This window comes from Paenibacillus sp. J22FR5, assembly GCF_059691975.1.
In genome coordinates, this window is record NZ_JCAUAN010000008.1 from 115172 (window position 1) to 172842 (window position 57671).

Sequence of the window (57671 nt, forward strand, 5' to 3'; positions counted from 1 at the left end):
TGTATAATGTCGGCGATACGGATACATTTGATTTAACTAGCTCTGCTTACTTGAATGTTGGCGCAGCCAGCGCGTTACAGCTCATGGTCAATGGAACACTTGTCCCTGTAGGAGATACGCCTAACCCGAAGCGAGTACAGCTGAACTTGCAAAAAAGCTAGCAATTTGGCAGTTCCTGCGCTTTCCCGGGTAATGAAAATCGGTTGATAGGAAATATTCGAAGCCATATGGCGGTAGGATATTTCTTTTTTTATGCGTTCTTGCTATAATGCTAATGTAATTTGATGGAAGGGATGTTGGAATGTAGATGAGTACAGAGAGTTCATTCGATATTGTGTCCAAAGTGGATATGCAAGAACTAAACAACGCGATTCAACAAGCGGAGAAAGAGATTTTGACCCGCTTTGATTTTAAAGGAAGCAAAAGCAGTATCAAATTGGATAAGGATCAGCTTGTCGTCACATCGGATGATGAGTTTAAGCTCCAGAACGTTCTAGATATTATGCATGCAAAAATGACTAAACGGGGAATCTCGATTAAAAATCTAGAGTATTCCAAAGTTGAGCCAGCCGCTGGTTCTACGGTAAGACAGAAAATTAGCATGAAGCAAGGTGTCGATCAAGACAATTCGAAGAAAATTAACATATTAATTCGTGATTCCAAGTTGAAGGTTAAAACTCAAATCCAAGGCGATCAAATTCGTGTAACAGGCAAGAGCCGCGACGATTTACAAGCCGTAATTGCGCTACTTCGCAAAGCGGATATCCCTTTGGATTTGCAGTTTGTTAATATGAAATAAACGGGTAAAAGATTATATGAAGCAGAAAACCCCTTGGATGCAGGGGGTTTTTACATTTTGACACCCTATTGGGCTTGTATTATACTGGTAGGGAGTGTTTTTTAGGACTATTGGAGGTTGTTTCTTTCATGACAGAAAAGGTTAAAGTAGTTACTCTCGGATGTGAGAAGAATTTAGTTGATTCCGAGATTATGTCTGGCTTAATTCATGGCCGTGGTTTTCAACTTGTAGAGAATAAGGAAGATGCCACAGTCATTATCGTGAACACTTGCGGGTTCATTGATGCTGCAAAAGAGGAATCCGTAAATACAATTTTGGATATGGCAGAACTGAAACAAACAGCGAATCTAAAGGCACTTATTGTTTCAGGCTGTTTAACTCAACGATACAAAAAGCAGTTGATGGAAGAAATGCCTGAGATTGATGGCATTGTTGGTACGGGTGATTTTGATAAAATTAATCACATTGTAGACGAAGCGCTCAGAGGAAAGAAACCGGTTCTAGTAGGAAATCCGGTATTTAACTATGACGCGGACCTGCCTAGATTGATGACCACACCTCGTTATACGGCCTATGTGAAAATTGCTGAAGGCTGCGATAACGCATGCACATTCTGCTCCATTCCAATTATGCGTGGCAGCTTCAAAAGCAGAAGTATGGAATCCATCGTAGCTGAAGTTGCTAACCTTGCTTCACAAGGTGTGAAAGAAATCAGTTTGATCGCGCAAGATTCTACAAACTACGGAACAGATCTTTATGATGGCTTCATGCTTCCTACTTTGTTGAACAAAGTAAGTGAAGTTGAAGGCATTGAATGGGTGCGTCTACATTATGCATACCCAGGCTTCTTCAGTGATGAACTGATTGAAGTGATGGCTACGAATCCTAAAGTATGCAAATACATTGATATGCCTTTGCAACACAGTGAAGATTCGATTCTTAAACGGATGCGTAGACCAGGTCGCCAGAAAGATACACGCGAACTCGTTCGCAAAATTCGTGAATCTATTCCGGATGTTGCCCTACGTACGTCTCTTATTGTCGGTTTCCCAGGCGAAACAGAACAAGATTTTGAGAATTTAAAACAATTTGTGCGTGACGTTCAATTTGATCGTCTTGGTGTGTTTGCTTACTCCAAAGAAGATGATACACCTGCAGCAAGACTGCCGGATCAAGTGCCAGATGATGTTAAAGAATATCGTGCGAATGCCATTATGGAAATTCAACGTGAAATTTCGAATATCCGCGGCGGTCGCCGAATCGGACAAGAAATTGACGTGCTAATTGAAAGATATGATGGCAGAAGCGATGTATATATTGGCCGTTCCCAATTCGATGCACCAGAAATTGATGGTGAAGTGTTCGTATCGAATGCGAAATTGAATATCGGAGAGCTTGCCAAAGTCCGTATTACCCACTCCTATGAGTTTGACTTATCTGGGGAGGTAATTGCATGAACTTAGCTAACCGCATCACCGTAGCGAGAATTTTATTAGTACCCATCATCATGTTTTTTCTGTTGATTAAGGTAAAATTTCCTCAAATACGGATAGAGGAGTTTAGCATAACGTATAATCAAATTATTGCTGCTTTAATTTTTATTATTGCTGCTAGTACAGATAGTTTGGATGGTTACATTGCAAGGAAACGTAATCTTGTCACGAATTTAGGCAAGCTGCTTGATCCATTAGCGGACAAACTGCTTGTTACTGCTGTACTTGTTTCATTAGTAGAAATGGATAAAGTAGATGCTTGGATCGTTATTGTCATTATTAGCAGAGAGTGGGCAGTTACTGGACTTCGTCAAATTGCACTCTTAGAGGGTACTGTCATGGCGGCTAGCAAATGGGGTAAGGCGAAGACGGCTGCTCAAATTACAGCTATCATCGCTCTTCTTATTAATAATTTTCCATTTACGTTTCTAGATTTTCGCTTTGATGTCATAGCTAGTTGGGCAGCTGCAATTATTACCGTTTATTCAGGTGTGGAATATTTTGTGAAAAACAAACATGTCATCGATTTTTCGGAAAAGTCATAATAAGGCGACTTATTATTGGTTATTTCTAAGGACAATACAACCAACCTCTAAACGCGGTCGATCTTCACTGAACGATCACGCTAGAGGTTTTCTCATTTTAAGGAGGATTCGGTAGATGAAAGCAGAAATCATTGCGGTAGGAACTGAATTGTTACTTGGACAAATAGTGAATACGAATGCACAATTTTTATCGAGGGAATGTGCTGCACACGGCATTGATATTTACTTTCAAACGGTCGTCGGGGACAATGAACAGCGCTTATTAAACAGCTTGAAATTGGCTGCATCGAGAGCAGATGTTGTGATTTGTACGGGAGGACTCGGGCCTACGCAAGATGATCTGACCAAAGATGTATTAGCAGCATTTACGGGGCGTAATTTAATCATTCACGAACCCTCCATGGAGGCAATCACAACAATGTTTTCCTCACGAGGAATTCATATGGTAGAGAGTAATCGCCGTCAAGCCCTTATGCTAGAAGGTAGTGATCCCTTACATAATGATACAGGTTTAGCAGTAGGTAATGCACTCACATTCGAGGGTACTCATTTCGTTTTACTTCCAGGCCCACCTAAGGAAATGAAGCCGATGTTTACCAATTATGCTGTACCATGGCTTAAATCCTGGATGACAGATGAAGTTCCTTTATATTCGAAAATGTTGAAGTTTGCAGGCATTGGAGAGTCTAATTTGGAGCATCTGTTATTGGATTTAATTCAAGCTCAATCTGACCCTACAATTGCACCCTATGCCAAAGAGGGTGAGGTCACCATACGTTTAACAACGCGTGCACATACAGCTATAGAAGGCGAACAGAAATTACAAGCGACGAAAGCTGAAATTACGAATCGACTAGGAGAGTATCTCTACGCGGATCAAGATGTTCCGATCGAAACGATCGTCTTACAGTTGCTGGGTTCGAACAAGATGACACTTGCAGTGGCTGAGAGCTGTACAGGTGGTTTGTTAAGTGACTTAATAACGGCTGTACCGGGTAGTTCTCAATCTTTTCTAGGTGGAATTATCGTTTACTCAAACGCATTAAAACATAAGCTGCTTGGGGTACCGATGGATGTTTTGGAGGGAGAAGGTGCCCCAGGTGCTGTAAGCAGCGAGACAGCCATCATTTTAGCCGAACAGTTGCTTGTTAGGACTGGTAGCGACTTTGGGATTTCGGTGACCGGAGTGGCAGGTCCAAGCCCATCTGAAGGGAAGCCTGTAGGTCTTGTTTATGTTGGATTGGCACAAAAGCATGCGAAGACCGAAGTGTTTACTTTGCAGTTATCTGGCAATAGAGAGTTTATTAAACAACGAGCTGCTAAACATGCACTCTATCAATTGTGGAAACAGTTGAAAGAAAGCTAGAAATCTACTATAATCAAAATAGTGTAACGGAAGAACCGTAGCAAAGCGATAACTTTGTTACGGTTTTTTGTTTGTTCGCAATAAAAACGAATGTATGTTCGAAAAAATGCTTGGCAAACATGCCAAAACAAGTTATCATATACCTATAATGATAGAAGGAAGTGGTCGTTTTGTCAGATCGTCGTGCCGCACTTGATAATGCATTACGTCAAATTGAGAAACAGTTCGGAAAAGGCTCCATCATGAAGCTTGGAGAATCTACTCATATGCAAGTTGAAACGATCTCATCGGGTGCACTTGCCCTTGATATCGCGCTTGGAATAGGTGGATTTCCACGTGGAAGAATTATTGAAGTGTACGGCCCAGAGTCATCAGGTAAAACAACCGTTGCTCTACACGCTATTGCCGAAGTTCAAAGAGTGGGCGGACAAGCTGCCTTTATTGATGCGGAGCATGCGTTGGATCCTTCATATGCAAGTAAGCTTGGTATTAATATAGATGAACTTTTGCTTTCCCAACCAGATACAGGTGAGCAAGCACTCGAGATCGCGGAAGCACTTGTGCGCAGTGGCGCGGTAGATATTATTGTTATCGATTCCGTAGCAGCACTTGTACCAAAAGCGGAAATTGAAGGTGACATGGGGGATTCACACGTAGGTCTTCAAGCACGTTTGATGTCACAAGCTCTTCGTAAGCTGTCTGGTGCAATTAACAAATCCAAAGTTATCGCTATTTTCATCAATCAATTGCGTGAGAAGGTTGGCGTTATGTTTGGTAACCCTGAGACAACTCCGGGTGGTCGTGCCCTGAAGTTCTACTCTTCCGTTCGTTTGGATGTTCGTCGTATTGAGACAATCAAACAAGGGAATGACATGGTTGGTAACCGCACGAGAATTAAGGTCGTTAAGAATAAAGTAGCACCTCCGTTCAAACAAGCGGAAGTTGATATCATGTACGGCGAGGGAATCTCACGTGAAGGTAGTATTATTGATATCGGAACTGAGCTAGATATCGTGAATAAGAGCGGAGCTTGGTATTCGTATGAGGGAGAACGTCTAGGTCAGGGTCGTGAGAACGCAAAGCAATTCTTGAAAGATAACAAAGCGATCTCGGAAACAATTGAACTTAGAATTAGAGAAAACAGCAACTTGATCAAAGTAGTTGGTCCAAATACGGATGAAGAAGAAGATGAGTTGGAAACAGCTTTTGAATAAGTTTGAAGTATAGGACGGATGAAGCACCTTAACCTTGTGTTGGGGTGCTTTTTCTCCATTATTGGGGGTTTATAGAAATGAATCACGAAGAGGAACTAATACAGCAATTACAAGTGATAACCAAGGTAGAGAAGCAAAAACAAGGAAGGCATCGCTATAACATTTTTCTAAATGAGGAGTACGCATTTTCTGTACATGAGGATATTTTGATCAAGCATCGCTTGAACAAAGGTGAATCCTTATATCAACAAGCGATTGAAGCTATCATATTAGATGAAGAGCGGAATTTGGCTTATGTAAAGGCTCTTCATATGGTTGGAAGACGTCCTCATTCTCTATCAGAGGTAAAACGAAAACTGAAAGAAAAAGGATTCGAAGCACAAATAATTGAATGGGTTAGTGAGAAGCTTGTTGAAAACAAGTATATCAATGATGAAGAATTTGCGAAGATGTGGACAGACAATCGCGTGATTTCACAACGTAAAGGGCGTAACTTGATTCGACAAGAACTTCAGCAAAAAGGGATTCATCAAGATGTTGTTAAGAGTACGATGGATGCCATAAATCCCGAAGATGAGTATGTGGGAGCATTGAAAATTGCCAGAACCAAATGGAAGCAAACGTCAGGCAAGACGATGGATAGAAAGCGGAAGACTGCGGCATTTCTAATGCGAAGAGGTTATACAGGCGCTGTTGTGACTAAGGTCTTAGGGTTAATAAGCAGTGAATCCAGTGAAGAGGAGATAGAGTTTATAGAAGATGAATTCCAAGATATTTAATGTCGTTAATTAATTGTACATTTACTTAATGCTATTAACTATTTGAAGATCCGTTTTAGTCCTAAATGATCAACTCTTGGACATTCGCTTGACAAGCTTCTTCGACAAAAGATAAAATAACAGTGTATATTTTCATAATGTATTCAAAATCATACTAATTTCATTGATTTTGAGAGGGCAGATGTAAAAACCGCCAATTTTTACACTGTTGATTATGGATTATTAGCACTATAGTGCCCTAACGCACTGTGCGCATTCATTTAAAAGCCATACTCTTACTTTGCTGAGGGTATGTATGACTAGTCAAACAATTAAATCGGATTAAAAAACCGAAGGTACCCCAGGCTAACAACTTGGAGAAACCAACGAGGAGGTGAACAAGATGACTGCCATCTGGATCACGATCATTCTCGTTGTTGGAGCTGCATGCTTAGGGATTGGTTATTTTATCCGTAAATCTCTTGCAGAAGCGAAAATTTCCAGTGCTGAAACAGCCGCTGAGCAGATAAGAGAATCTGCCAAAAAGGAAGCAGAAGCACTGAAAAAAGAAACGGTTCTGGAAGCAAAGGACGAAGTGCACAAGCTAAGGTCCGAAGCTGAAAAAGACATTCGTGAACGTCGGAATGAAATTCAACGACAAGAAAGACGATTGTTGCAAAAAGAGGAATCGCTGGATAAAAAATTAGAATCTCTCGAGCGTAAAGAAGAGTTAGTTGCCAACAAAGAGAAGCGTATCGAAGATACACAAACACAGATTGATCAGCTTTATAAAAGCCAAGTTTCCGAATTGGAACGAATTTCTGGTCTTACAATGGAAGAAGCTAAGAGCATTATTCTTACTAATGTAGAGCAAGAAGTTCGTCATGAAACTGCGCAACTAATCAAAGAGATTGAACAACAGGCCAAAGAAGAAGGCGATAAGAAAGCACGTGAGATCATCACACTTGCTATTCAGCGTTGTGCGGCGGATCACGTAGCTGAGACTACGGTTTCAGTTGTCTCGTTGCCTAATGAAGAAATGAAAGGCCGCATTATTGGTCGTGAAGGTAGAAATATTCGTGCCTTGGAAACATTGACGGGTATTGACCTCATTATTGATGATACGCCTGAAGCAGTAATTCTTTCAGGTTTTGACCCAATCCGTCGTGAAATTGCTCGTACATCACTTGAAAAACTTGTGGCGGATGGACGTATTCATCCAGCACGTATCGAAGAGATGGTTGAGAAGTCCCGTAAAGAAGTGGACGAACGTATCCGCGAATATGGGGAGCAAGCGACGTTTGAAGTTGGGGTACACGGTTTGCATCCTGACTTGATCAAAATTTTGGGGCGCCTGAAGTTCAGAACAAGTTACGGACAGAACGTGTTGAAACATTCTATGGAAGTAGCGTATCTGGCTGGTTTAATGGCCGGGGAGCTCGGGGTAGACGTAACTTTGGCGAAACGTGCCGGGCTGCTTCATGACATTGGTAAAGCGTTAGACCATGAAGTTGAAGGGTCTCACGTTGAAATCGGTGTTGAGATAGGTAAGAAATACAAAGAGCATCCTATCGTTATTAATAGTATTGCTTCGCATCACGGTGACGTGGAAGCAACTTCTGTTATTGCCATGCTAGTAGGGGCTGCAGACGCATTGTCCGCAGCGAGACCAGGTGCTCGTAGAGAAACGCTCGAAACGTATATCAAACGTCTTGAGAAGCTGGAAGAGATTTCAGAGTCGTTTGAGGGTGTTGAGAAATCATACGCCATTCAAGCAGGCCGTGAAGTTCGCGTTATGGTGCAACCAGAGAAAGTGGATGACACCGAAGCGTTCCGTTTAGCCCGTGATATTACGAAGAAAATCGAGGGTGAACTCGATTATCCAGGACATATTAAGGTTACGGTCATTCGTGAAACAAGAGCAGTTGAATACGCTAAATAAGATATTAATGCGAAAAGTGGCTATTATAGCCACTTTTCCTTATTTTCAAGGCCGAGTGTCAACTTCAAGAGTTGCTAGCTAGACTAAATTCGGTCATAAAGGAGCTTGTCTTAAGTTATGAAAATTGTATTTATCGGTGACATTGTAGGTTCTGTTGGTAGAAAAGCATTGAAGAATATCATGCCAAGGCTAAAACAATTACATCCACATGCTGTTTTTATTGCAAATGGTGAGAACGCGGCAGCGGGCAAGGGAATTACAGCAGCAATTGCGAAAGAGATATATGAAATGGGTATTCTGGCGATTACGATGGGCAACCACACGTGGGATCAGAAGGAGATTTTCGATTTCATAGATCGTGATGAGAAAATGGTTCGTCCTGCAAACTTCCCTCCTGGGACACCTGGAAGAGGTCATACAACTATTAAAGTTAAGGATCAGGAGCTTCTCATAATTAATTTACAGGGACGCACATTCTTGCCTCCAATCGATTGCCCTTTCCGCAAGGTGGATGAAATTCTTGAAGGGGATAAGAAAAAACATAAATTTGTATTTGTCGATTTTCATGCAGAAGCAACATCCGAGAAAATCGCGATGGGTTGGCACTTGGATGGTAAGGTTTCTGCAGTCGTAGGAACGCATACACATGTGCAAACGAATGATAACCGTGTATTGCCTCAAGGTACAGCGTATGTGACCGATGTGGGAATGGTAGGGCCTCGTGATGGCATTTTAGGGGTTGAGCGAAACGCAGTACTTCAGAAGTTTAAAACTCAGCTTCCTGTGCGCTTTGTAACGGATGAAGGGAAATGGCATTTCCATGCCGTTGTGATTGAACTAAACGATCAGACTGGATTGGCTAAAGGGATCAACCTGATTCGATATGATGAAGATCAAGTATTCATGGATTAATAGCTCTCACGATGGTGCCATGATTTAAACTGGATGAATTAGCATGTTTAGTTAATCTTGCGAATATGATGGGTATTGGAAGCTATCCATCATTTCCGAGGAGGTACTATTCATGGATGTATTAAAAGTTTCAGCAAAATCCAATCCAAACTCCGTTGCAGGTGCATTGGCAGGCGTATTGCGCGAGCGTGGAGCCGCTGAGCTTCAAGCGATAGGTGCAGGTGCGTTGAACCAAGCCATTAAAGCAGTAGCTATCGCAAGAGGATTTGTGGCGCCTAGTGGAGTCGACTTAATTTGTGTACCAGCCTTCACGGATATCGTTATTGATGGGGAGGACCGGACAGCGATTAAATTGATTGTCGAGCCTCGGTAGACGGCAAGGCACTCTGTATAAGAGTTGACTTTCAGGACTTGACAGCAGGATAAAACTAAACGTTATCAAAGTACTTATGAAACCTCTGTATAGAGGTTTTTGTGCTGTTTAGACATATAATGCATATGGGTCAGGAGGCTGTTATGGGATGAAAATTGTAGATGGACATTGTGACGCGTTAACGAAGCTATATATGAATGCCAAGCTCGACTTCAATAAAGAAGAGTTGGAATTGGATGTCAGTTATCCCAAGCTTCTGCAGGGTGGTGTGAAGGTACAATATTTTGCAATGTACTTATCAGAATCGATCCAGAACCCAAGCTTTGATCATATTTTGCAAATGGTGGATGTGTTTCACCGGAAAATCACAAGTCATCCCCATATGAGATTCATTCGTTCTACTACAGATTGGTTAGCATTGGAGAAAACCGAACAGGTTGGGGCTATTTTGACATTAGAAGGCATGGATGCTCTCGTGGGAAATTTGACGCATTTAAGAATTCTCTATCACTTAGGTGTTCGTTGCGCAGGACTGACTTGGAACTATGCAAATTGGGCTGCAGACGGCGTAATGGAGCCGAGAAATGGCGGATTTACTAAAAAAGGAATGCTGATGTTAAAAGAAATAGAAACTATGGGTATAATAGTCGATGTGTCTCATCTATCTGTAGCGGCATTCTGGGAGCTTATTGCTTTGTATAAGAAACCATTTATTGCATCGCATTCTAACGCCTATCACATATGTCCTCATCCAAGAAATTTATCAGATGATCAAATTAAAGCTATCATACAGTGTAAAGGATTGATGGGGATTACGTTCGTTCCTTACTTTCTGGAAAACTCGAAAACGACTGTTGAGATCTCATCGATCTTAAAGCATATTGATCATATCTGTGCATTAGGCGGAGAGTCGCATCTTGGTTTTGGTTCGGATTTTGATGGGATCGAGCAATGGGTGAAAGATTTACGACATGTTGGACAATACGGAAATATTATAGAAGCTTTATGTAAAAACTATGCGGAGTCACAAGTAGAGGCTTTTTTGTACGGAAATTGGCGCAATTTCATGTTGGCGAACCTTCCGCAATGATAGTTGGAAATCGATCTAATATTGATATGGATACAATCTAAAAACTCTATCTTTTAGAAACGGTGAAACCTCTTGCAATTTACTCTGTAAAGGCATAGAATTTGTTTGACAAGTGAAAGAAATTTTTTATTGCATCATCTTAAATTACTACACAATCAGCTTCAAATTTTCTTCATGCAGCTACAATTAAAAGGAGTGGACGTACGGTGATTAGTCAGTTATCTTGGAAAATCGGAGGTCAGCAGGGTGAAGGGGTCGAAAGTACAGACCGCATTTTCTCTACTGCATTGAACCGTCTCGGTTACTATTTGTATGGGTACCGTCATTTCTCTTCACGGATTAAGGGGGGACATACAAATAACAAGATTCGCATCAGCACCAAGCCGATTCGCGCAATTTCAGACGACTTAGATATTCTTGTTGCTTTTGACCAAGAAAGTATCGATTTCAACGCACATGAACTTCGCGACAATGGTGTTATCGTTGCGGATGCTAAATTTAACCCTGTTTTACCTGAAGGAATCAAAGCTAGATTGTTCCCTGTACCCATTACTGCAATTGCAGAAGAATTAGGAACATCCCTATTTAAGAACATGGCCGCGTCAGGCGCTTCATGGGCTCTACTTGGCTTGCCGCTTGATGTGTTTAATAAAGCTGTTGAAGAAGAATTTGGCCGTAAAGGCGCAGCTGTTGTTGAGAAGAATATCGAAGCAGTTCGTAAAGGTGCGGAATCCGTACTTGAGCTAGCTGGCGGACCTATTGCTGACTTCCAACTTGAGCCTGCTGACGGACAACAAAAATTGTTCATGATCGGAAACGATGCAATCGCTCTTGGAGCTGTTGCAGCAGGTTGCCGCTTCATGCCTGCATACCCAATCACGCCAGCATCCGAAGTAATGGAATACTTGCAAAAAGTACTTCCTAAATTGGGTGGAACTGTTATCCAAACGGAAGATGAGATCGCAGCATGTACAATGGCAATTGGCGCTAACTACGCTGGTGCTCGTGCATTGACAGCATCTGCGGGTCCTGGTCTTTCCTTGATGATGGAAGCCATTGGTCTAGCTGGTATGACTGAAACACCGGTTGTTATCGTTGATACACAACGTGGTGGTCCAAGTACAGGTCTTCCAACGAAACAAGAGCAATCCGACTTGAACGCAATGGTATATGGTACGCACGGTGAAATCCCAAAAATCGTACTTTCCCCAAGCACAATTGAAGAGTGTTTCTACGATACAATTGAAGCGTTCAACCTTGCTGAGAAGTACCAAGTGCCGGTTATTCTAATGACGGATCTTCAACTTTCACTAGGTAAACAATCCGCAGAGATGTTGGATTACAATCGTATCGTGATTGATCGCGGTGCACTTGTAACAGAAGCTCCTGAACAAGAAGCTAATCAATTGTTTAAACGTTATGAGTTCACTGAGAACGGCGTATCACCACGTGTAATCCCAGGCATTAAGCACGGTATTCACCATGTAACGGGTGTAGAGCATGACCAAACAGGTCGTCCTTCCGAAAGCACTGAAAACCGCCAACGTATGATGGATAAGCGTCTTGAGAAGCTGAAACACATTCAAGTGACAGATGCTATTAAATTCGATGCACCTCATGACAATCCAGATCTTCTGATTATTGGTATGGGTTCAACAGGTGGAACCATTGATGAAGCTAGACGCCGCGTTGAATTGGAAGGTATCAAAACCAACCATGCTACTGTTCGTTTGATTCATCCGTTCCCAGCTGACCAACTTCGCCCGCTTGTTGAAAAAGCGAAACAAGTTATCGTTGTAGAAAACAACGCTACAGGTCAATTAGCAGATCAAATTAAACTGCATGTTGGTCATGCAGATAAAATCAAAAACGTTCTTAAATACAACGGTAACCCATTCTTACCAGCAGAAATCGAACAAAAATGTAAGGAGTTGACTTTAGCATGGCAACATTAAAAGACTTTCGTAACAATGTAAAGCCTAACTGGTGTCCAGGATGCGGAGATTTCTCCGTACAAGCTGCTATTCAACGTGCTTCAGCTAATGTTGGTTTGGAGCCAGAGAACTTAGCAATCGTATCAGGTATCGGATGTTCTGGACGTATTTCTGGTTACATCAATGCATACGGATTCCACGGTATTCACGGGAGATCCCTGCCAATCGCACAAGGCGTGAAAATGGCTAACCGCGATTTGACAGTTATCGCATCTGGTGGAGATGGAGACGGCTTTGCTATTGGTATGGGGCACACTGTTCATGCTATTCGACGTAACATTGACGTTACTTACATTGTAATGGATAACCAAATCTACGGTTTGACGAAAGGTCAAGCATCCCCACGTAGTGCGGAAGGTTTCAAAACGAAAAGTGTACCATCAGGTACAATCGAGTCCGCAATCTCACCATTAGAAATCGCTATGGCTGCTGGAGCTTCTTTCGTAGCACAATCGTTCTCTAGTAACTTGAAACAGTTAACAGCTGTGATTGAAGCTGGTTTGAATCACAAAGGTTTCTCTTTGATCAACGTATTCAGCCCATGTGTAACTTTCAATAAAGTCAACACATATGACTGGTTCAAAGAGAATATCGTAGATTTGGATGAGATTCCAGACTATGATTACACAAATCGTGTGATGGCGATGACGAAAATCATGGAAACGAACTCCATGTTGACGGGTATCATCTACCAAAACAAAGATAAAAAGAGCTACGAGGATTCCATTCCTAGCTTTGCTAAAGAAGGTCTTGCTAAACAAGATCTTAAGCTTTCCGAAGCTGATTTCAGCAAAATGCTTACTGAGTTCAAATAAACAATTTCTTACGAAGGCATACGGTGAAATTCCGTATGCCTTTTTTGCTAGGCGGTAATACTGACAACTATGATGTAATGAGAGGATGATTTTCCACATGCCTATGATACCTATTGGCGTTTCAGCAAGACATATACATCTCTCCCAAACCGATTTAGTTGCGCTATTCGGTGAAGGTTATGAACTTTCGATATTCAAAGAGTTGTCGCAGCCAGGACAATTTGCTGCACAGGAGACTGTAGCTATTGTTGGCCCTAAAGGTCAATTTGATAAAGTGCGGATTCTAGGTCCAATACGGCCACAAACACAAATTGAAGTTTCAAGTACAGATGCCTTTTCATTAGGAATCCATCCGCCAGTGCGTGAGTCGGGAAACATTAAAGACACGCCTGGTTTGCGTGTGATCGGCCCTAATGGTGAAGTTTCCTTAGAGCTTGGGGTCATCGTTGCAGCAAGACATATTCACTTTCATACCTCGGATGCAGAGCAGTGGGGGATTAAGGATAAACAATTGCTTCGGGTCAAATTAAGCGGTGAGCGACCTTTAATTTTCGAGGATGTACTTGCACGTGTTTCCGATCAATTTGCTTTGGACATGCATATTGATACGGATGAGGGCAATGCAGCGGGTGTAAAAAAAGGAGATCAAGCTGAGCTTCTTATTTAAAGTTAATGTCATTAAATAAATGAAAAAACTAATCAAACGAAACTCAAATCCTTTACAGATTCATGTAAAGGATTTTTTTATTAGCAAATATTGCATGAAATTTACGTGATAATGTAACTTTTACTTGTTTTCGGGTATATTCGACATAAACATCTAGAGGCACCATGTAAATCATGTTAAGATGGTTCTCAGGTAATACATATAAGATGGGGTTATTTACCACAACCAGTGGCTCCTTTGGTTAGTAAGTGAATGCCTATAGTTAGGAGACATCATCTTGGAAACCATCGTAAGTACCTATCATTTCCCGCTCGTGATCTTTTCAATTCTTATTGCTATTATCGCATCATTTGTTGCATTGGATCTTGGAACTCGCATTCATAAGGCTAAAGGTACAGCAAGACAAACTTGGTTAGCAGGCAGTGCATTTGCGATGGGAATGGGCATATGGTCGATGCATTTTGTCGCCATGCTCGCATTTCATTTAACAATCTCCGTCACATACCATTTGACCACTGTGATATATTCAATAATTCCTGCACTTCTTGCGTCGTGGTTAGCTCTACATATGATCAGTCGACCGATCATGCGGAAATCTCACGTATTCATTGGGGCAACTTTCATTGCTACGGGGATTGTTTCTATGCATTATATCGGCATGGAAGCGATGGTGATGGGAGCTGTGATTGTCTATAATCCAATACTATGGATTCTATCTGCCATCATTGCTTATGTTGTATCTTTTGTAGCTCTGCTCTTGTTATTCTCAGTTAAGCAAAATGCGAATTCGCCATTCATTTTGTTACGTAAATTAGGATGCTCATTCATCATGGGTATCGCCATATGTGGTATGCATTACACCGGTATGGCGGCAGTAACCTTCAAGCATGATCATGTCCACATCGTTTCAAAGCATGCATTCGATACGTCATTGTTAGCATATTTGATTGGTTTTGGTGTATTGTTCATTCTGGGGTTAGCGTATGTCAGCACTTTCATCGATAGACGGTTTGAATCTCAGTCCATGATGTCAGAGCGGAGATTTCGTTCTGTGGTTGAATCAGCTAATGACGCAATTATATTAGCAGATTACCAAGGGACTATTATTTCTTGGAACAAAGGCGCGCATCTCATTTTTGGATATGAAGAACAAGAAGTCATTGGTGAGCAATTACATATGATTTTTCCTAAACGTATCCGAGAACAGAATTTGAAAAGTATGGAGCAATTCTTGTCAACGGGTGATCCTGCGATCATTGGAAATACGCATGAATTAGAAGCCGTAAGAAAGGATCAAGAAGAGATTCCAATAGAGCTCTCTATTGCGATGTGGGATGAAGAAGGGGACTCTTATTTCAGTTGCATCATCCGTGATATTTCAGAGCGAAAAAGGACGGAAGAAAAAATCAATCAAATGGTCTATCGTGATCCATTAACGGGTCTGCCGAATCGGCTGTTACTGAATGATCGTCTCACGCTCGCATTAGATCAAGCTCAAGAGAACAAACAAATCATTGCCATCATGTTTATTGATCTGGATCGATTTAAATATATTAATGACACACTTGGTCACGCTATGGGCGATCGCTTATTAATAGAGGTTGCGAATCGATTTGAAACTTGCATGGGTAAGGGGGATACGGTTTCTCGCCAAGGCGGCGATGAATTTATTGTGCTTTGGACAAACACTTCTGCAGATGAAATGATGATAAAGGCTCAAAAAATCGTCCGTTTATTCTCACAGTCTTTTACAATTCTTGAACACGAATTGTTCGTAACGCCTTCTATTGGAATAAGTCTGTATCCATCAGACGGTGGAGATATCGAAACGTTAATTAAAAATGCAGACACCGCGATGTATCGTGTGAAAGAACAAGGGAAAAATAATTTTCAGTTTTACACACCGGATATGAACGAAGCAGTAACTCAGAAAATGCGGATGGAGATAGGGTTGCGAAAAGCTTTGGAACGAAACGAGTTCAGAGTCTATTATCAGCCGCAAATTGATGTGAATTCGGGAAAAGTTATCGGAGTAGAAGCATTGATTCGATGGCAACACCCGGAGCTGGGACATATTTCTCCTGCTGATTTTATTCCATTAGCAGAAGAAACAGGTCTCATTATCCCAATAGGTGAATGGGTATTGAATGAAGCATGCTGTCAAAATAAAGAGTGGCAAAATCTAGGGTATCCTCCTGTACGTATGGCTGTTAATATTTCTTCGCGACAATTTAAGCAAAGCAATTTAATAGAATTGGTAAGTAACGCTTTGAACGAGTCTGGGCTTGACCCTCAATATCTTGAACTTGAGCTAACGGAAAGTATTATTCAAGATACGAAGTACGCCATAGAGACCATGCATAAATTAAAGATGATGGGGATCTTTTTATCGATTGATGATTTTGGGACTGGGTATTCTTCCTTGAATTATTTGAAGCTTTTTCCGATCGACAGTTTAAAAATTGATCAATCGTTCACTCGGAATATGTTTGAGGATGCAAAGGACGCAGCTCTGGTCCATACGATTATTTCAATGGCACATAATCTGGATCTGAAGGTTATTGCAGAAGGTGTTGAAACGAAGGAGCAGCTTCAGTTCTTATTACAGCGACAATGCAATGAAGCGCAAGGTTACTTATTCAGCCGTCCAATCCCTGCGCAAGAAATGACGGGTTTGATGAAAAGTCAATATTCTTATGGTTAAATGCTAACGATCGGCCTTCTCAATAGAGAAGGCTTTTCTTATCCGCATCTCGATGCTAAGCGTATATGGATAAAGTGGTATCATTTGTGCTATAATTTGATATTGGGTTAATACAATAAAGAGCTACATTTATAGATAAAGGGAAGTGAATTCATCATGTCAAAGGAGAACCAACAATCATCGGACTTAAAATCCGACAAGGTTAAGGATTACTCCAAATACTTTGACTTCTCGGATGCGAAGTTGTTAAGCGAAGAAGACGGTAAAACGACATACCGCATTAAAGGTCGGAATATTCAAATTAACTCAGCACCCAATTATAAAGATGAGAAGCAGCGTGGAAAAGAAGACATTCAGGTTCATTATGATTTTGCTATTCCTGAAGATATGCAGCAATTTGGTAAGGACAAATATTATTTAATTACAACGTATGGTTGTCAAATGAATGAACATGATACGGAAGTCATGAAGGGCCTTTTCGAGCAAATGGGCTATCAAGCTACGGAAGATAAGCAAATCGCAGATGTTATCTTGTTGAACACATGTGCAATTCGTGAGAATGCTGAAGATAAAGTGTTTGGTGAACTTGGTCATTTGAAGACGTTGAAAGCGCAGAAGCCAGGGCTCATTCTTGGTGTTTGTGGATGCATGTCACAGGAAGAATCTGTTGTGAATCGCATTATGCAGAAACATGCGTTTGTTGATATGATTTTCGGAACGCACAATATACATCGATTGCCAAGCCTTTTAAAGGATGCCTTTTTCAATAAAGAAATGGTTGTCGAGGTATGGTCAAAGGAAGGCGATATCGTTGAAAATCTTCCCAAAAAACGGGAAGGTATCCGTGCATGGGTTAACATTATGTACGGCTGCGATAAGTTCTGTACCTACTGTATCGTTCCATATACACGTGGGAAAGAACGAAGCCGCAGACCGCAGGATGTTTTGGCTGAAGTCAGGGATTTGGCTCGTCAAGGCTTTCAGGAAATTACGCTACTTGGACAGAATGTCAATGCTTATGGCAAAGACTTTGAAGATATAACGTACTCTTTCGCTGATTTGATGGATGATATTCGTAAGATTGATGTTCCACGTATTCGTTTCACAACGTCGCATCCGAGAGATTTCGATGACCGCTTGATTGAGGTGCTAGGCAAAGGTGGTAACCTTGTTGAGCATATCCATTTGCCCGTTCAAGCAGGTAATTCAGAGGTCTTGAAACGAATGAGCAGGAAATACTCGAGAGATCATTATTTGCAGCTTGCGAGTAAAATCAAGGCAACAATGCCAGACGTTGTGTTAACAACGGATATTATCGTTGGTTTTCCTGGCGAAACGGATGAGCAATTCGAAGATACGATGACGTTGTACGAGGAAGTTGGTTTTGATTTTGCGTTTACTTTCATATATTCGCCGAGAGTTGGTACACCTGCAGCAGAGATGGAAGACAATGTTCCAATGGAAGTGAAGAAGCAACGTTTATATCGTCTGAATGAGCTTGTCAATAAGCTAAGTAAAGACAGCAATGAGCGATTGTTAAATCAAACCGTTGAAGTCTTAGTTGAAGGTGAAAGTAAGAACAATGTGGATGTTCTTGCTGGCCGTACGCGGACGAATAAACTTATCCATTTTACAGGAGATCCGTCCTTAATTGGTCAAATGGTTGACGTTAAAGTCACACATGCACAAACGTGGATTTTGAAGGGCGAGATCGTCCAGAAGCCACTTCAAATGACTGTATAAAATTCTCTAACAAGGATAAATAGGAGCGTGTTAAGAAATGTCCCAATGTGATCATACACATGATGATAATCAGCCTCATGGATTTCAAGTAGAGGAATTTACGAATACAGAAATGATCGTTCGCGAAGATATTTTGGCTAAAGCGAAGGAATTGGCTAATTTGCTGACGACGTCCAATGAAGTTCAGTTCTATCAAAAGGCCGAAAAGCAAATCGCAACGAACCCTGATATTCAAGGCTTGATTAGTGCGATTAAGAAAAAGCAAAAAGAGATTGTTGCTTTTGAAACGTTCCAAAATAAGAAAATGGTTGAAAAAATAGAGAACGAAATCGAAGTCCTGCAAGACGAGTTAGATGGGATACCAATCGTTAACGAGTTCAAGCAAACGCAAGAAGACATCAACTATTTGCTTCAACTTGTGATGTCAGTGGTCAGAGACACGATTTCCGAGAAAATTAATGTAGAAGCTGGCGCGGCAGAAGCTCCGACGTCTTGTGATTAAGTTTTACAAGTAGATGTGAAAGAAATCGCCCTCAACGAGCAGCGTAAGGCTTGTTTTGAGTGGCGATTTTTTCCAAAATATATGAGTTTATATGTTTCACACGATAATTCGGCTATATTTCTTGATAAATGTACTCGTCCTAAGAGGACGGCGTAGCCGTTTATTTGGAATGACCACTAGATTTACGTGAAGGAGAGTTGTCATGCTGACAGTTCGTAATTTAAGTAAAGTATTCCCTCCGGACAATCAGGTCCTTTCGCAAATTAGCTTTCAGGTTGATGCAGGTGAATTTATTGCGGTGATCGGCAGCAGTGGGAGCGGGAAAACGACGCTGCTTCGTTGCATCAGTCATCAAGAGAAATGGACAAGCGGTCAGCTCATCTATAATTCGAATGATATAACGAAGCCAGGCCCTTGGGATCGTTTTAAATTAGGAAAAGATTTTGCATATTTGGAAGAGAAGCCTTTTCTAAATAGGAATAAAAGCGCTGTCAAAAATGTGTTAATGGGTAGAGTGTATCAAGCCCCATTGCGTATTCTGACAGGCATGACTTCCAGAAACGAACACGTAGACAGTATGGACTTCTTAGAGAAGGTAGGCCTTCTCGATAAGGGGGATAAGAAGGTAGGTCAGCTTAGCGGTGGTGAACAGCAGCGTGTTGCGATTGCGAAGGCATTGATACTTGGACCTAAAGTTCTTGTCGCAGATGAACCTGTATCTGGGCTTGATCCTAAATCCACGGAGTTCATCCTGCAAGATTTGAAGTCATTATGTAAAGACCGCAACATGAGTGTCATTGCAACCTTACATAAGGTAGAGCTAGCAGAGCGTTTCGCAACACGTATTTGGGGTGTGTCAGAAGGCCGAATTGTATTGGATATTCCAGCTCGACCGCTTACATTAAATGAAAAAATGCTTGTATTTGGTCAAATATGATTAGGGTCTTGTTCGTCTGCTTAGGAAATATTTGTCGATCACCAATGGCAGAGGCTGTGTTCCGTCATCAAGTCAAAGAAGCGGGACTTCAACAGGTCATTTCAATTGATTCGGCGGGTACAGGAGACTGGCATATTGGTCATCCGCCGCATCAGGGGACTAGGGATATTCTGGACCATCATCAAATTGGCTATGAAGGCTTGAAGGCCAGACAAGTGCATCCAGATGATTTCCACCAATTTACTTATCTCATCGCGATGGATGAAAGCAATGTTGTGAATCTCGCTTCTTTTGCCCCTAAGATAGCGGGAAACGAGAAACATGCATCCATACATAAATTATTAGATTTCTCAGAAAATCGGGAACATTCTGACGTGCCAGATCCGTTTTATACGGGGAAGTTTCAAGAAGTGTATGAAATGGTTGAGGAAAGCTGCAGCCGATTACTCGCTTTTATCGTAGAAAAACACAATTTAACTACATAAATCGTGGAAAGAAAAAAGCAAGCTGGAAAAGAGGTGTCTCTTATCCAACTTGCTTTTTGGTATGTTCATTTTAGTTGAAAAATGATGGAGCATTGGGTGCCGCGATTGAGGCTGCTTGAAAATGAAATTTTGCCGTTCATTTTCTTAATAAGACTCATGACAACCACAAGTCCAAGCCCTGTACCATGTTCTTTCGTCGTATAGAAGGGTTTGCCTAAGGCATTCAATTGGGTATTCGTCATTCCTACTCCGGTGTCTGTGATTGAGATCTGGACAGCACTAGTATGCTTCCAGGTGCGTAAAGACAACTTGCCACCATTGGGCATAGATTCAATTGCATTTTTAATGAGATTTAGAAGGCATTGACGTAACTTTTGGGATTCACCCAGAATATACAGGGGGGCATCATATTCATGTGCAATATCAATTGTGATATGAGAATCGATTGCATAGGGAGTAATAAACCGAATGGTATTTTCTAGTTCTTCTTTAATATCAAGCTGCTCCTGCAAGTCTGAGGAAGGCTTTGCGTAGTTAAGGAAGTCAGTTAGAATCGTGATCGCCTGGTCTACACCTGACAATGCTTGATCGACATATCGCCTACGATCTGAGTTCGCTAGTTCTGATTTCTGTAATAATTGCAGGAAACCGCGAGTCGAGGTAAGTGGATTTCGAATTTCGTGTGAAATTGTAGCAGATAGCTCAGCGAGCATGCGATTTTTCTCTAATTGAGCGATATATTTTCGCTGTATTTCATATTTATTTATGAAAAATAGCAATGAGATCATGATCCATAATGAAATGAAGGCAAAGAATAAAACATACCCTGTATATAATGAAAAAGGCGCTAGGGTATATGGTGCAAGCGGAGCATACAATAGTTCGTACACGATGAGAATGCAGGTTGCATAAGCAAGCTTGATCTTCAACGGTGAGTGGGATAAGCGATTTCGGCTAAGAAAACCGAGGATAAGTACGAAAGTGCTGCTTAACAGGGCTGGCTCCCAGTAATAATGTAAAACAAACATACACCCGATATTGAATATGATCCAAGTCAGGATGGAAGGCGCAATGCCAACACAAAGCGTAATGAAGAGCAGGCAGACAGGAACTAATTGCAGCGAATAGATCAGTGGGTCTATATCCGCACAGGTCCAATAAAGGAGAATGAAGACCCCAAAAATTAAAGTGAAAAGGATATTCAAATGCTGCTCTTTATGAACGAAATGTGGAGCAAGAATAAGTTGGAGCAAAGCGGCACTCATGATGTAGAAAAGGTTGTGCAGCTCATTGGAAATGATAAAATGAAGCAAGCTAAACCATCCTTTCCATAATTCGACAATTTGCTGATTATTTCTACATTATCTCACAAATGCGGTTTGAATCAAGTAAATGAGTGGTTTTTGAATGCTAAAGATTTGATAAAGACTTATAGTCACCGACGTACAAACCGCTGTATAATAAAGAAACCATGATTTGCAAACGTTTACAAAATTGGGGGATTTGAAGCCAAGGAGAGATGTGAATGCGGATGTGCTCACAGGTTTGCGGTGTTGTGTTTAATCCGATTGAAGACGATTATGTAGACGTATGTGAGGATTGTGAGGAATCGCAAAAGGAAGCTGAGGATTGTATGGTGTCATGCAGCTATTACTTGGGGAAGTGCGGACTTATCATTGATTATTTGCTTTAAATGGCTGTGATGAGAAAACCTCTATCGATGCCATTCAAAGATGACCAACCGCGTTTAGAGGATAGTTATACGCCAAATAGAAAGATATTTCCGAAAATCGAAAATTATACTTTCTATTGTGGTAAAAAAAGGTTGATTACCAGCCATTTCTTGTTACAATAATAGTAGATTTTATTATTCATACTATTCACTCTTTATGCAGTTCATTTTTGAAAGGAGACCAAGCATGGTAACTTTACCTAAATTGAACGATCTCGGCTTTTTCGAGATAAGACTGGAATCCATCGGCGGTCTAGGCGCGAATCTAGCAGGTAAGATGCTGGCAGAAGCAGGAGTCGTTGGCGTTGGTTTGAACGGTGTCAGTTTCTCTTCCTACGGGTCGGAGAAGAAAGGATCAGCAGTAAAAGCACATATTCGATTTTGTGACATGGATACGAAGATTCGGGACACATCACCCGTTGAACGACCGCATGTTGTAGGTGTTTTTCATGAATCGCTTTCCAAAACTGTAAACGTTATCAGTGGCATCTATGAGGATAGTACCGTGTTAGTAAATTCAACAAAAACACCCGATGAGTTGAAGGAGAAGATGAAGCTCAGAGGGGGAACGATTGCAGTCATTGATGCAATTGGAATCTCACTTGAAGAGAAGAATCGCGTGAATATGGCGATGCTAGGAGCTATGTTCCGATTGTGCGATTTTCTGGATCCTGACGTCATGCGAGGAGTTATTCGGAAGTCGTTAGAAAAGAAATACCCGCTTGCGGTTGCACCAGCGTTACGTACATTCGATCGCGGCTATAACGAAGTGGTTTTTCAAACGTATGCGCTTCCAGAAGGGGAATCCATGCCAGATTTTGTAAGGTATGATACACCGGTTCTGGGCTTTGCTACGCAGCCTATCGGGGGTGTCGTTACGAATCCCGGTAATAGTATACTCAAAGATTTGAGCATATCCCGCGCTGGGATGATGCCGCATTTTCATGAAGATAAATGTATTCACTGCGCTTCTTGTGATAATGTATGTCCTGACTTTTGTTTTGTGTGGGATGAGCTCCCCGATAAAAAAGGCCGTCCCCAAATGTTCCTGCAAGGCATAGACTATCAATATTGTAAAGGTTGCCTTAAATGTGTACAGGCTTGTCCAACCGAAGCGCTCTCCAGTGAGCGGGAAGAAGATGGTTATGCCGAGCTAAATCGCATGCCGCATCGATTCAATCTAGCTATAAACTCTTAGAGAGTATTTATGGGAGAAGGGTGGAACTACTCGCATGTCCATTGATATCAAGCAGGAATTAGGGGAAGCCAAAGTCGAGCAGCGCATCGTGTATGAATCAGGGAATGAAATGGCTGCCTATGCGGCGCATCAAATTAATTATCATGTCATGGGTTACTTTCCGATCTCACCATCCACGGAGGTAGCTCAATTTCTAGATCTCATGAAGTCCAACGGACAGCATGATATTGTTTTAATCCCTGCAGACGGTGAACACGGTTCAGCAGGTATATGTTATGGCGCTTCAACTGCTGGCGGCCGCGTATTTAATGCGACTAGCGCCAACGGTTATTTGTATATGTTGGAACAAATGCCGGTACAATCCGGAACCCGTTTTCCTATGGTTATGAATTTGGTATGCCGCTCTGTATCCGGGCCGCTCAATATTCATGGCGATCATTCGGATCTTTATTATGCATTAAACACGGGTTGGCCGATCGTCATGTGTCGTGACCCGCAAGCCGTGTATGATATGAATATTATGGCGCTTAAATTAGCGGAGGATCCTGAGGTGCGTTTGCCAGTGATGGTGGCTTCAGATGGTTATTTCACCTCTCACCAAAAGCGCAGAGTTCAAACCTTCGCACATCGGGCTGATGTGCAAGCATTCGTAGGTGAGAAGCCACAGGGCTTCCCAGATACCTTAGATCGCAATAATCCGATAACGGTTGGACCGTATATGAATGAGCCGGATTATATTAATAACTGCTATCAGCAGTCCGTGGCCATGTATAACGCTGAGGGTGTGTATGATCGTATTCGGCAGGAATATGCCGAATTGACAGGCCGTGACTATCCGATTCTAGAGCTATATCGGATGGAGGACGCGGATGTCGCGGTATTCCTAATGAATTCGGCCTCCGAAATCATCAAGGATGTCGTCGACCAGCTCCGTGAGAAGGGCATTAAAGCAGGATCGATTGCTCCCAATCTGATCCGTCCTTTCCCAGCAAAGCAGATCGCGGAGGCGCTGAAGAATGTGAAAGCGATCACCGTTGGTGATCGCGCGGATTCCTATGGCGGGCATGGCGGCAACATGGTCAATGAAATTAAAGCGGCGCTGTTCACAAACGGGAACAGAGATACGCTTGTCATAAGCCGAATCTATGGCTTAGGTGGCAAAGACTTTTATGCCGAGGATGGGCATAATCTGTTCCAATTCGCCATTGATGCGATGGAAAGCGGCAAAGTGGATGTGCCTTTCGATTACTACGGGCATACGCCAGGTGATCCTTCGAAAGCACCGAAGCGGGTACTGACGCCGATGAAGTATGAAGATTTGAAAACGGGACTCATCACCGTCTCACCGGATGAGAATACAGGGAAATTGAATGTACGCATTCCACCATTGCGTTCCTTAACGAAGAAGCCGAAGCGGATTGCGCCGGGGCATGGCGCTTGTCCAGGGTGCGGCATTTTCTCAGGGCTCGAATTGTTCTTCAAAGGAATTGAAGGGGATATTGTTTCCATTTTCCACACGGGCTGCGCGATGGTTGTGACTACGGGTTATCCGTATTCAGCGCATAAAGCTACTTATATTCATAATCTATTCCAGAATGGCGCAGCGACACTGTCAGGCGTTGTGGAGATGTTCTGGGAGCGTAAGCGTCGCGGAGAACTCGATCATCTGGGCTTAAAGGACGATTTCACCTTCGTGATGATAACAGGTGATGGCGGTATGGATATCGGTATGGGGCCTGCGATTGGGGCTGCTCTGCGGAATCATAAAATGATTATCCTCGAGTACGATAATGAAGGCTACATGAACACAGGTGCACAATTGTCGTATTCGACGCCGATGGGACATCGGACTTCTACTTCCAATGTCGGTAAGCATCAGGGCGGTAAGGTATTCCATCATAAGGATACCGCGCAAATTATGGCGGCGACTCATATTCCTTATGTATTTACAGGTTCAGAGGCATATCCTCAGGATCTGGTCAAGAAAGCGGCTAAGGCGCAATGGTACGCGCAGCATGAGGGATTGGTCTACGGAAAAATACTCATTGCATGTCCACTGAACTGGCTGTCGGATGATCAAGAGGGCTCCAACATCGTCGGTGCTGCGGTTGATTCTTGTTTCTTCCCGCTGTATGAGGTGGAACATGGGGTGACGTCAATCACTTATAATCCCGAGGATAAGAGTAAGAAAATTCCACTATCCGACTGGTTGAAAACGATGGGGAAAACGAAGCATCTCACGAAACCAGAGTATGAGGGATCGCTAAAATCGTTCGAAACGGAAGTTGAGCGTCGCTGGAATATGCTGAAGGCGAAGCATGAGAATGCGTATTTGTAAGACGGTGTAACCTTTTATTTGGGTAACACACATACAAACGAAGGCACATTCCCCTCGTGGTGAATGTGCCTTTTTATCAGGAGGTATAGGAAGATGCCATTTGTGTTACAGCAGAAAGAGACCGAACAAATTTACACGACAACGCTTGTTAACCATTATGGACTCGCCTACTATGGCGTGAAATTTTGGACAGAGCTGGAGGAAGCGAAAGAGCAAGCCATCTCTTATTTAGAATCACAATCTGTCAGTAATCCGAGCAGTTGGCAGGTTATCGAATTGGAAGAAAACGAGATGAAAATAAGTAATGTAAAGCTCAAGAACTCCTCGCAGTGGCAGCTATTTTGGTCATCTTTGACACGAAAGCCTGAGGTTCGTAAATTGGAAAATTAAACCGTGTCGTCAATAGGCTAATCGCCTCGCATCCTTCGGCAATAATCGCTACCATTCACCTATATTCGTGTTAGCCCCCCCCAAACTATAATAAGGGTACAAAAGAAAATTTTAACATCATACCCAGTGGAGGGAAAGACGATGAGAAAGTGGACAATGGTTATTGCGGTATTGATGGTAGCATTCATAACTATACTACCTAAAGATACTAAAGCTGAAGAAGGAGTCGTGACGAAGGCGCGGATTGTTGCTGGTGTAAGCTTTCGAGATCAACCTAATACGTCGAGCAAGGTGATTCGCATGTTGAAAGCCAATGAAATGGTAACGGTGACCGACTATACAACGGTGAATTGGTTTCAAATTAAGGATGCGCAAGGTGTAAGCGGATACGTATCCACAAACAGCAAATACATAACGATTGTTAGCAATGCACGAATCATGTATGGCGTAAATTTCCGTACACTACCGTCTTCAAACGCGAGCTCAGGTTCGAAAGTCATTCGCATGTTGGCTAAAGGTGAAGAAGTTCTGGTCACCGATAAAGTGAATGATAGTTGGTATAAAGTAAAAGTTGCTGATGGTGTCAGTGGTTACATGAGCGCTAGCTCTAAATACATTACAGCGGATTTCTCCGTAATTAAACCCAATATGCCAGTAGCTGATGAAATCGAAGCTGTTATTGATGCGGGACAAGCATATTTAGGAACGCCATATGAATTTGGTTCAACGCGTAATGATCCAACTACATTCGATTGCTCTGACTTTGTTCAGACGATGTTCTGGGACGCACTTCGTAAGTCATTGCCAAGCGATTCTGCTGCCCAAGGAACTTATGTAAGGTCATTGGGTCCTATAGTAAAGGATTGGACAAAGCTTAAGCGTGGGGATCTTCTTTTCTTTAGCAGCTATAAAGGATCCAAAGCTTCTGATTATGACGGGATCAATATACTGACAGAACCTATTACACATGTGGGTTTATACTTAGGAAACGGCCAAATGCTGCACACCTATTCCATTGAATCTGGCGGCGTTCGCGTGGATTCGATTGATGGCAAGCAGTGGGAAAATCGATTTTTGTATGGAGGCAGTGTTTTAAAATAAGTTGATGGTTCGAACAGGCAATGTTTGCCATATACTATAGAAGAGGCGGATGCAGCCTTGAGCATCCGCCTTTTTCTATACAATATGGAGAAAGGGAGAGCCTTATCTTTGAAACCTTCGACGACGAACCAACCTCTGGAATTTAGGAACCGGGCGGAAAGAGGACTTAACCTGGATACCGTGCACGAGCGTATTCTACATTTCATGCGTCTTGACCCCGTTGCAACCTATAAATTCATTATAGGTACAGATTGTCAGGTGCATACAGGTCATACGAAATTCATTACCGGCGTAGTGATCCAGCGACTAGGGAAAGGAGCGTGGGCATGTTATCGTCAAGTCATCGTTCCAAGAGCCCTTTACTCAATCAAAGAAAAACTTTCCATGGAAACCTCATTGAGTGAAGAAATTGCGATGTATTTTGACGAAAACAAGCGATTAGATATGGAAAATATTATTCTTCCTCATCTGTATCAAGGTGCCACTTTCGATATGTTTATTCATATTGATGCGGGGGATGATGAGAATAGAAATCGGACGGCAAAATTCGTCCAAGAGATGGTAAGACGCGTGGAATCCGTCGGGATGGTTCCGGTTATTAAACCAGATTGTTATGTTGCATCGGCATATGCGAATCGTTACTCCAAGAAACCATATCGCCCCCTTTACGAGGACCACGAGGTGTTCGATGGCAGTTTATAAGGCAGTTGATAAGCAGGGTATAGAACCGTTAGCTCGAATGGTCAAAGCGATCTTGGGAGCTAGCGGTTTTATTTAAAAACTATGGGTTATGTGTATTCCTCAACTAAAAAAGGATTTCTGTGATTCTTAGCGAAGTAATGCTGAATGTTGATTGTAGCATAAGGGGGGATTTCCATGAGCAAAACGTTTATTATCGAAGCTGTGATGTTAGCCGTGCATGGCCAGCTCATGCTGCCATCAAAGCCTGTGACTTATTTAATTCCTTATACGACGATTCAAGAGCTATATGAGTTGCAGAGCAGTCCTGAACCCATTATGTTAGAGGTTGAGGACGATGGCTTTGTCAAACAAATGATCGGTGAGCTCATTGCGTTCTTTGAGGAATCTTTTAATAAGAAAAAAATTGAAAAAGCATTGTCCATACCGTGGGGCAAAAGCCCGCCATTACCGATTAATGAACATGTGATACTGAAGGTTGTTTATGCGATTGATAATGAAGTCTATGGCGATCAATTTGACCCCATTGAGACCGAGTTAATTCTGACCGCGATCAAAGAGCAAGCTGTTCTATTAACGGATCAATATGATTTTATCGAGCGATTAGTGGAATTTGCCATACCAGTAGAAGCTTTTGATGTGGAAGATTTCGAGTTCGCGGTAGAAGGCGACAATCAAGTTTAAGAAGAGGAGCTGAGTCTCGACATTATGCGAGTCATTGAACAAGAGGAACAATTAGCGTTACTACCCGCCAATTGGTTTGGGGCTCAATCATGGACGCTTCGTGTTGGTGCGGGAGGGATGAATAATACAACGCGATTTGTCGAAGTTGGGGGGCGAACTTATGTTCTGAGGTTGTATGAAACGCACCGTGATCAGAACAAAATCAAATTTGAACATAGTGTTTTGCTTCGACTAGATGAAATCAAAGACGAACTTCCATTCGATATTCCGATGCCGCTCGAACTGCCTACTGGGGGGACCGTGGTGACGCTTGGTGGTCCAGAAGGAAAGCTTGCGGCTTTATTTACATTTACAGAGGGCCAGAATCCAATCGACTTACATGTAAGTCAACTCGGAGAAATGGGTAAAGCGGTAGGACAACTATCGGCTTCCTTAGCCAAGATAACGATTGGTACTAAGCCTGAATATGCCCCATACTATGAAATTGAACATATTCATCCTAGCTGTAAGCCAGATACCATTCGTGCGTTTTCGCTACAACCGCCCGAGCCTTTCTTGCTTCAGCAGGAGGATCTTGCTTATATATTTGAACGTTATTTGGCATTGTATGCTGCAATTCCAATGATCCGTCAATTACCGCATCAGCTCGTTCATGGCGATATTAATGGCTCAAATATGCTTGTAGATGACGAGGGGCGTTTGGCCGCGATTCTTGATTTTGAATTCGTGACAATCGATGCACGTGTCATGGAGTTAGCGGTGTGTTTATCGGATCTGATCGATCCAACGATTCCCGAAGAGAGACTCCGTGCAAATAGCAGTGCTTTCTATGAAGGGTACCGTCAGTTTGTTCAATTGACAGACGAAGAAATTAGCATATTGCCTATGTTGATCGAGCTTCGCAGGCTGGATGTCTTTATTCATTTTCTTGGACGGTACTTAGATGGGGTAGATCCGCAAGGTGTGTTAGTCGATATTATTAACAACACTTATGAAAAAACGAAATGGCTGCAAGAGCACGAATCGTTGCTGCGCTTGATCTGATGCCGTCCGTGGAGCGAGATTACTAACCTTGAGGTTAGTAAGACACGTTTTTTTCAGTTCTTTTTTTGTCGGTAGTCTTCAACTATACTAGTACATAGGAAACAGGATACTTGTGAAAACTTTAGTGGATACATAACTGAATTCCTTAACAAGTTTTCTCAGAGATACAAAGGAGGACAAACATGGTCTATCAAGCTAGTTCAACACGTTATGCAGAAATGAAATATAATCGTACTGGGAAATCGGGGCTTAAGCTTCCAGCTATTTCTTTGGGCATGTGGCACAATTTCGGGGGTTTAGATCTACACGAGAATGGGAGAGCAATGCTGCTTCGTTCGTTTGATTTAGGGATCACACACTTTGATTTGGCGAACAACTATGGTCCGCCGCCAGGATCCGCAGAGGAATTAATGGGGCGTGTACTTAAAAGTGATCTAGGCGCTTATCGCGATGAGCTAATCATTTCGACGAAATCGGGCTACCACATGTGGGAAGGTCCTTACGGCGAGTGGGGCTCCAAGAAGAATATGGTATCCAGCTTAGATCAAAGTTTGAAAAGAATGGGACTAGATTATGTGGATATTTTCTACTCACATCGACCAGATCCGAACACGCCTTTCGAAGAGACAATGGCGACTCTCGATTTAATCGTTCGTCAAGGAAAAGCACTCTATGTGGGTCTTTCCAATTACACAGCCGAGCAAACCAAAGAAGCTGCTTCCATTCTGAAAAGCTTGGGTACACCGCTTCTTATTCACCAACCATCGTACAGTATGATGAACCGTTGGATCGAGGGTGGCTTGCAGGATGTATTGGATGATTTCGGCGCAGGAAGCATCGCGTTCTGTCCGCTAGCACAAGGCTTGTTGACGAATAAATATGTAAACGGAATTCCTGCGGATTCAAGAGCCGGCGGTAAGAGCCAATTCTTGAAAGAGAAGGACATTACGGAAGAGAAGTTGAACCAAATTATTCAACTGAACGAACTGGCTAGCTCCCGTGGTCAAAGCTTGGCGCAAATGTCGCTGGCTTGGGTACTTCGCGGCGAGCGTGTCACGTCCGCTTTGATTGGTGCTAGCCGCGTGTCTCAAATTGAGGAAAACGTTGCTGCGCTGAAAAATCTGGAGTTTGCTCCAGAAGAGTTGGCTGCAATCGAAAAAATCCTGAAGTAATCTTCAGGATTCCAATCGTTTATCAATCGCCTCGGACATCGTTCGATCTGTGAGATGCGCATAGATTTGCGTAGTCTCAGGAGAGGCATGGCCAAGCTGCTCTTGCGTTTTGTACAAGTCGTTCTGTAAGTAATAATCGGTGGCGAAGGAATGCCGCAGTTTATGTACGGACAAGTACGGTTTGCCAAAGCGTTTGGCATATTTGATCACAAGCTCTTGAATCGCTCTTTTCGTCATTCGTTCGCCTTCTTTTTTGCCATTAGCCATGGCAACGAAGAGGGCTTTTTCTTTTTTTTGCGGCTTATATCGGCTGGAGCGGATGGACAAATAGTCGGTCAGGGCTTGAATCGCATCGAGACGGAAGTACACCGGTGTTTTGAACGTGTCGTCGTTTTTACCTTTTCGATACACATGGGCGAGCTTCATTTTCAGATCAATATCATCGACGTTCAGGTTGAACACCTCAGAAACACGAAGCCCCGAATTGAGGATGAGCGTGACGATACAGGTATCTCTGACTTTATTTAACTCATAGGCGTAGAGAGCCTGTTTATTCGTCGCAACGTCATGCTCGTAGCCTTCCTTCACATAGGCAATGAACTCCACGATTTCCTCTTCCTGCAGCAGCTTGCCCTCGAGCTTCGCAGCGCTGTCCTTCGCCTTGTGGGAGCGCTTAATTTCCACCTTCGCCATTACATTCCGCTTCAGGAGCGGGTAGAAGTTATCATCCTCAGCAATTTGACTCAAATAATGAAATAAGGAACGCAATGCGGATAGCTTGCGATTAATGGTGGTTTTCCCATTGGCTTGTACTTTACGGGTAGCGAGGAACATGCGAAAATTATTGACGCTGTCCATATGAAGCTTCTCTAAATCCTCTAAGGGAACCTGATTCATGACGGTCGCTGTGCTTAAACCCTCTGCAAGCAGCCAAGACAGGAAGATTTCATAATCACGTACATATTCAAGGAGCGATGAGGGTGATAGGTCTGGGAGCTTATAATTTATAAATTTCTCAATATACCAAGGCATCGAAGGTACGCGGCGATCTAATTCTTGGCGATCTTTAACTTTAATAATATTCATAGCAGTTCACCTCATAAGCGTCTTGCTGTTAGTATACCAGTACATTCGTGAAATTGGTAGGCATGGAAATCAAACTATTCGGCATCCTGTGACGTCTTAGCTACATCAAGATTCATTTCTGAAAAACAGCGCGGCTAAAGGAGCGTCATCAAGCAAATGACAATGAATAGAAAGCTAGAAACCGAATTAATTACCTGCATTACGGAGCATAAAGAAAACGTATATCGACTTGCCTATAGCTATGTAAAAAATCAAGAGGATGCCTTGGATATCGTGCAAGAGGCGATTCATAAGGCATTTGCAGCTACGGATTCGCTGAAAAGCAATGCATCGATCAAGAGCTGGTTTTACCGCATTGTCGTCAATACCTCCCTTGATTTCTTGCGAAAACATAAGAAGCTTACTGTCATGGATGATGTGACCATGGAAGCCATAACGCCAGGCAGTGAAGATGCCTATCCGAATATTGATTTGGAGAGGGCGCTAGAGGATTTACCGACCATGTATCGCAGCGTGATCACGCTTCGGTATTTTGAAGATTTGAAGATCGATGAAATCGCTGATGTGTTAAAAGAAAATACAAGCACCATAAAGACGCGGCTTTACCAAGCATTGAAGCTTTTACGGATAAAAATGAACGATGATAAGCTAGTGGAGGTAAACTAACCATGGATGAGAAGTTAGAACAAATGAAACAAAACTATATGGAAATTCCTATCCCTGCGGAACTCGATTTCATTGTGAATCAAGCCATTAAACAACATAGAAAACAGCCGAGAACTAGTCTGAAATGGACGACAGCTATCGCGGCAGCAGCGATCGTATTTGTAGCGGGCCTTAATATGAGCCCAGCCTTTGCACAGTCGCTTTCTGAAGTTCCCGTTATAGGTAAATTGATCAAAGTGCTGACTTTTCGAGAATATCAGTATGATGATGGTGCACATAAAGCGAAGTTAGAAGTTCCGATTATCACGAATCTGGAAAATAAAACGTTAGAGGAATCTTTAAATACGAAATACATGGAAGAAAGTAAACGGCTCTACACCGACTTCATGGCGGACATTGAGAAGTTAAAGGCTAGCGGATCAGAGGGACACCTTGGAGTGGATAGTGGTTATGTGGTCAAAACTGATAATGAGCAAATTTTTGCGGTAGGCAGATATGTCGTCAACACAGCAGCCTCTTCGTCAACGATTTTTCAATACGATACCATTGATAAAAAAAATCAACTGCTTATTACATTGCCAAGTTTGTTTAAGGACGAGAATTATATTCAAGTGATAAGCGATAATATTAAGGAACAAATGAAGCAGCGCATGAAGGATGACCCTGCCAAAATCTATTGGGTTGAGGGCGTTCCTAATGGGGTTAATTTTTACTTTAAGTCCATCAAAAAAGATCAAAGCTTTTACATCAATAAGGATGGCAAGCTTGTCATCGTGTTTCAGAAATATGAGGTTACCCCAGGCTACATGGGTGTCAGTGAGTTCATTATCCCGACCAGTGTTATAGCGGATCAACTTAGTACACATGCTTATCTTTTGCCCGAATAAAATGGGACTTTGTTGCCTACATTAATTGGGTATGCAAAACATCAGCTGGGGGTATTACCATGCCGCAACAAAAGGAACTTGGTTTAGCGCAAATTAAAGATGTTGCCCAAAAAGCCGAGCAAGCAGCCGAGCAAACTCTGCAAGTTGCACAGCAAATCTATTCACAGGCTACGGCAGCCGCGCTCACGGAGGCTGAGCAACAGCTGGAGGATCTTCAAACCCAAATCAAGCAAGCACAGCAAAAAACGGAAGATCTGAAACAAGAAGTGAAGTCGCAGAGTGAGTCTATGCAGTCATAGTAGGTAGCAGCCCCATTGGCTTGGGGCTCTACAAATTGAAAGAGGAGGAAATCTGTATGCCGCGACGTCGAAGTGGTCCGCACACCATTGATCCGAATAAAGCAATGATTCAATCCGTGCATTATGAGGATGGGAGTATCCAAGCTGTTCAGTTTCAAAATGGTCAAGTAGTCGATGTTCAGACTGCGATCGAGATGACCGAAGCTGATTTGATCGAAGATGCAAACACCGGTGTGAATCGAAAGGGAGAGAAAACGCTGCGTTCGTATCCGGATGGAGATCCAAGCAATAATCTATCGAACTTACCTCGGTTTTAGTTTGATATACTATATGCTGTTTGCCCATGGGCGAGCAGCTTCTTCGCATGTGAAAAAGCTGCTGAGAAATAAATCTCAGCAGCTGTGAATGCGTTTGCAAATTACTTTTTAAAGTATACGGAAACATACTTGTAGACGACGCCAAGTGCACCGATGTAGTACGCGATTTTGAGAAGAAAATCGGTATGATCGAGCGGCATCATGTTAGAAAGCAAGAATAAAGGGAACACAAAGTACAATAGGTCTTTCAAGTAAGATGTAACCGTAGAGCTGGAAAACGTACCTGCTGCAAACGATTTAAATAAATCTACTACAAAGCTAAGACCCATTACCCCTAAGACAAGCCACATAGCGTAAAGCATTAAACCCGTGAGTGTAAGTGCCATGTCTGATTCACCTCCACATACGAAGATTTGCTTTCAATCTATCATATGCAGCAATGTGACAAGTCGTGCTAGGTAGTCGAAAAATTTTTGCAGCTAGGTATGCATTGTGTTTCGAAATATAAGTGGGGATACACCTACATATTTCTTAAATATGCGTGAAAAGTAGAATACATCCTTATAACCTAGTGAATCGGCGATTTCCTTAACGGAATCCGTCGTATTCAATAAAATATTTTTGGCTTCCGCCATTTTCATTCGGTGCATGTACGTATTTAATGGATAGCCCGAATATTCACTGACGATTCGGCGAAGGGTAGAAAGTGAGATGTGATGCCGTTTGGCGATACTTTGCGCATCAAAAGGCTGATATAACGAGTTACTGAGCTCATCGATGAGATGAATGAATTGCTGTGTTTTCGTCGTTTCCGTTGTAGCTTCTGCCCGTTGGATGAATTCAAATAACAAAGATTCCACAAGCAAGGCTGCCCGATCAATATTGGCGGGAATGCCACTTTCCATCCCAATGAAAATCCGTTCAATCCGATTATGCTGGGCAACATCGTCATACCCAACCTGTTTCACTTGATCTAACTCTGTTAGCCAACTGTTCTGCCATTCGTTAACGCGGCTACCTTCAAGCGTGAAATAGTATTCATCCCAGTATTCGCCGGGAGCGGGACCATATTGATAGACTTGATTCGGGCGAAAAATGAAAAGACTGCCGCTTTCGACCTGTTGGACAGGCCCATCATTGACGCGATACGTTCCTCTACCCCCTGCAATATATACAAATGCCCAGTTTTCGAACGTGGCATGACCTCGATACATAATTCGACCTGGTAAATGTCCCACATGGAGAATACGAAGGGATTGTAATTTTAATTTACTGGCATCGATGGGTAAAGTAATAATTCGAAGTGGATAGGGACTTATCGTATCGTCCATGAACCTAGTCATAACATACATTCCTTCCGAGCAAACTCCGTGGTATGATGACGAAAGTTAAAACGCATTAACTTTCATCTCTTTCATTATAAGCGAGAATGGTTACCCACGTAACCCAGTTTACCAAAATTTCGTTCAGAAAGTGAAAACAACATGACGACTGCTTTAAAACGATTATTACTAATGAGTGTGAGTTCTGTGATTATTTTTAACAATAGGGGCATTTTTATTAACCTCTTCATTTGGGAAAAAGGGAATCAAATCTTTGACGTTGCTTGGTTCAATCTCATCAGCTGGACAAGCTGTGTTAAACGGCGCGGAATCTTAGGGTTCCCGATTTTTTTGTGCTTTACATATATTTATTCTCATTAATTATTAATATCATTAAATATATTCCGCCAATAAAATGTTCTTCGAGATGGGGTAGATGGGGAAACTATGGTATAATAAATCACATTATGGCATGAAAGCAGGCGAGTTAAGCAGCATGAATGGACAAAATCGGAAAGATGTTGTACCCGGCAAAGAAGTGAACATCGTATTGAAGCAAGACCAGCGCAGCGGCAAACTCACACGGGGAATCGTGAAGGATTTATTGACGAATTCTCCAACACATCCTCATGGGATAAAAGTAAGACTCACAGATGGCCAGGTTGGTCGCGTGAAAGAGATTATTACGCCGTCCAGCTGACGGATCATGGAGGAGAACAGAGGATGGCAAAAGCTAAGGTAGCGAAACGGCCCACACGTGATGAGTTCGTGCTGGAAGAAATCGGAAACCAATTGTCTGAAGCGAAAATGGAAAATTCCGAAATTGTGCTTACGGTTTGGGGACGGGAAGAAACCGTGCGGGGCACAATCGCGACGATGGATTCACGTACAGGAAGAGTACATATGGATTGTAAAGGCGAGCTGGATAAAGTTCCGTTTATGGACATAATGAAAGTGGAGTATCCAAGAGATTAATACGAATTGGACATTTACCAATACGCTTATTCTGGTTATCGGAAAGCCGCGGTTGTTCGGGTTTGAGGATGATAGAATAAGCGATTTTTCAACTTATAAAATTGCACTAAATCTATATTTAACGCAATTTAGATTGTAATGGACGGAGTTTATCAGCATGGACACTAGTTTAGCGTATGATGATGAGTATTTGGAGTTTTTTGACTCCTGGATGAAGGATCAGGGGTTCACGAAACGAACACAGCAAGCGTACCTTGGAGATGTTCGTTTATTTCTGGCGAGCCTCGGAGAGAAAGATTTGCCTACGATTGAGGCGATTGATATTATGCGATTCTTGACGCGGATGCGTCAGGGTGGGGCAGGGGATGCGGCGAGGAATCGCTACCTCTCTTCGATTCGGACATTTTTCTCAGCACTCGTTGAGTTGCAAATTGTGACGAACAACCCCTCGATCACAGTCAAGAAATCGAAGGTGGAGAAGAACCCAGTTCCGACCTTCCTGAGTGAGAAGCTTCTTTCTGTGTTTCTGCAATCCATTGAGGGAAAATACCAGATTCGTAACGTAGCAATGTTCCTATTGATGAGCTATGCTGGCCTGCGCGTCAGTGAACTGCACCGCTTGAACATCTCTGATTTCAATCGCGGCACGAATTCCTTGATGGTCTTAGGGAAAGGGCGTAAGTGGCGTGTTATCCCGCTTCCGAGTGGAATTGTTCAAGTGCTAGAGCGTGCACTAGTTGAACGAATGGAGGCGAGGAGTGGGGCCGAGCAGCCTTTATTCGTGTCGCAATTCGGTCGGCGCATTAGCATCCGAATGATTCAATCGATAGCCGAGAAGCAGTTCGGACAATTGAAGGGTCAGTACATTGAGCTGCAGGGGAAGTCATTCTCCAGCCATAAGCTGAGGCACACGTTCGCAACGATGCAAGTGTTAGCAGGCACGGATATCCGAACGCTGCAAGAGTTGCTCGGTCATGCAAGTATTCAAACGACGCAAATTTACACCCATGTGGGGGATAAGCAAAAGCAGGAGGCGATGAATCGTGTTTCGGCGTTTATTCCTGTTGGTATGGGGATCTAAGTGCTAAGAGTCATAATTCGCAAAAATAATGCATATAAGGCAAAAGAGAGATCTTTTTCAAGGTGATGTCTTTGGCAGGAGGTTTAAGGATGGCCATACGCCCCCATATCTTACAAAGTGGAGATACCATTGGCATTGTTACGTTAGGAAGTCCGCTTGATGCAAGCACGATTGACGCTAGAATTGAGACGCTTGGGAATATGGGGTATAACGTCATCGTAGGTAAATACGCATATGCTTACGGGGGGATCGTTGCGGCGACTGCTCAGCAGCGGGCAGAAGACCTAATGAATATGTTTATCAATCCGCATGTGAAAATGATCCTGCCGACAAGAGGCGGAACAGGGGTCAAAGATATTTTGCCATTACTGGACTATAGAATCATAAGTAGCCATCCTAAAATCGTAACGGGATATAGTGATATTACGATCTTATTAAATGTCCTATTTCAATTTGCCAATCTAATTACATTTCAAAGCCTTCTGTTAATTGATTTTAGCACAAACACACCTGCGTATAATTTCGATCAATTTTATTCGGCAACATCAACGGTAACAAGCCCAAGAGTGATTCAAAATCCACAGGGAATGCAGCTGAATAGCCTTGTGAAAGGTAATGTGAGCGGGCGAATCGTAGGTGGAAACCTTACCTCGTTTGTTGGTACACTTGGAACTCCGTTCGAAGTGGATACAACGGGAAAAATAATCGTAATTGAAGAGACGCATGAACCAACGAATACCATATACCGTTATCTGACACAACTGATTATGGCAGGAAAATTTCGAGATTGTGTTGGTATCGTAATGGGCCAATGTACCAATTGCTCCATTTCGTATTCTACGTCTTATAATGATTTAATAACGGGGTTAATCGCACCTTTAGGAAAACCGCTGATGACCAACTTGAGTACAGCTCATGGCTTTTACAAAGCGGCGATTCCCATTGGGGCTATGGTTGAGCTCGATACTTACAATAACACGCTTACAGTACTTGAATCTACCGTCACTGCTAGAGAAAACTTGTAATGCTGATCAAATTAGGAAGAGGCCGGTATACACCGGCTTTTTTGTCCTTCCTTAATACTTAGTTAATTAAACGACGCGCACCCCAATAATGAGCATCATAATAGGGGGTACCAAAGAATGTGCTGATTTTCACTTCTCTTGTACCCATCGTACCTGCCTGAAGAATTTTGTTATTCCCAAGGTAGATACCAACATGAGAAACACCAGTGGTATAGGTTCCTTGCAGAAAGACTAGATCTCCTTTACGAAGATTGTTCTTTTCTACAGGCGTTCCTAATTGACTTAATAGGGCAGCAGAATGAAGCAGATTAAATCCATGCTGATTAAACGCATATTGAACAAATCCAGAGCAATCAAAAGCAACATTGGGTGTGCTGCCACCAAAAACATAAGGGACACCAAGCTGCTGCATGCCAGTTGCAATGATCGCATCTGCTTTTACTTCCCAGCTCGCCTTTTGAGTTGCTTTAGCAGGAATGTTAATGATAACGCCTTCATAAATATTATCCGCATTCACGCTGGGATTGCTAGCGATAAGCTCGGATAATGGCACATTAAACTTCAGTGAAATGGACCAAAAAGTGTCAGAATCAGTAGCAACGTACGAATTGGAAGGCGCGGCATTCGCAATTCCGCCGAATAATAGACTTGTGGCAACTACGGTTGAAAGCAGAATCATCTTTCTCATATCGTTCCTCCTAGATGTTTAATGTGGGTACAAACACATTCTATCAAAATGAAGAAATAGAGAATATGAACAAAATATGGTAACCGTAAAAGAAGGACCATTTTGTTTACATAACATTAATTATGTAATTTTATTCGTAGGATTGAGTAGGATGTAAATGTAGGCGAATTTTACACTCTGTCAAATAGGAGGCCTAATTTAGGAACACTATGTATAATGAAAATTCAAAATTTCAATATATAATATAACATATAGGGTCATTATTGCTTACAAAGATATGACGCATTGCGAGTGTAAATAAGGAGGAGCCCGATGAATTCAGACTTTTCCCGTAAGAAAATGGAAATTTCGCTGGAAGGCGTCGGCATGGTCTTCGGAAAGAAAGGGAGGCAAGTAACAGTCCTCCAAGATATCACGTTCGACGTAGGCCAGAATGAATTCGTTTCTATACTAGGGCCTTCAGGCTGTGGCAAATCAACATTGCTTCGACTCATGGCTGATCTCCTTCAGCCCACCAGTGGTCAGATTACCCTTCAAAAAGAACACCCCAAAGATGTCCGGCTGCGCAGGAAATTCGGCATTGTATTTAAGAGCCCAACTTTGTTCGAATGGCGTACTGTATGTGAGAATATTGCACTTCCACTTGAAGTTATGGGACACACTCGCCAGGAATATGGAGATACAGTAGATCACATTATCAGTACAGTTGGCTTATCAAAGTTTAAAGATTATTATCCTTGGCAACTCAGCGGCGGTTTGCAGCAAAGAGTGGCGATTGCACGTGCATTATCCCTCGATCCTCCCATTCTATTTATGGATGAACCTTTCTCCGCATTAGACGACTTTACGAAAGACAAATTACTTGTAGACTTGCTCGAAATGAAGAAAAAAACGAACAAAACGATCATATTCGTCACCCGCAGCATTACGGAAGCTGTATTCCTCTCTAATCGGATTATCGTATTATCCGCAACTCCTGGTCGTGTGCATAGTATCCACCCTGTCCCCTTTGGTGAGAATCGCACCTTGCAAACTCGGGAATCTCCTCAATTTCATGAACGTACAACTGCCATTCGAAAGTGCTTCTTCGAGGAAAGCGATACGGAAGATCAACTTGATTAACAGCTACTCTCATGGCAGCTTTTACTCACTTTTCCTTTCTTCCAATACCTTTCCTACCAATTGAAAAATAGGAACAAAAGCTAGGGATGACATCCTCTTTCCAAACATAGAAATATAATAGGAGAGTTGATCAACAGGAGGAGGACGCGTATGAGCACAGAACGAGTCGGTGATCCAACTACGAAGGAGGAACTACTCGAGAAAGATCGCAAATATGTGTGGCACCATATGTCCGCTCATAATGAGAACCCGATGATCGTCGCCTCCGGCGAGGGTAGTTGGGTGACGGATATGGATGGTAATCGCTATTTAGATGGCATGTCAGGTTTATGGTGCGTAAATGTAGGCCACGGCAGACGGGAAATTGCTGAAGCCGCCGCTGAGCAGATGATGAAGATTGCGTATACAACGCTTGTTCAAACCCATATACCGGCCATTGAGCTAGCGGCAAAGCTAAATGAGTGGCTTATTGGGGAGTATCGCATTTTTTACTCCAACTCGGGGTCAGACGCGAATGAAGTCGCGTTCAAAATCGCGCGTCAATATCATCATCAGAACGGAAAGCCAAGCAAGCATAAGTTCATCTCGCGCCATCGCGCTTATCATGGGAATTCCATGGGCGCATTGGGAGCGACAGGTCAAGCTCAGCGCAAACTGAAATATGAACCGCTAGGTGTAGGCTTCCAGCATGTGCCGCCGCCGTATTGTTATCGGTGCCCTTTCGGTCAGACGAAAGAATCGTGCTCCTTGCAATGTGCGCAAGCGATCGAGAATGCCATCGTTTGGGAGGGACCAGATTCCGTTGCTGGTGTGATTCTAGAGCCAGTTATTACTGGCGGGGGAATGATTATTCCTCCTGACAACTATTTATCAATGGTTAGAAGTATTTGTGATAAATATGATGTGCTGCTAATCGTAGATGAGGTGATTTGCGGGTTTGGGCGATCAGGAAAGCCATTCGGACATCAGAATTATGAGGTGAGACCCGACATCGTCACGATGGCAAAAGGGTTAACGAGCGCCTACTCGCCGCTTTCGGCAACCGCAGTATCCGCCGAATTATACGGCTCTTTCAAAGAGAAAGAGGCAACGAGCCATTTTAGACATATCAATACGTTTGGTGGGAATCCCGTTTCCTGCAAAGTGGCTTTGACGAATCTTGAGATTATCGAGAGGGAGGGCTTGGTTGAACGTTCCGCGGAGATCGGGAAAGCATTTAGCGTCGGATTAAAGCCATTACACGATCATCCGCACGTTGGAGAAATTCGTATTTTTGGATCGGCTATGGGCATTGAGCTTGTAGAGGACCGGGAATCGAAGCTTCCCGCTTCAGTTGAACGGGTAACAAAGATTGTCATGGATTGTAAAAGTAAAGGTCTCCTCATCGGCAAAAATGGAGATACCGTACATGGCTTCGCAAACATTCTTACGCTAAGTCCACCGTTATCATCGACAGATGAGGATGTGAATTTTATCGTCGAAACCTTACTTACCGTGTTTGGTATCGTGCAGGAGAAAGGATGATAGGACTTGTCGACAATCCCACGGATCCGGATCAACGCAGATCGTCTACAACAGCATATCGATGAATTAGCGCAAATCGGGAAAATAGGTGAAACAGGCGTCTGCAGACTTGCCCTTTCTAAGGAAGATCGCGCTGGCGTGGAGCTTGTAAAATCCTGGATGGAGGCAGCGGGGATGGAAGCCTATATCGATCCTTTCGCTAACCTGATTGGCGTTTGGCGAGGGAGCGACCCGCAAGCCCCTGTACTTATGCTTGGTTCGCATGTCGATTCGCAGCCCTATGGCGGGCGATTTGACGGTGCGATTGGCGTGCTTGGCGCCATTGAAGCGGTGCAAACGATGGTGGAAGAAGGTGTGACACCTAGATGTAATATCGAAGTTGTCGCTTTCTGTGATGAAGAAGGCAGTCGATTCAACAAAGGGTTATTCGGGGTTCGGGGCATGACCGGCAAGCTGGAAGAGGATGAACTGGAGCGGATGGATAAAAACGGCATCACACGGCGACAAGCGTTACTTGAGTTCGGCTGTGATCCTGCGGATTTCGAAGGATATGCGTTTCAAGAGGGTCGAATCGGCGCCTTTCTAGAGCTGCACATCGAGCAGGGACCTGTGCTGGAATCTCTCGATGAGCCAATTGGTATCGTGAGCGGAATCTCCGGTCCCTTATGGCTCACGGTAGAGATGACTGGCTTCGCTGGTCATGCGGGTTCCGTACCGATGTCCATGCGACATGATGCACTGCTAGGCTGCGCGAAGGTCATTGTCGCATTGAACGAGCTAGTGCGTCGAGAACCAGGCGCACCAACGGTGGGTACGGTTGGCTCACTCTCGGTGTTCCCGGATTCTCGCAACATTATCCCCGAGAAGGTCAGCTTTACAATAGATTTGCGTGACATCGATATTCAGCGTCGTCATGCGCTTGAGGCGGAGCTGTTGAGTGTTATCGAGAATGTAGCCTGTGAGCACGGACTTTCCTATACCATTCGGGAAGATACGAATAGCGAGCCTCGCTATTGTGCGAACTGGATCAAAGAAAGCTTACATCAGGAAGCAGGTCTTTTGGGAATGAAGCCACCAGAACTGATGAGCGGCCCATTCCATGATTCGCTGACAATGTCTTATGTATGTGACTACGGGATGATCTTCGTGCGCTGCCTGGAGGGCATTAGTCATAATCCCAAGGAATATGCTAGCCCTGAGGATATTACATTGGGAGCTGAACTGTTATATCGTACCGCTCGTCGCATTGCCCTTGAGAAAGGGGGCATCCAAGCATGAGCGTTGTCAAAATCGGTCTGATTCAAGCCTCCCATGAGGTGCATGGAGATGAACTGATTACGAAACATAAGGAAATAGCCATCCAGAAGCATCTAGGGTTGGTGCGTAAAGCGGCAGCGCAAGGAGCGCAAATCATCTGCTTGCAGGAAATTTTCTATGGCCCTTATTTTTGCGCCGAGCAAACAACGAAATGGTATGATGCGGCGGAGGAAATCCCAAAAGGCCCGACGACGAAGCTATTTCAGGACGTAGCGAAGGAGCTTGGTGTTGTCATTATTCTTCCAATCTATGAGCGTGAAGGGATTGCCTCCTATTACAATACGGCGGCTGTGATCGATGCGGACGGCGCGTATTTGGGCAAATACCGGAAGCATCACATTCCACACGTTGCCGCAGGCGGCGGATCATGTGGGTTCTGGGAGAAGTATTATTTTAAGCCGGGGAATCTAGGATATCCCGTTTTTGATACCTCTTTTGCCAAGGTAGGTGTGTATATTTGCTATGATCGTCACTTTCCTGAGGGAGCTAGAGCGCTTGGGCTCGGTGGCGCGGAAATTGTGTTTAATCCATCAGCAACGGTTGCTGGCACGTCGGAATATCTATGGAAGCTGGAGCAACCCGCTCACGCGGTAGCCAATGGGTATTATGTGGCTGCGATTAATCGCGTAGGGACGGAAGCGCCGTGGAACATGGGTGAATTTTATGGCCAGTCGTATGTGGTGGATCCACGCGGGTCGATCGTTGCCATTGGCAGTCGGGATCAGGATGAAGTGGTCATCGGGGAAATGGACAAATCGGTGATTCGCGAGGTCCGTGATGTGTGGCAGTTTTATCGGGATCGCAGGCCGGAAACCTACGATGTCATTACCCATTTGTAAATGAGGGAGGAGGAGCGACGATGAGTACGACATTTATTTCTCTAACGGATTTGAAGCGTAATTTTGCCGAAGTGAAGGCAGGCATGAAGCCCAAAGAGGCGATCGAAGAATCCAACCGCTGCTTGTTCTGTTATGACGCTCCTTGCATGAACGCCTGTCCGACGGGCATTGATATTCCTTCTTTTATTAAAAAGATTGCTACCGGCAATCTAAAAGGCTCGGCACGTACGATTATGGATGCGAATCCGGTAGGTGCTTCTTGTTCGCGAGTATGTCCAACAGAGGAATTGTGCGAAGGGGCTTGCGTACTCAATCATTCGTCCAAGCCCATTCTAATTGGTCAACTGCAACGCTATGCGACCGATTGGGCGATCAAAAATGAACAGATTTTATTCAAAGCTGGCGCGAGTAATGGCAAGTCTGTCGCTATTGTTGGCAGTGGACCTGCGGGGCTCTCGGCTGCACGGGAGCTAGCCCGCTTCGGATTTAAAGTTACGGTGTTCGAAGCGAAAGAGCAAGCAGGTGGCTTGGATACGTATGGGATCGTCTCGTTCCGATTACCTCAGGAGATCTCCCTATGGGAGGTAGAACAGGTTAGACAGCTCGGTGTCGAGTTCCATGTGAATACTCGTGTTGGCGTAGAGGTGAGTCCAGATGAGCTGCTAGCTGACTATGACGCGGTTGTGTTGGCAGTAGGCATGTCTAAGGTTCCTATGCTAGGGATAGATGGGGAAGCGTTGAATGGCGTATTCGATGCGATCGACTTTGTAGAAGCGACGAAAATTGCTGCGGATCTCGATGAGTCTCTCGTTGGGAAGCGAGTGGCCGTGATCGGCGCTGGGAATACCGCGATTGATGCGGCCACATGTTCCGTAAGGCTTGGCGCTGAACATGTACAGATCGTGTATCGCCGAACACAAGAGGAGATGACCGCGTATGATTTTGAATACGAGTTTGCCAAACTCGATGGCGTTGCGTTTCAGTGGCTGACTGCTCCGAAACGGATACTCGGTGATGAGCAGGGGAACGTCATCGGCATCGAATGTGTGCGGATGGAGCTGGTCGAGGTTGATGGTGGACGCAAACGTCCGGTACACGTTGCAGACTCCGAATTCACCATTGCGGTGGATGCTGTGATCAAAGCGATCGGTCAGACGAAGCATATCTCGTTGATCGAACAGTTCGGACTCGCGCATACGCGGGGGACAGTGACACTGGTAGATGCGGAGGCGGGTATGACGTCAAACCCGAAAGTGTTCGCAGCGGGTGATGTCATCTTTGGCGAAGGACAGGGCGAAGCGATGGTCGTTTCGGCAGCCCAGCAGGGGAAATTGGCGGCATACGCGATTTATAAACAGCTGGTGAAGGGGCAAGAGGCGACGGCTTGAGGTTAGGGATGGCGAGGGAACATATGTTCGATATTTATGCAAAATGGTGTGTTTTGGGCTATATTTTGGCAAAATAACGCACTGACGTTCCGAGTAAATGTAAAATTGTTCAAAAAAGCCGAAATAGAGGATCTACGAATCAGGAGGGATTCAGCATGGCTGATTTACGAACGAATCTAGCTGGTATTGTGTCACCCAACCCTTTCTGGTTGGCATCGGCGCCACCGACGAACACGGGGTATCAGGTGCAGAGGGCTTTTGAAGCGGGATGGGGAGGCGCGGTGTGGAAAACGCTTGGCGATCCGATTATCAATACATCCTCGCGCTTCGCAGCCGTGCATTTTAATGGACAACGTGTTGCGGGTTTTAACAATATCGAACTGATTACAGACCGACCACTTGAAGTCAATCTCAAGGAGATCTATGAAACGAAGAAGCGATTCACGAATCACGCGTTGGTCGTGTCCCTAATGGTCGAGCCGAAAAGAGAGAAATGGCATGAGATCGTTAAGAAAGTCGAAGCTGTCGGCGTAGACGGACTTGAACTGAACTTCGGCTGTCCACACGGCATGGCGGAACGCGGAATGGGTGCGGCATCTGGTCAGCAACCAGACCTCGTCGAGGCGCAGACCATGTGGGCAAAAGAAGCCGCCCAGACACCAGTCATCGTGAAGTTGACGCCGAACATCACGGATATTACGAGCACTGCTCTAGCGGCGGTTCGAGGCGGGGCAGATGCGATTTCGCTAATTAACACGATTAACTCGCTGGCCGGTGTGGATATTGACTCGTGGAACACGATTCCGCATGTTGGGGGCAAGGGTTCGCATGGCGGTTATTGCGGTCCTGCTGTGAAGCCGATTGCGCTCCACATGGTTGCGGATTGCGCTCGCAATCCAGGCGTGAACATCCCTATCTCCGGTATTGGCGGTATTTCCAACTGGCGGGATGCGGTTGAATTCATGCTGATGGGTGCAACGGGTGTGCAGGTCTGTACAGCTGCTATGCATCATGGCTTCCGAATCGTGGAGGATATGATTGACGGATTGAACAACTACCTGGATGATAAAGGTCTTGCCAGCGTCTCCGATCTTATCGGAAAATCCGTTCCTCGCTACTCAGATTGGGGCAACTTGGATTTGAATTACGCGGTAGTTGCCAAGATTGACACGGAAACATGTATTAACTGCAATAAATGCCATATCGCCTGCGAAGATACCTCGCATCAATGTATTGAGAGACATACGGACGATCAAGGGAAGTCCTTTTTGAAGGTGCGGGAAGAAGATTGTGTCGGCTGTAATTTATGTGCGATTGTGTGTCCCGTAGATGGTGCAATCTCCATGGTCGAGGTGAAAGGAACAGAAGCGCCTATGACGTGGAATGAGCGGCAAGAGGCTGTTGCCAAGCTGTCTGAGGAGAAAGATGCCGAGAAGAAGGAGGCTGTGTAACTATGGCCAAACTCATTAAAAATGGAACGATTGTTACGGCAACAGACCAGTATCAAGGGGATATTCTCATCGAGAATGGCGTCATTTCGCAGATAGGCCTTAACCTTACAAAGGAAGGCGCGGAAATCGTGGATGCCACTGGCAAATATGTGTTCCCTGGTGGGATTGATCCACATACCCATCTGGATATGCCTTTTGGCGGGACAGTCACGGCTGATGATTTCGAGACAGGTACAAGGGCTGCGGCGTTCGGCGGAACGACGACCGTGATTGATTTTTGCTTGACAAATAAGGGCAAACCACTTAGTCAATCTGTTCAAACGTGGCATCAGAAAGCTGCGGGTAAAGCTGTCATTGATTATAGCTTTCATTTGATGATCGCCGAGATCAATGATGAGGTGCTCGCAGAGCTTCCGACCATCATTTATGAAGAGGGTATCACCTCGCTCAAGGTGTTTATGGCGTATAAAAACGTCTTCCAAGCAGACGATGGGACGCTGTACCGAACCTTGCTGGAAGCGAAAAAGCATGGAGCGCTAGTGATGGTGCATGCGGAAAACGGCGATGTGATTGAGTATTTAATTAAAGAGGCGCTCGAAGCGGGGCAAACAGACCCGATCTATCATGCGCTGACTCGGCCATCCCTAATTGAAGGTGAAGCAACGGGGCGTGCAGCGAAGCTCACGGCGTTAGCCAACTCTCAGCTTTATGTGGTACATGTGACGTGCGAAGAGGCTGTGCAGCAAATAACGGAAGCACGGAATCGAGGTGTCGACATTTGGGGCGAAACGTGTCCGCAATATTTGATGCTGGATCAGACGTATTTGGAAAAGCCTGATTTCGAGGGAGCGAAATACGTATGGTCACCGCCTTTACGGCCGAAGTTTCATCAAGATGTGCTGTGGAATGCGTTGAAAACAGGCCAGCTACAGACGGTGGGCTCGGATCAGTGTTCGTTTAATTTTACCGGTCAAAAGGATTTAGGGCTCGGGGACTTTAGTAAGATTCCTAACGGGGGACCTTGCATCGAAGATCGGTTCTCCATTCTGTACTCGGAAGGCGTGGGGAAAGGGCGGATCACGATCAATCAGTTCGTGGATATCGTGTCGACGCGAAGTGCGAAGCTGTTTGGTTTGTTTCCGAAAAAGGGGACGATTGCCGTCGGCGGGGATGCGGATATTGTGATTTTTGATCCAAGCGTGAAGCGTACGATTTCGGTAGAAACCCACCACATGAATGTGGATTATAATCCGTTTGAAGGTCTAGAAATAACGGGAGAGCCTGTGACGGTGCTGTCTCGTGGAGAGTTCGTTATTCAGGATAAACAATTCGTTGGTGAAGCCGGAAATGGTCAATTCGTGAAGAGGGGAACGTATGCTCCTGCATGCATTGAAACAGAACCGAAGAAGGAAACGGTCCAAGGAGGTGCAGCCCATGTCTGAATATGATCTCTTTCAAGCGGAAAAGCAAAAACTAGACGGCTACGTCTCGCAGAAGTTCAAAATCGTCGGTGTGCTCGAAGATCTCGAAGGGGCGTGGCTGGATCTCGAGCACCCCGGCGGGGAAACGGCAAAGCTGCATTTGACGACGGCTAATGCGCGAAAGTATTACGTCAACATCCTTCTGTCGCAGGGCAATTCTAAAGCTTAACGAATGGCACCGTGCACATACTCATAACCATGTAAAGCAAGTTCTAAGGCGATTCTCTTCTGCGGCATCATGAAATCGTCACCGAGGATCGCGGCGATTTTGTCGAGTCGATGGTATAACGTTTGCCGAACGATGAATAGCTCCTTTGCTGTTTCCTGCTTGGAACCAGACAGCGTTAAATACTTGTGCAATGTTCTCAAAAGCTGACCATTTTTCTCGTGATCATATGTCAAAATACCCCCGATGTAGGCATCAATGTAGGACGTAAGCTGACCCGATTGTTTCATCAGCAGGATCACTTTGTAGACGTGGAGATCGTGATAGAAGGGGTTTGGGAGCACGCCGATGTCTTTCTGGACCTCGACGGTTTCTAAGGCGGTATTGTAGCTGACATTGATCTGAAGCGGGTCGCTGACCGCCTTTCCGATACCCAGAATGGTTGAGAAAAGCGTAGTTTCTTGCGATGCCTCATTTTTTTGAAGGCGCTGAATGACGCGCAGAATTCGCTCATGGCTTGTGTTTGAAGGCATTTGGTCTAGTAGAATAAAGACGATCCGTTGTTCATACACCGTTGGCAACAAATAAAAGCCTTCTCTTTCAAATACGGAGCGAGCGATCATTTGTTTCTGGAAAAGCATGGTTTCTTGCGCTTTGGAGCTTTCAGACGACGAATCGAACACACAGACGATAACTGGGCCGAGCTTCACGGCAGGCTTGACGGTCATGACATAGTCGCGAATTTCCTGAAGCGAATGCTTACCGCTTAACCAATCTGTCACCCATAGATCCTGTTTGTAGCGGGTTTTCTCCTCGATATACGTGGTACGCATCATCTCTTGGGCGATGGCTGTAGCGAAACGATCCAAGGCGAGAATTTGGAACTCACTAAGCTCTTGATCTGCATATAAAAGCAAGTCTGCGAACAAATGTTCCAAGGCGAGAATTGGTCGGTGGGCAAGCTTGTTTTTGACATCGGTCAAATGAAACATTTCGCCGAAGATCCATTTTTCATAAAAGGCTGAACCTTCTTCCTTCGGTAGTGGTGGAACGAAAAGTGGTTCTGTCCCGAAAGGGAAAAAGGCGACCTGCGATTGAGTGGTTTCATGTAGCAACTTGAGGAGCGGGTGCAAGCCTTTGCCAGATAAGAGCAGCTGATTTAGCTTCGTGGAGAGCGATTCTAGATCAGAGACCATTTTGTGATGCTGATGGATGAAATACGTATGTAAATCCTGAGTGATATCAATATAGCGAACTTCCTCATGGAAAAAAATAAGCGGGAAATTCGATTGAAGGGCAAGCACTTTCATTCGTTCCAAAGGCTGCTTCGTATAGGTACCCAGCTCGATACAAAGTCCGGAAGCACCACTGTCGATTAGTTGTTGAAGGAATGAAAGACTCGTTTCTTCGTTGTCCTGCCAGCCAATCCCGGTGCTAAGAATCAGTTCATTACCATTTAAAAGGTGACCGACTTGTATGACTTCCATGATGTGAACCCAGCGAACTTTACGAGCCAGAGCTTCTTCCGTTGCAATGGCCTCCGCCTTCTGAAAGAGAGGGCGCTGCAAAATGTCGTGAACGGTTAACTGTAAGAGGGTCTGTACCATTGCAAGATCACCACTTTCATGGGAGGAAAGTTAATGTAAGTGTGAAATGTTAGGGATGAACCCTATTATACAATGTGTCCAATAACTTGTGGAGAAAATTTCTAGCGCCCAGGAGATGAGCGAAGATGACGAACCTGCAAAATTTGATCAATGGCGTTTGGATGGACTCGGCGGGTGGTGAAATGAGTGACGTCATCAACCCTGCGACGGGGAAGGTGATTGCGCGCGTGCCTCTTTCGACAGATGAGGATGTGGAGCTTGCTGTAAACGCCGCTCAGAAGGCGTATGAATCATGGAATAGAATGCCTGTTCCTAAACGTGCACGCGTCTTATTTCATTATTGGCAGCTGCTGCAGAGCCATGAGCATGAACTTGCCGAGCTGATTACGAAAGAGAACGGAAAGAGCTACAAAGAGGCGCTAGGCGAAGTACTGCGCGGCATCGAATGCGTGGAGTTTGCAGCCGGCGCACCTTCTCATATGATGGGCTCCACGCTAGCTAACATTTCTGCAGACATGGATTCCGAGCTATTTCGTGTGCCGCTAGGCGTTGTGGGGGGAATCACACCTTTTAATTTCCCGATGATGGTGCCATGCTGGATGTTTCCGTTAGCGATTGCTTGCGGGAATACTTTCGTCTTGAAGCCTTCGGAGCGAACACCGCTGACTGCGATCAAATTAGCTTCGCTGATGCAAGATGCTGGACTTCCTGACGGCGTACTGAATGTCGTACACGGGGCACATGACGTAGTGAATGCTTTAACGACATCACCGTCCGTCAAAGCGGTTTCCTTCGTCGGCTCGCAGCCCGTAGCCAAATATGTGTATGAAAGAGCGTCGGCCGCAGGTAAGCGAGTCCAATCATTAGCTGGCGCTAAAAACTATCATATTGTCATGCCAGATGCGCACCGTGAGAAGACGATTGAAAATATCATTATGTCGTCGTTTGGCTCTGCTGGGGAACGATGCATGGCGTGTTCTGCTGTCGTGGTTGTTGGGGATGGCGAGTCGTTTGTTCGTGAGTTGCAAGAAGCTGCCGGGCAATTAGTACTAGGGAATGGGATGGAGGAGAAGGTGACGCTGACTCCGATTATTCGTAACGAGCAGCGAACGCGAATCGCCAGCTATATCGAGAAAGGCATTGCCGAGGGTGCCCAGCTCCTTATCGATGGAAGAACGGTGGAAGCGTGCGAAGGAGAGGGCTATTTCCTTGGTGCAACGATTTTCGATCATGTGAAGCCAGAGATGACGATTGCGAAAGAAGAGATTTTCGGCCCTGTCTTATCGCTATTCCGCGCAGAGGATTTGGATGCAGCGTTAGATTTAGTGAACCAATCCCGATTCGGGAATTCAGCGGTCATTTACACGGAGAATGCAAAGGCTGTGCGCCAATTCCGCGAGGAGGTCGAAGCGGGGATGCTCGGCGTCAATGTGGGTGTGCCAGCGCCGATGGCTTTTTTCCCATTCTCAGGCTGGAAGGATTCTTTCTATGGGGACTTGCATGCCAATGGCAAGGATGGGGTCGAATTTTATACGAAGAAAAAGATGATTACTTCCCGTTATTTTTGAGCGAAGATGAAGGAGTAAGGGCCGCGAGCAATTGCGGCTTTTTTCGTTATATCAAAAGACTCCGTTGTCGGGAAGGAGCCAATTTAGTATGATGGAGTGTACGTCAAGAGGAATACGGAGGACTCCATTACTATGAAGAAGAACCGAAAAAACAGTAACTCCATGGGGCAATACCGCGAGCTGCTGGGTCGCTATTTGTTTCCACAGAAGGGGACACTGATTGGGTTGTCACTGCTATTGTTCGGCTCGATCGGGCTGCAGCTCATAAATCCGCAAATCATTCGCTATTTTATTGATACGGCTCAGTCGCAAGGGGCGATGCAGCCGCTTTTTACCGCCGCGGTCCTGTTTATTGGATTTGCACTGGTCCAGCAGGTTGTTTCGGTCATTGCCACTTATTTTAGCGAAAATGTCGGTTGGAAAACGACGAATAAGCTGCGCGTCGATCTTGCTGCTCATTGCCTATCGCTGGATATGTCTTTTCATAAAAGTCATACATCCGGCTCGTTGATTGAACGCGTGGATGGCGATGTGAATGCGCTTGCGAATTTCTTCTCCAGCATGATCATACATTTATTTGGGAATGTGCTGCTCATGGCGGGTATTCTCGTTCTCTTATTTCGTGAAAATTGGTTAATTGGAACGGGAATGGCGGTTTTCGTTGTTTTCGCGATTTATATGATTCAATGGATTCGTCAATTTGCTGTGCCCGTTTGGGCAGGGTGGCGGCAGGCGAACGCTGAGTTTTATGGTTTTATCGGTGAGTACTTGGAGGGTACGGAAGATATTCGTGCGAATGGCGCTGTGAGCTTCGTCATGAATCGTTTTTATACGATGCTGAGAAAAATGCTGCCGCTCCGCGTCAAAGCGTTCCTCGGTTTTTGCGCGATGTGGAACATGTCGATCTTCGTTTTCGCACTAGGGAATGCGATGGCGTTTGGGATCAGCGCTTACTTATGGCATGGTAATCACATTTCACTAGGAACGGTGTATTTGATTTTCTTTTATACGGAATTACTTGCGAAGCCAATTGAAAAGATCCGAACGCAAATGGAGGATTTGCAAAAAGCAGATGCAAGTATTTCCCGTATTCGAGAGTTATTCGCGATTAAGTCCAAGATTCAAGATGGGCCAGGTGCGCAGCTTCCTAATGGACCGCTTTGTGTTGATTTCAAGGATGTGACCTTTAGCTATGATGAGGACCAGCCTACAATTATTGACTTGACGATGACACTGAAGCCTGGTGAAGTGCTTGGTCTGCTGGGGCGGACAGGGAGCGGGAAGTCCACAATTGCACGCTTGCTGTTGCGTTTCTATGACCCGCAAAGCGGTGTCATTTCCCTTGGGGGAACAGATATTCGCTCGTGTAAATTAGCTGATCTACGGAAGCGTGTCGCACTCGTGACGCAAAATATTGAGATCATCCAAGGGACGATTCGAGATAATTTGACCTTCTATGATGAGACAATCCGAGATGAACAGATTATTGAGGTGCTTCATGAACTAGGTCTGGGCGCTTGGTATGAGGCTATGCCGGATGGACTGAATACGGGACTTGCTTCGGGTGGAAGCAGCTTGTCTGCTGGTGAAGCACAGTTGTTGGCATTTGCACGTGTTTTCTTAACGAACCCGGGACTTGTCATCATGGATGAAGCTTCATCAAGACTGGATCCTCTGACCGAGAAACGGATGGAGAAAGCTGTTTCTAAGCTGCTGAATGAGCGCTCCTGCATCATGATTGCTCATCGACTTGCTACGGTTCAACGTGCAGATCATATTGTTATTTTGGATGGAGGACGCGTACTGGAATCTGGCAAAAGAGAGCTTCTCGCCGCTGACCCGAAATCCCGCTTCAGCCAATTACTGGCTACTGGGCTCGAGGAGGTGTTAGCATGACGACTTTTCAATATTTAAAAGGACTGATTATGTATCGGCCCTTTCGATATTTCATTAACGCCTTGGCATGGACGGTCATTTATTTGGCGCCTATCGCGCCGGGGCTTATTACAAAAGCTTTTTTCGACACATTAACGGGAAATGCCACGCTGAAGTTTAGCGTTTGGGGATTGATTGCACTGCTCATCGGGGCAGCGTTAGGCAGAATTCTACTAATCGTTTTTGGCTTTATTACCGATGTTCATTTCCGTTTTCGGATGGGGATGCTGCTTCGCCGCAATCTATTGGAACATGTTCTGAAGCAGCCAGGTGCGGGGGCCATTCCGGTATCGCCGGGTGAAGCCATCAGCCATTTCCGGGACGATGTGGATCAATCGGAGGAAGCAGCGAGTTGGTCGGTTGATGTCTTTGGTATGACATGTTTTGCGCTTGTTTCGGGGTACATATTGATTCGCATCGATGCACAAATGACGCTGCTCGTGTTTATGCCGATCGTGATCGTCATCACAGCGGCTCAACTCGCTACCGTGCGTCTGCAAAAGTATCGCGCTGCCAGTCGGGAATCCACCTCGAAGGTAACGGGGGAGATCAGTGAGATGTTCGGCAATGTGCAGGCCATTCAAGTGGCTGGCGCCGAGAAGCGGGTGATGGAGAGGTTTCGCAGCTTTGGCGATGATCGTCGAAAAGCGATGCTGAAGGATCGGCTGATGAGTGAGCTGCTTGATTCCGTGTTCTCGAATTCAGTGAATTTGGGAACGGGGCTGTTGCTTCTGCTGGCTGGGACGAAAATGAGAGCAGGGACCTTCACCGTTGGTGATTTGGCATTGTTCGTTTACTATCTGACCTTCGTGACGCAATTTATTACGAATGTTGGGAAGTTTATCACATATTTTAAGCAAATGAGCGTTTCTTTGGAGAGATTGACGTATCTGTTGCAAGGCGCGTCGGCGAAGGTGTTGACGATGGTAAGGCCGTTGTATTTGAAGAAGGAGCGGGTGGGGGAAAGTAAGCAGGCTAAAAAGACTGAAAGAAATCAGGAGAATACTGCTATTGGCTATGGGCAAGACCAAGACCAAGACCAAGACCATGATAGCGTGATTGCGCCCTCGCTGCAGCGCTTAGAAGTGAATGGTCTCAGCTACACCTATCCGGATACGGGGAGAGGTATCACTGACATTCACTTCGCCATGCGTAGAGGATCGTTCACCGTGATCACGGGAACGATTGGCTCTGGCAAAACCACGCTGGTTCGTTCCCTTCTTGGCCTGCTGCCCAAGGAGAAAGGAACGATAGCGTGGAACGGCGTGCCCGTCGAGGACCTGGGCACCTTCTTTACACCGCCGCAGAGCGCATATACCGCGCAGGTGCCGCGGTTATACAGCGATACGCTGCGCAATAATATTTTGCTCGGGCAAGCGGAGCAAGGCGATAGCTTGCAGCAGGCACTGAATGCGGCGGTGCTTGAGTACGACGTCGCGCAGCTGCCTGGCGGGCTGGACACGGTCATCGGCCCGCGCGGGGTGAAGCTCTCCGGCGGCCAAGCGCAGCGGACGGCCGCGGCCCGCATGCTCGTGCGCGACGCCGAGCTGTACGTCTTCGACGATCTTTCGAGCGCGCTCGACGTCGAGACTGAGCAGAAGCTCTGGGAGCGGATGTTCCAGCGCCGCAGTGATGCGACGTGTCTGGTCGTCTCGCACCGCAAAACCGCTCTGACGCGTGCCGACCACATCATCGTGATGAAAGACGGCCGTATCGAAGCCGAAGGCACGTCGGAGGAACTACTGCACAGCAGCTCTACGTTCCGTGAGCTGTGGTACGGGGAGGACCGAAAGGCGTAACATTGGCGGTTACTTCCTTTGCAAGGTCGATTACAAATAAAGGAAATTGGAGATGAATCTCGAATAGTAGAACAAAGAATTGGCAAATGAAGCTTGTCTTAGCTACTCAAGCCTTATTCCTATTACCATAACTCACACAAACCCACCCGATGCTACCAACAGGAGGTGGGTTTTCATATGATTTAACGAATACAAATCACTCTTCCAAAGGATGATACTCCACATGATCAACACGCTCATTTTTGTTTTCATATTAACGATGATCATCCACACCGCAGAGACGCTGTCGTACTCGATTCGCTATGCTGGGGTGCGTGTAAACAAGCTCGCTGTGGCACTATCGCTAGTCGGCATTGTCGTGCTCGTTTCGCGCACAGCGAATCTGATACAGGCGCCGATGACGGCGCATTTTGTTGATTTTGCCAAGAAGGAGCCGACCTTCGACTTGGTGCGTTATTTGCGCATCACGCTGTTGGCCTCGTCCATTGGGACGGTCATTGGCATCGCGTTATTTCCGACTTTTATCAACATTAGCGCAAGAGTGATTGCCCGCCTCGAAATCGCCGGCTCCATTCCGAAGCTGTTCTCGAGTGTCACGATTTCACAGCTGAAGAACACGACCAAATACATCAAAAAACCGAAAGTCAAGCTAAGCCAATTCCGCTATCTGGGTATTTCTAAGAGGTTTCTGTTCATTAACATTATCGTAACAGCTTTCTATTCCGTAGGTGTTCTAGCATCTTTGTACACGGCTCATTTATTACCGGACCATGCGACGACAGCTTCACAGGCATCTGGTCTCATCAACGGGATTGCCACGATTTTGCTCACGATATTCATTGATCCACAGCTCGGGCTGATTACCGATAAGGCGCTTCATGACGAAGATCAGCGTAAACAACTAGGTAAAATCTATGCGCTACTCATGACAACGCGCTTTTTGGGTACGATGCTTGCGCAAGTTTTTCTAGTCCCATCGGCTTATTTTATCGCTTGGATCGTGCAGTTATTTTTCTGAAATGAGTGACATCCTTTCTTTCATCCGTCTTGCTTGGTATAATAGCCTCTATCATAGTAGCGCAGCTAGAAACGGAGTCTGACCATGAAGAAGTTCAAGAAATTTTATATTGAAATAACGAGCGTGTGTAATTTAGCTTGTACGTTCTGTCCGCAGACGAAGCGCCAAGCCAATTTCATCCAAATAGATACGTTTACGAACATTCTAGATCAAATCAAACCGCATACGGATCATATTTATTTGCATGTGAAGGGAGAGCCGTTGCTCCATCCCAAAATCGATGAACTGCTCGATCTGAGTCATGAAAAGGGCTTCAAAGTTAACATAACAACGAACGGTACGCTCATTAACAAAAATAGGCACAAGCTGCTCGATAAACCTGCGCTTCGTCAAATGAATTTCTCGCTGCATAGCTTTGATGGTCATGAAGGCTCTGAGGATAAAGAGGGTTATGTGACGAACATTCTGCGTTTTGCGAAGGAAATCGTCGCGAAATCCAACGTCATTATTTCCTTCCGCTTATGGAATCTGGATACGGATAATCAAACGAATTTGGAACGAAATCGGAACCGTGAAGTGCTGGAATTGCTAGAGAAAGAGTTCGAGCTCGATTACAAAATAGATGAGAAATTCGTCCGCGGAACTGGTGTAAAGCTTGCCGATCGCGTCTATCTGAATCAGGACCACGAATTCCAGTGGCCTGATTTGAAAGCGGAAGAGATTGCAGGACCTGGTTTCTGCCATGCCCTTCGTAATCAAGCAGGTATTCTAGTTGACGGCACTGTTATCCCTTGTTGTTTGGATGGAGAAGGTGTTATCAATTTGGGGAACATTAATCAAACGCCATTCTCTGAAATCGTCGAGGGTGAGCGGGCAAATCGCTTGTTTGAAGGCTTTTCCAGACGTGAAGTGGTTGAGGAATTATGCCGCAAATGCGGATATCGGGAACGTTTCAGCATGTAAAGGAAGGCTCATTCCGGACAGCAGGTATGCTGAGGGAGTGGGCTTTTCATTTGCAAATAGACGAAGTGCCTTTTATTCGGATTGGTCTTTTTTTGCATTTACCGCAAATTCATGAGATAATACAAGTTTGATTCATTACTATGGTTTGGGGGCACAAACGTGGGACGTTATCCATTTGCATATGATCATGCACAACCATTTATGCAGCAGGTTTCCGATTGGATTGCGGATATCTTTTATGACATATTGCCTGAAGCAGGCTTTGAAGTTCGGGATGAACAGATTTATATGGCGTTTCAGCTAGAGCGCGCTTTTGCGGAGAAACAGACGATTTTTGCGGAAGCTGGCGTAGGTACGGGGAAAACGCTGGTGTATCTATTATATGCGCTGTGCTATTCACGCTTCATGAAGAAGCCGGCCATCATTGCATGTGCCGATGAATCGTTAATT

Annotated in this window: 56 protein-coding genes (2 of these 56 running past the window's edge); 50 read left to right on the top strand and 6 right to left on the bottom strand. The window is 44.5% G+C overall.

Annotated elements, in window-relative coordinates; translation table 11 throughout:
- The 19 genes from AC58P7_RS13710 to AC58P7_RS13800 form a co-directional block, all read left to right on the top strand.
- Window positions 1–161: the end of a helix-turn-helix domain-containing protein gene (locus AC58P7_RS13710; RefSeq protein ID WP_497343616.1), read on the top strand. 715 nt of this gene lie to the left of the window's left edge; the window shows 161 of its 876 coding nt (coding positions 716–876); the start codon falls outside the window, past its left edge; it ends in the stop codon at window positions 159–161.
- A gap of 146 nt (window positions 162–307) precedes the next feature.
- Window positions 308–799, top strand: a complete 492-nt coding sequence (locus tag AC58P7_RS13715) for a YajQ family cyclic di-GMP-binding protein (RefSeq protein ID WP_065853810.1) — start codon at window positions 308–310, stop codon at window positions 797–799.
- 128 nt (window positions 800–927) lie between these two features.
- Entirely contained in the window at window positions 928–2256 is a 1329-nt protein-coding gene (gene rimO / locus AC58P7_RS13720) for a 30S ribosomal protein S12 methylthiotransferase RimO (RefSeq protein ID WP_497343618.1), read from the top strand.
- Window positions 2253–2837 (top strand): CDP-diacylglycerol--glycerol-3-phosphate 3-phosphatidyltransferase, encoded by a 585-nt coding sequence (pgsA, locus tag AC58P7_RS13725; RefSeq protein ID WP_441991994.1) that lies wholly within the window; start codon window positions 2253–2255, stop codon window positions 2835–2837. The genes rimO and pgsA overlap by 4 nt, the downstream gene beginning before the upstream one ends.
- Before the next feature lie 115 nt (window positions 2838–2952).
- Window positions 2953–4203 (top strand): competence/damage-inducible protein A, encoded by a 1251-nt coding sequence (locus tag AC58P7_RS13730; RefSeq protein WP_497343620.1) that lies wholly within the window; start codon window positions 2953–2955, stop codon window positions 4201–4203.
- Window positions 4204–4373: 170 nt separating this feature from the next.
- The gene (gene recA / locus AC58P7_RS13735) at window positions 4374–5417 is read left to right on the top strand and encodes a recombinase RecA (protein WP_436236116.1); all 1044 of its coding nucleotides are present in this window, start codon (window positions 4374–4376) and stop codon (window positions 5415–5417) included.
- A 77-nt stretch (window positions 5418–5494) separates the two neighbouring features.
- Window positions 5495–6196, top strand: coding sequence for a regulatory protein RecX (locus AC58P7_RS13740; protein WP_497343622.1), 702 nt, complete (start codon window positions 5495–5497; stop codon window positions 6194–6196).
- Window positions 6197–6578: 382 nt separating this feature from the next.
- Window positions 6579–8117, top strand: a complete 1539-nt coding sequence (gene rny, locus AC58P7_RS13745) for a ribonuclease Y (RefSeq protein WP_497343624.1) — start codon at window positions 6579–6581, stop codon at window positions 8115–8117.
- Window positions 8118–8234: 117 nt separating this feature from the next.
- Window positions 8235–9029 carry a TIGR00282 family metallophosphoesterase gene (locus AC58P7_RS13750; protein ID WP_497343626.1) on the top strand — a complete coding sequence of 265 codons (795 nt, stop codon included), beginning with the start codon at window positions 8235–8237 and terminating at the stop codon, window positions 9027–9029.
- Window positions 9030–9141: 112 nt separating this feature from the next.
- A complete protein-coding gene (locus AC58P7_RS13755; protein WP_028558349.1) occupies window positions 9142–9402 on the top strand; it encodes a stage V sporulation protein S in 261 nt (86 codons plus the stop codon).
- A 148-nt stretch (window positions 9403–9550) separates the two neighbouring features.
- Window positions 9551–10492, top strand: a complete 942-nt coding sequence (locus AC58P7_RS13760) for a dipeptidase (protein WP_497343628.1) — start codon at window positions 9551–9553, stop codon at window positions 10490–10492.
- A 206-nt stretch (window positions 10493–10698) separates the two neighbouring features.
- Window positions 10699–12447 carry a 2-oxoacid:acceptor oxidoreductase subunit alpha gene (locus AC58P7_RS13765; RefSeq protein WP_497343630.1) on the top strand — a complete coding sequence of 583 codons (1749 nt, stop codon included), beginning with the start codon at window positions 10699–10701 and terminating at the stop codon, window positions 12445–12447.
- Window positions 12435–13301 (top strand): 2-oxoacid:ferredoxin oxidoreductase subunit beta, encoded by an 867-nt coding sequence (locus AC58P7_RS13770; protein ID WP_497343632.1) that lies wholly within the window; start codon window positions 12435–12437, stop codon window positions 13299–13301. The genes AC58P7_RS13765 and AC58P7_RS13770 overlap by 13 nt, the downstream gene beginning before the upstream one ends.
- A 97-nt stretch (window positions 13302–13398) precedes the next feature.
- Window positions 13399–13968 (top strand): phosphate propanoyltransferase, encoded by a 570-nt coding sequence (pduL, locus tag AC58P7_RS13775; protein WP_497343634.1) that lies wholly within the window; start codon window positions 13399–13401, stop codon window positions 13966–13968.
- Window positions 13969–14245: 277 nt separating this feature from the next.
- Window positions 14246–16672, top strand: a complete 2427-nt coding sequence (locus tag AC58P7_RS13780) for an EAL domain-containing protein (protein ID WP_497343636.1) — start codon at window positions 14246–14248, stop codon at window positions 16670–16672.
- Window positions 16673–16828: 156 nt separating this feature from the next.
- Window positions 16829–18415, top strand: a complete 1587-nt coding sequence (miaB, locus tag AC58P7_RS13785) for a tRNA (N6-isopentenyl adenosine(37)-C2)-methylthiotransferase MiaB (protein ID WP_497343638.1) — start codon at window positions 16829–16831, stop codon at window positions 18413–18415.
- Window positions 18416–18452: 37 nt separating this feature from the next.
- Window positions 18453–18917 (top strand): YlbF/YmcA family competence regulator, encoded by a 465-nt coding sequence (locus tag AC58P7_RS13790; protein ID WP_497343640.1) that lies wholly within the window; start codon window positions 18453–18455, stop codon window positions 18915–18917.
- 202 nt (window positions 18918–19119) lie between these two features.
- Window positions 19120–19854: a phosphonate ABC transporter ATP-binding protein gene (locus AC58P7_RS13795; protein ID WP_497343642.1), complete on the top strand. Its 735-nt coding sequence runs from the start codon at window positions 19120–19122 to the stop codon at window positions 19852–19854.
- Entirely contained in the window at window positions 19851–20339 is a 489-nt protein-coding gene (locus AC58P7_RS13800; protein WP_497343644.1) for a low molecular weight protein-tyrosine-phosphatase, read from the top strand. The genes AC58P7_RS13795 and AC58P7_RS13800 overlap by 4 nt, the downstream gene beginning before the upstream one ends.
- 65 nt (window positions 20340–20404) lie before the next feature.
- Here the strand turns inward: AC58P7_RS13800 and AC58P7_RS13805 are convergent, their stop codons facing one another.
- Window positions 20405–21652: an ATP-binding protein gene (locus AC58P7_RS13805; protein ID WP_497343646.1), complete on the bottom strand. Its 1248-nt coding sequence runs from the start codon at window positions 21650–21652 to the stop codon at window positions 20405–20407.
- A 212-nt stretch (window positions 21653–21864) separates the two neighbouring features.
- Between AC58P7_RS13805 and AC58P7_RS13810 the strand changes: the two genes are divergently transcribed.
- The 9 genes from AC58P7_RS13810 (at window position 21865) to mgrA (ending at window position 30697) form a co-directional block, all read left to right on the top strand.
- Complete coding sequence (locus tag AC58P7_RS13810; protein ID WP_497343648.1) at window positions 21865–22032, top strand: hypothetical protein; 168 nt, start codon at window positions 21865–21867, stop codon at window positions 22030–22032.
- Window positions 22033–22258: 226 nt separating this feature from the next.
- Complete coding sequence (locus tag AC58P7_RS13815; protein ID WP_497343650.1) at window positions 22259–23269, top strand: 2-oxoacid:acceptor oxidoreductase family protein; 1011 nt, start codon at window positions 22259–22261, stop codon at window positions 23267–23269.
- Between the two features lie 34 nt (window positions 23270–23303).
- Window positions 23304–25607, top strand: a complete 2304-nt coding sequence (locus tag AC58P7_RS13820) for a thiamine pyrophosphate-dependent enzyme (RefSeq protein ID WP_497343652.1) — start codon at window positions 23304–23306, stop codon at window positions 25605–25607.
- Window positions 25608–25700: 93 nt separating this feature from the next.
- A complete protein-coding gene (locus AC58P7_RS13825; RefSeq protein WP_497343654.1) occupies window positions 25701–25997 on the top strand; it encodes a hypothetical protein in 297 nt (98 codons plus the stop codon).
- 141 nt (window positions 25998–26138) lie between these two features.
- Window positions 26139–27098 (top strand): C40 family peptidase, encoded by a 960-nt coding sequence (locus tag AC58P7_RS13830; RefSeq protein ID WP_497343656.1) that lies wholly within the window; start codon window positions 26139–26141, stop codon window positions 27096–27098.
- A 108-nt stretch (window positions 27099–27206) separates the two neighbouring features.
- Window positions 27207–27800: a ribonuclease H-like YkuK family protein gene (locus AC58P7_RS13835; protein WP_497343658.1), complete on the top strand. Its 594-nt coding sequence runs from the start codon at window positions 27207–27209 to the stop codon at window positions 27798–27800.
- A 174-nt stretch (window positions 27801–27974) separates the two neighbouring features.
- Window positions 27975–28481: an ADP-heptose synthase gene (locus AC58P7_RS13840; protein WP_497343659.1), complete on the top strand. Its 507-nt coding sequence runs from the start codon at window positions 27975–27977 to the stop codon at window positions 28479–28481.
- A gap of 24 nt (window positions 28482–28505) precedes the next feature.
- Window positions 28506–29525: a phosphotransferase gene (locus AC58P7_RS13845; RefSeq protein ID WP_497343661.1), complete on the top strand. Its 1020-nt coding sequence runs from the start codon at window positions 28506–28508 to the stop codon at window positions 29523–29525.
- A gap of 182 nt (window positions 29526–29707) precedes the next feature.
- A complete protein-coding gene (gene mgrA / locus AC58P7_RS13850) occupies window positions 29708–30697 on the top strand; it encodes an L-glyceraldehyde 3-phosphate reductase (protein WP_497343663.1) in 990 nt (329 codons plus the stop codon).
- A gap of 3 nt (window positions 30698–30700) precedes the next feature.
- Here mgrA and xerS read toward each other — a convergent pair whose 3' ends face one another.
- Window positions 30701–31783 carry a tyrosine recombinase XerS gene (gene xerS / locus AC58P7_RS13855; RefSeq protein WP_497343665.1) on the bottom strand — a complete coding sequence of 361 codons (1083 nt, stop codon included), beginning with the start codon at window positions 31781–31783 and terminating at the stop codon, window positions 30701–30703.
- A gap of 156 nt (window positions 31784–31939) precedes the next feature.
- Between xerS and sigV the strand changes: the two genes are divergently transcribed.
- Genes sigV through AC58P7_RS13875 form a run of 4 tightly spaced genes read left to right on the top strand, consistent with a single transcriptional unit; the run spans window position 31940 to window position 33952 of the window.
- Window positions 31940–32449, top strand: coding sequence for an RNA polymerase sigma factor SigV (sigV, locus tag AC58P7_RS13860; RefSeq protein WP_497343667.1), 510 nt, complete (start codon window positions 31940–31942; stop codon window positions 32447–32449).
- Between the two features lie 2 nt (window positions 32450–32451).
- Window positions 32452–33336: an anti-sigma-V factor RsiV gene (rsiV, locus tag AC58P7_RS13865; protein WP_497343669.1), complete on the top strand. Its 885-nt coding sequence runs from the start codon at window positions 32452–32454 to the stop codon at window positions 33334–33336.
- Window positions 33337–33395: 59 nt separating this feature from the next.
- Entirely contained in the window at window positions 33396–33635 is a 240-nt protein-coding gene (locus AC58P7_RS13870; RefSeq protein WP_497343671.1) for a hypothetical protein, read from the top strand.
- Between the two features lie 56 nt (window positions 33636–33691).
- Window positions 33692–33952, top strand: coding sequence for a DUF3892 domain-containing protein (locus AC58P7_RS13875; RefSeq protein ID WP_497343673.1), 261 nt, complete (start codon window positions 33692–33694; stop codon window positions 33950–33952).
- Window positions 33953–34053: 101 nt separating this feature from the next.
- Here AC58P7_RS13875 and AC58P7_RS13880 read toward each other — a convergent pair whose 3' ends face one another.
- Both AC58P7_RS13880 and AC58P7_RS13885 read right to left on the bottom strand, forming a co-directional pair.
- On the bottom strand, window positions 34054–34338 hold the full coding sequence (locus AC58P7_RS13880) for a hypothetical protein (protein ID WP_497343675.1): 285 nt from the start codon (window positions 34336–34338) through the stop codon (window positions 34054–34056).
- A 93-nt stretch (window positions 34339–34431) separates the two neighbouring features.
- Window positions 34432–35283, bottom strand: a complete 852-nt coding sequence (locus AC58P7_RS13885; RefSeq protein ID WP_497343677.1) for an AraC family transcriptional regulator — start codon at window positions 35281–35283, stop codon at window positions 34432–34434.
- A gap of 487 nt (window positions 35284–35770) precedes the next feature.
- Between AC58P7_RS13885 and AC58P7_RS13890 the strand changes: the two genes are divergently transcribed.
- The 4 genes from AC58P7_RS13890 (at window position 35771) to AC58P7_RS13905 (ending at window position 38355) form a co-directional block, all read left to right on the top strand.
- The gene (locus AC58P7_RS13890) at window positions 35771–35974 is read left to right on the top strand and encodes a YwbE family protein (protein ID WP_497343783.1); all 204 of its coding nucleotides are present in this window, start codon (window positions 35771–35773) and stop codon (window positions 35972–35974) included.
- Window positions 35975–35997: 23 nt separating this feature from the next.
- Entirely contained in the window at window positions 35998–36249 is a 252-nt protein-coding gene (locus tag AC58P7_RS13895; RefSeq protein WP_173108267.1) for a YolD-like family protein, read from the top strand.
- A gap of 157 nt (window positions 36250–36406) precedes the next feature.
- Window positions 36407–37330, top strand: coding sequence for a tyrosine-type recombinase/integrase (locus tag AC58P7_RS13900; protein WP_497343679.1), 924 nt, complete (start codon window positions 36407–36409; stop codon window positions 37328–37330).
- A gap of 89 nt (window positions 37331–37419) precedes the next feature.
- A complete protein-coding gene (locus AC58P7_RS13905; protein ID WP_497343681.1) occupies window positions 37420–38355 on the top strand; it encodes a S66 peptidase family protein in 936 nt (311 codons plus the stop codon).
- A 58-nt stretch (window positions 38356–38413) separates the two neighbouring features.
- Here AC58P7_RS13905 and AC58P7_RS13910 read toward each other — a convergent pair whose 3' ends face one another.
- Window positions 38414–39043 (bottom strand): C40 family peptidase, encoded by a 630-nt coding sequence (locus tag AC58P7_RS13910; protein ID WP_497343683.1) that lies wholly within the window; start codon window positions 39041–39043, stop codon window positions 38414–38416.
- A 312-nt stretch (window positions 39044–39355) separates the two neighbouring features.
- Between AC58P7_RS13910 and AC58P7_RS13915 the strand changes: the two genes are divergently transcribed.
- The 8 genes from AC58P7_RS13915 (at window position 39356) to AC58P7_RS13950 (ending at window position 48334) form a co-directional block, all read left to right on the top strand.
- On the top strand, window positions 39356–40165 hold the full coding sequence (locus AC58P7_RS13915) for an ABC transporter ATP-binding protein (protein WP_497343685.1): 810 nt from the start codon (window positions 39356–39358) through the stop codon (window positions 40163–40165).
- Window positions 40166–40315: 150 nt separating this feature from the next.
- Entirely contained in the window at window positions 40316–41689 is a 1374-nt protein-coding gene (locus AC58P7_RS13920) for an aspartate aminotransferase family protein (RefSeq protein ID WP_497343687.1), read from the top strand.
- Window positions 41690–41695: 6 nt separating this feature from the next.
- Window positions 41696–42967, top strand: coding sequence for a M20 family metallo-hydrolase (locus tag AC58P7_RS13925; RefSeq protein WP_497343689.1), 1272 nt, complete (start codon window positions 41696–41698; stop codon window positions 42965–42967).
- The gene (locus AC58P7_RS13930) at window positions 42964–43845 is read left to right on the top strand and encodes a nitrilase-related carbon-nitrogen hydrolase (RefSeq protein ID WP_497343691.1); all 882 of its coding nucleotides are present in this window, start codon (window positions 42964–42966) and stop codon (window positions 43843–43845) included. Before AC58P7_RS13925 ends, AC58P7_RS13930 begins: the two co-directional genes overlap by 4 nt.
- A 20-nt stretch (window positions 43846–43865) precedes the next feature.
- Complete coding sequence (locus tag AC58P7_RS13935) at window positions 43866–45233, top strand: NAD(P)-dependent oxidoreductase (RefSeq protein ID WP_497343693.1); 1368 nt, start codon at window positions 43866–43868, stop codon at window positions 45231–45233.
- Window positions 45234–45388: 155 nt separating this feature from the next.
- Window positions 45389–46684: an NAD-dependent dihydropyrimidine dehydrogenase subunit PreA gene (gene preA, locus AC58P7_RS13940; protein WP_497343695.1), complete on the top strand. Its 1296-nt coding sequence runs from the start codon at window positions 45389–45391 to the stop codon at window positions 46682–46684.
- 2 nt (window positions 46685–46686) lie between these two features.
- Entirely contained in the window at window positions 46687–48126 is a 1440-nt protein-coding gene (hydA, locus tag AC58P7_RS13945) for a dihydropyrimidinase (protein ID WP_497343697.1), read from the top strand.
- Window positions 48119–48334, top strand: coding sequence for a hypothetical protein (locus AC58P7_RS13950; RefSeq protein WP_497343699.1), 216 nt, complete (start codon window positions 48119–48121; stop codon window positions 48332–48334). The genes hydA and AC58P7_RS13950 overlap by 8 nt, the downstream gene beginning before the upstream one ends.
- Here the strand turns inward: AC58P7_RS13950 and AC58P7_RS13955 are convergent.
- Window positions 48331–49938 (bottom strand): PucR family transcriptional regulator, encoded by a 1608-nt coding sequence (locus AC58P7_RS13955; RefSeq protein WP_497343701.1) that lies wholly within the window; start codon window positions 49936–49938, stop codon window positions 48331–48333. The genes AC58P7_RS13950 and AC58P7_RS13955 overlap by 4 nt on opposite strands.
- A gap of 125 nt (window positions 49939–50063) precedes the next feature.
- On the opposite strand from AC58P7_RS13955, the gene AC58P7_RS13960 reads away from it, so the two are divergent.
- From AC58P7_RS13960 to AC58P7_RS13985, 6 genes are all read left to right on the top strand, one after another.
- Window positions 50064–51506, top strand: coding sequence for a CoA-acylating methylmalonate-semialdehyde dehydrogenase (locus AC58P7_RS13960; RefSeq protein ID WP_497343703.1), 1443 nt, complete (start codon window positions 50064–50066; stop codon window positions 51504–51506).
- Window positions 51507–51638: 132 nt separating this feature from the next.
- Window positions 51639–53402, top strand: coding sequence for an ABC transporter ATP-binding protein (locus tag AC58P7_RS13965; protein WP_497343705.1), 1764 nt, complete (start codon window positions 51639–51641; stop codon window positions 53400–53402).
- A complete protein-coding gene (locus AC58P7_RS13970; RefSeq protein ID WP_497343707.1) occupies window positions 53399–55240 on the top strand; it encodes an ABC transporter ATP-binding protein in 1842 nt (613 codons plus the stop codon). The genes AC58P7_RS13965 and AC58P7_RS13970 overlap by 4 nt, the downstream gene beginning before the upstream one ends.
- Window positions 55241–55463: 223 nt before the next feature.
- Window positions 55464–56258, top strand: coding sequence for a lipid II flippase Amj family protein (locus tag AC58P7_RS13975; RefSeq protein ID WP_497343709.1), 795 nt, complete (start codon window positions 55464–55466; stop codon window positions 56256–56258).
- A gap of 84 nt (window positions 56259–56342) precedes the next feature.
- Window positions 56343–57221 carry a radical SAM/SPASM domain-containing protein gene (locus AC58P7_RS13980; RefSeq protein ID WP_497343711.1) on the top strand — a complete coding sequence of 293 codons (879 nt, stop codon included), beginning with the start codon at window positions 56343–56345 and terminating at the stop codon, window positions 57219–57221.
- A 159-nt stretch (window positions 57222–57380) separates the two neighbouring features.
- On the top strand, window positions 57381–57671 hold the beginning of the coding sequence (locus AC58P7_RS13985) for an ATP-dependent DNA helicase (protein WP_497343713.1). It continues 1656 nt past the right edge of the window; 291 of the gene's 1947 nt are visible here — the first part of the coding sequence; it begins with the start codon at window positions 57381–57383; its stop codon lies beyond the right edge, outside the window.

What these genes read in the sequence shown, in the direction of transcription:
- AC58P7_RS13715 (WP_065853810.1), top strand. Translation starts at nt 308, where the DNA reads ATGAGTACAGAGAGTTCATTCGATATTGTGTCCAAAGTGGATATGCAA.
- rimO (WP_497343618.1), top strand. Translation starts at nt 928, where the DNA reads ATGACAGAAAAGGTTAAAGTAGTTACTCTCGGATGTGAGAAGAATTTA.
- pgsA (WP_441991994.1), top strand. Translation starts at nt 2,253, where the DNA reads ATGAACTTAGCTAACCGCATCACCGTAGCGAGAATTTTATTAGTACCC.
- AC58P7_RS13730 (WP_497343620.1), top strand. Translation starts at nt 2,953, where the DNA reads ATGAAAGCAGAAATCATTGCGGTAGGAACTGAATTGTTACTTGGACAA.
- AC58P7_RS13740 (WP_497343622.1), top strand. Translation starts at nt 5,495, where the DNA reads ATGAATCACGAAGAGGAACTAATACAGCAATTACAAGTGATAACCAAG.
- rny (WP_497343624.1), top strand. Translation starts at nt 6,579, where the DNA reads ATGACTGCCATCTGGATCACGATCATTCTCGTTGTTGGAGCTGCATGC.
- AC58P7_RS13750 (WP_497343626.1), top strand. Translation starts at nt 8,235, where the DNA reads ATGAAAATTGTATTTATCGGTGACATTGTAGGTTCTGTTGGTAGAAAA.
- AC58P7_RS13755 (WP_028558349.1), top strand. Translation starts at nt 9,142, where the DNA reads ATGGATGTATTAAAAGTTTCAGCAAAATCCAATCCAAACTCCGTTGCA.
- AC58P7_RS13760 (WP_497343628.1), top strand. Translation starts at nt 9,551, where the DNA reads ATGAAAATTGTAGATGGACATTGTGACGCGTTAACGAAGCTATATATG.
- AC58P7_RS13770 (WP_497343632.1), top strand. Translation starts at nt 12,435, where the DNA reads ATGGCAACATTAAAAGACTTTCGTAACAATGTAAAGCCTAACTGGTGT.
- pduL (WP_497343634.1), top strand. Translation starts at nt 13,399, where the DNA reads ATGCCTATGATACCTATTGGCGTTTCAGCAAGACATATACATCTCTCC.
- miaB (WP_497343638.1), top strand. Translation starts at nt 16,829, where the DNA reads ATGTCAAAGGAGAACCAACAATCATCGGACTTAAAATCCGACAAGGTT.
- AC58P7_RS13790 (WP_497343640.1), top strand. Translation starts at nt 18,453, where the DNA reads ATGTCCCAATGTGATCATACACATGATGATAATCAGCCTCATGGATTT.
- AC58P7_RS13795 (WP_497343642.1), top strand. Translation starts at nt 19,120, where the DNA reads ATGCTGACAGTTCGTAATTTAAGTAAAGTATTCCCTCCGGACAATCAG.
- AC58P7_RS13800 (WP_497343644.1), top strand. Translation starts at nt 19,851, where the DNA reads ATGATTAGGGTCTTGTTCGTCTGCTTAGGAAATATTTGTCGATCACCA.
- AC58P7_RS13810 (WP_497343648.1), top strand. Translation starts at nt 21,865, where the DNA reads ATGCGGATGTGCTCACAGGTTTGCGGTGTTGTGTTTAATCCGATTGAA.
- AC58P7_RS13815 (WP_497343650.1), top strand. Translation starts at nt 22,259, where the DNA reads ATGGTAACTTTACCTAAATTGAACGATCTCGGCTTTTTCGAGATAAGA.
- AC58P7_RS13820 (WP_497343652.1), top strand. Translation starts at nt 23,304, where the DNA reads ATGTCCATTGATATCAAGCAGGAATTAGGGGAAGCCAAAGTCGAGCAG.
- AC58P7_RS13825 (WP_497343654.1), top strand. Translation starts at nt 25,701, where the DNA reads ATGCCATTTGTGTTACAGCAGAAAGAGACCGAACAAATTTACACGACA.
- AC58P7_RS13830 (WP_497343656.1), top strand. Translation starts at nt 26,139, where the DNA reads ATGAGAAAGTGGACAATGGTTATTGCGGTATTGATGGTAGCATTCATA.
- AC58P7_RS13840 (WP_497343659.1), top strand. Translation starts at nt 27,975, where the DNA reads ATGAGCAAAACGTTTATTATCGAAGCTGTGATGTTAGCCGTGCATGGC.
- AC58P7_RS13845 (WP_497343661.1), top strand. Translation starts at nt 28,506, where the DNA reads ATGCGAGTCATTGAACAAGAGGAACAATTAGCGTTACTACCCGCCAAT.
- mgrA (WP_497343663.1), top strand. Translation starts at nt 29,708, where the DNA reads ATGGTCTATCAAGCTAGTTCAACACGTTATGCAGAAATGAAATATAAT.
- xerS (WP_497343665.1), bottom strand. Translation starts at nt 31,783, where the DNA reads ATGAATATTATTAAAGTTAAAGATCGCCAAGAATTAGATCGCCGCGTA.
- sigV (WP_497343667.1), top strand. Translation starts at nt 31,940, where the DNA reads ATGACAATGAATAGAAAGCTAGAAACCGAATTAATTACCTGCATTACG.
- rsiV (WP_497343669.1), top strand. Translation starts at nt 32,452, where the DNA reads ATGGATGAGAAGTTAGAACAAATGAAACAAAACTATATGGAAATTCCT.
- AC58P7_RS13870 (WP_497343671.1), top strand. Translation starts at nt 33,396, where the DNA reads ATGCCGCAACAAAAGGAACTTGGTTTAGCGCAAATTAAAGATGTTGCC.
- AC58P7_RS13875 (WP_497343673.1), top strand. Translation starts at nt 33,692, where the DNA reads ATGCCGCGACGTCGAAGTGGTCCGCACACCATTGATCCGAATAAAGCA.
- AC58P7_RS13880 (WP_497343675.1), bottom strand. Translation starts at nt 34,338, where the DNA reads ATGGCACTTACACTCACGGGTTTAATGCTTTACGCTATGTGGCTTGTC.
- AC58P7_RS13885 (WP_497343677.1), bottom strand. Translation starts at nt 35,283, where the DNA reads ATGGACGATACGATAAGTCCCTATCCACTTCGAATTATTACTTTACCC.
- AC58P7_RS13890 (WP_497343783.1), top strand. Translation starts at nt 35,771, where the DNA reads ATGAATGGACAAAATCGGAAAGATGTTGTACCCGGCAAAGAAGTGAAC.
- AC58P7_RS13895 (WP_173108267.1), top strand. Translation starts at nt 35,998, where the DNA reads ATGGCAAAAGCTAAGGTAGCGAAACGGCCCACACGTGATGAGTTCGTG.
- AC58P7_RS13900 (WP_497343679.1), top strand. Translation starts at nt 36,407, where the DNA reads ATGGACACTAGTTTAGCGTATGATGATGAGTATTTGGAGTTTTTTGAC.
- AC58P7_RS13905 (WP_497343681.1), top strand. Translation starts at nt 37,420, where the DNA reads ATGGCCATACGCCCCCATATCTTACAAAGTGGAGATACCATTGGCATT.
- AC58P7_RS13910 (WP_497343683.1), bottom strand. Translation starts at nt 39,043, where the DNA reads ATGAGAAAGATGATTCTGCTTTCAACCGTAGTTGCCACAAGTCTATTA.
- AC58P7_RS13915 (WP_497343685.1), top strand. Translation starts at nt 39,356, where the DNA reads ATGAATTCAGACTTTTCCCGTAAGAAAATGGAAATTTCGCTGGAAGGC.
- AC58P7_RS13920 (WP_497343687.1), top strand. Translation starts at nt 40,316, where the DNA reads ATGAGCACAGAACGAGTCGGTGATCCAACTACGAAGGAGGAACTACTC.
- AC58P7_RS13930 (WP_497343691.1), top strand. Translation starts at nt 42,964, where the DNA reads ATGAGCGTTGTCAAAATCGGTCTGATTCAAGCCTCCCATGAGGTGCAT.
- AC58P7_RS13935 (WP_497343693.1), top strand. Translation starts at nt 43,866, where the DNA reads ATGAGTACGACATTTATTTCTCTAACGGATTTGAAGCGTAATTTTGCC.
- preA (WP_497343695.1), top strand. Translation starts at nt 45,389, where the DNA reads ATGGCTGATTTACGAACGAATCTAGCTGGTATTGTGTCACCCAACCCT.
- hydA (WP_497343697.1), top strand. Translation starts at nt 46,687, where the DNA reads ATGGCCAAACTCATTAAAAATGGAACGATTGTTACGGCAACAGACCAG.
- AC58P7_RS13950 (WP_497343699.1), top strand. Translation starts at nt 48,119, where the DNA reads ATGTCTGAATATGATCTCTTTCAAGCGGAAAAGCAAAAACTAGACGGC.
- AC58P7_RS13955 (WP_497343701.1), bottom strand. Translation starts at nt 49,938, where the DNA reads ATGGTACAGACCCTCTTACAGTTAACCGTTCACGACATTTTGCAGCGC.
- AC58P7_RS13960 (WP_497343703.1), top strand. Translation starts at nt 50,064, where the DNA reads ATGACGAACCTGCAAAATTTGATCAATGGCGTTTGGATGGACTCGGCG.
- AC58P7_RS13965 (WP_497343705.1), top strand. Translation starts at nt 51,639, where the DNA reads ATGAAGAAGAACCGAAAAAACAGTAACTCCATGGGGCAATACCGCGAG.
- AC58P7_RS13970 (WP_497343707.1), top strand. Translation starts at nt 53,399, where the DNA reads ATGACGACTTTTCAATATTTAAAAGGACTGATTATGTATCGGCCCTTT.
- AC58P7_RS13975 (WP_497343709.1), top strand. Translation starts at nt 55,464, where the DNA reads ATGATCAACACGCTCATTTTTGTTTTCATATTAACGATGATCATCCAC.
- AC58P7_RS13980 (WP_497343711.1), top strand. Translation starts at nt 56,343, where the DNA reads ATGAAGAAGTTCAAGAAATTTTATATTGAAATAACGAGCGTGTGTAAT.